This window comes from Arsukibacterium sp., from assembly GCF_041616895.1.
Taxonomy (GTDB): Bacteria; Pseudomonadota; Gammaproteobacteria; order Enterobacterales; family Alteromonadaceae; genus Alishewanella.
Genome location: NZ_JBFJPY010000008.1, coordinates 1 through 53,715 on the forward strand (window position 1 = coordinate 1; position 53,715 = coordinate 53,715).

Sequence of the window (53,715 nt, forward strand, 5' to 3'; positions counted from 1 at the left end):
CACCACGCCAGTTGAAGTTTTCGCTTAGGGGCTTTACAGAAGCATTAGCCAGTTTAACCACTAAGAATGAAAATTAACGACTAATTACTACCAGCACTGAATCCACAACACTAAACGCGTTAGCGCTGCTGTAAACGCTGTACTATGGGCTGGTTGGCTTCTGGCAAGGTAATAGTGGTTAGATCGGCGATATTGACCCACTGTAGCGGCTGCCCCTCGACACCCTTGGGGGTACCGCTAAACGCCGTGACTAACCATATATCCAGGATAACCTCGCGCTCGGGGTAGCAATGATTAAGCAGCATAAAAGGTTCAGCAGACATGACGGTAATGGCCAGCTCTTCCTGTAGCTCACGGGCCAGCGCTGCAGCAACGGTTTCACCCGCTTCAACCTTACCGCCGGGAAATTCCCATTTATTACCCTGATGTTGCTTAGCATTGCGCAGTGCCAGCAATACCTGCTGCTGACGAACTATAACGCCCACTGCCACATGCAGCTTTGGCAGGGACGTTGCTGGCTTGCTGACGTTAGTCTTAGCTAAGTTTGCCATGACATTGTTTGTATTTTTTACCAGAACCACACGGACACGGGTCGTTGCGGCCCACTTTTTCTCCATCTCTCACCACCGGGGCTGGCATGGCTGCGCCAGGAGTTGCTCGTGCTGGTGATACATCGGCCGGTACATCTGCACCCATCTGGCCGGCATCTGCATGCTGATAATTGTGCGGCACGGCATCAGCCTTGCGGCGCTGCTCTTCTACGGCCTCAACATCTTCTGCGGCTTTAACCTGCACCCGGCTTAAAATACCAATTACGTCAGTTTTTAACTCATCCAGCATATTCGAGAACAATTCAAACGCTTCACGCTTGTATTCCTGTTTCGGATTTTTCTGGGCGTAACCGCGCAGGTTAATGCCCTGGCGCAGATGATCCATTGCCGCTAAATGCTCTTTCCAGTGGGTGTCCAGGCTTTGTAACATAATGGCTTTTTCAAACTGGCGCAGGACGTCTACCCCAACCATCTGCTCTTTCTGTTTATACCCGTCATTAAATTCCTGCTGAATTTTATCGCGCAGTTTTTCTTCAAACAGCTTTTTATCATCGGCCAGCCATTGGCTTACCGGCAAATCTAACGCGAAGTCAGCTTTTAAACGCTGCTCCAGGCCTGGGATATCCCACATTTCGTCCAGTGACTGCGGCGGAATATACTGACTGATCACCGAATCGACCACGTCTTCACGAATCGCACTGACGGTCTCGCTGATGTCAGTGGCATCCAGTAGCTCATTACGTTGCTCGTATACTACTTTACGCTGATCGTTTGCGACGTCGTCAAATTCTAATAATTGCTTACGGATGTCGAAGTTGCGGGCTTCGACCTTGCGCTGAGCATTTTCAATAGCCCTGCTTACCCACGGGTGTTCAATGGCTTCACCTTTTTCCATTCCCAGGCGACGCATCATGCCTGCCATCCGGTCGGAGGCGAAAATACGCATTAAGGTGTCGTCCAGTGACAGATAAAAGCGCGATGAACCCGGATCACCCTGCCGACCCGAACGCCCACGCAGCTGGTTATCGATGCGGCGTGATTCGTGCCGCTCAGTACCTATAATGTGCAAGCCGCCTGAGGCAATAACCTCGTCGTGCCGCTGTTGCCAGTCGGACGTGATCTTGGCAACAGAGTCGTCGGTTTTCTCGCTAAGCGCCGCCAGTTCAGATTGTAAACTACCACCCAGCACAATATCGGTACCCCGACCTGCCATGTTAGTAGCAATTGTTACCGTACCCGGCCGGCCGGCATCAGCAATAATCTGCGCTTCATTCGCGTGGAACTTGGCGTTTAATACCTGATGCTTAATTTTCGCTTTATTCAGTAAACCAGACAGGTATTCTGAGCTCTCAATAGAGGCGGTACCCACCAGCACCGGGCGCTTAGCGTCTCGGGCTTTAATAATGTCTTCAATGATAGCGTTATATTTATCTTCAGCCGTTAAATACACCAGATCGGCCATATCGTTCCGTACCATCGGCCGGTTAGTTGGCACCACGATGGTTTCCAGACCATAAATTTGCTGGAATTCAAACGCTTCAGTGTCGGCTGTACCGGTCATACCGGCCAGTTTGTTGTATAAACGGAAGTAGTTCTGGAACGTAATCGAGGCCAGGGTCTGGTTTTCGTTCTGAATACGTACGCCTTCTTTAGCTTCCACCGCTTGGTGCAAGCCTTCAGACCAGCGCCGCCCTTCCATAGTACGGCCGGTATGTTCGTCAACAATAACGATTTCACCTTCTTTAACCACGTAGTCAACGTCACGCTTAAACAGCTGGTGCGCACGCAGCGCCGCATACACATGGTGTAACAGGGTGATATTGGCAGCAGAGAATAAGGTATCGTCCTGCTCTATCATGCCTGCTTCACGCAGCATGTCTTCTACTTTGATCTGGCCTTGTTCAGTTAAGTAAACCTGACGGGCTTTTTCGTCCACAGTAAAGTGGCCGTCGCCATGGTTACCTTCTTCGTCTTCTTTTTCCTGCTTTTCCAGTTGCGGAACCAGAGTATTAATTTTCTTATACAGCTCAGAACTGTCTTCGGCGGGGCCGGAGATAATAAGCGGCGTGCGCGCTTCATCAATTAATATTGAGTCAACTTCATCGATAATGGCAAACGCCAGGTCGCGCTGCACGCGGTCTTGCGGTGAAAATGCCATATTGTCGCGCAGGTAGTCAAAGCCAAATTCGTTGTTGGTTCCGTAGGTAATATCGGCCTGATATGCTTGCTGCTTAGCCTGATGCGCCAAACCTGGGACGTTTACCCCCACAGTTAAGCCTAAAAAGCTGAAAAGCGGCTCGTTGGTTTCAGCATCCCGCCGGGCCAGGTAATCGTTCACGGTAATAACGTGCACGCTTTTGCCACTTAACGCATTTAAGTATGCTGGCAAGGTCGCGGTCAGGGTTTTACCTTCACCGGTACGCATTTCAGAAATACGGCCCTGGTGCAGCACAATACCGCCCAGCAACTGCACATCGAAATGGCGCATTTTAAACACCCGGGTACTGGCTTCACGTACCGTGGCAAACGCTTCGGGCAGGATATCTTCTAAACTGGCACCTTGTTCGATCCGCTGTTTAAACTCGGCTGTTTTTTGCTTTAGCGCCTCGTCGCTTAATGCCTGATATTCGGCTTCCAGCGCATTGATCTGCTGCACCTGTTTCTGTTGTTTTTTCAAAAAGCGGTCGTTACGGCTGCCAACTAATTTGGCGAAAATTTTTCCAAACATCATCCAGATACCATTTAAGTTAAAACTGCTTTGCAGCCCTGGCCAGGCCAGTTATTTATTGTCGTTGTAAGTTACTGCCTGCCGGCAAAAACGGCTATTGGCAGGATATGGTGCCAGCCACGATAAGATTCAAGTCTGGCTAACAGTAGCAGCACCGATAAAACCTGTTACACTTATCCGGCCCGCTGTTCAGCCCGATAAGTACGCTGTTGATGAAACGCTATAGTCATAAACCCGAAGATTTAACCAAGCTGTTTGGCCAGAGCTCTCTGGCATCGATGCAGCAACAGTATGAACTTGTTCGCAAATTAAACGCCGAGTTATGCCGTATTTTACAGCTGGAACAACTGAGCTTTTGTCAGGTGTCGAGCATTAATGCCGGGCGAGCTGTTATTTTATGTCAATCGCCAGGCTGGGCAAACCGGTTAAAGATGCAGCGCGATGCCATTCTAGACAATTTCCGGCAAAAAATCTTGCCTGATTTAGCCGGAATTGATATCGAAGTGTCGCCTCATGGGCAGCTTCCCCGACAGCAGGCTCAAGCCGAGGCTAAAACCGCAGCATCACTGCCGACAAAAAGCTTGTCAGACGCTGCCCGCAGCGCGCTTAACGAAACCCTGAAACACAGCGACGACAAAGTAAAACAGGCCCTGGCCAGACTACTGGCGAAGTAAACTAAAATCACTCTGACCCTTTTTCCATTATTTTAGGAACGAGCCGGGGCAAGTTAAATCACTCTGACCCTTTTTCTGTTTTTTTGGGAACAAAAAAGCCGACATAAAGTCGGCCTTTTATAGTGAAGATAATAATTATGCCAGTTGCGGTGCCAGGTACGAGATGGGCATATGGGCTTTGTCTTCAAAGGTGACAAATTCCCAGTTTTCCTGCTCGGCTAATACGGCGCATAGCAGCTGGTTATTTAAAGCATGACCGGTTTTATATGAGACAAACTCGCCCAGTACGCTGTAACCTGCCATATATAAATCACCAATCGCATCCAGAATTTTATGCTTGATAAACTCATCTTCGTAACGCAGACCGTCCTGATTTAATACCCGGAACTCATCCAGTACTACTGCATTGTCAAAACTGCCACCTAATGCCAGGTTATTGGCCCGCAGGTATTCTATGTCATGCAGGAAGCCAAAGGTTCGGGCCCGGCTGATGTCTTTGATAAAACCAGCAGCCGAAAAGTCCATTTGCATGCGCTGGGTGGTTTCAGCAATAACCGGGTGATCAAAGTCGATAGCAAAATCGATTTTAAAACCGTTATGAGGGCGGATTTCCGCCCATTTATCGCCGTCTTCTACCCGCACAGGGCGCTTAATCCGAATGAATTTCTTCGCCAGTTTCTGTTCATTGATGCCAGCTTCCAGCAGCAGGTAAACAAACGGATTGGCGCTGCCATCCATGATCGGAATTTCAGCTGAATCGACTTCAATAATCAGGTTATCAATACCCAGACCAGCAATAGCAGCCATTAAATGCTCGGTGGTAGACAGGCGCACACCCTGTTCGTTGATTAAACACGTACACATTACCGTGTCGCCCACCATTTCGGGGGAAACTTTAAAGTCTACTATCGGTTCCAGGTCAACACGACGGAACATAATGCCCGTGTTATCAGGTGCAGGCCGGAGAGTGAGCGTAACCTTTTCACCCTTGTGTAACCCAACACCAATAGTACTGACTGTTTTAGCGACGGTACGTTGTTTAATCATAATTCATTCCTGCTCAATTTTTAAGCAATCACAAAATGGCGGCGAAGCTTAGCACAACTTCGGTAACATTACCAATGTAACGGCGAAACCAACTAGCCGTTATGTTGGCCAATACCAGCTGAACAGCAGCTTAACTTCAACTGTTACTAATATTCTTTCTGTTTCACCAACAGTGCATCAGGCCTTTACAACCGGTCACTACAGGCAGATTAATCTGCCTGCTTACGCAAAAACGCCGGGATATCAAAGATATCGATACCACCTTTGCTTTCTGGCTGCGTTTTTGTTTGCGCCGCTTCTTCTTTGTGCGGATTAGGCGCCGGTGCAGCATGGCGCATAGTGTTACCCTGCTGCACGTAGGCGTGAGCCGGCTCAGCACGATGGCTTGGCACCAGGCTGATATCCGGCCGGCGATCAGCACCAATACCGGTAGCCACTACGGTTACCCGTAGCTCGTCGTGCATTTCCGGGTCGATAACCGCACCCACTACCACTGTGGCATTCTCAGATGCAAACGCTTTAACCGCGTTACCAACAATTTCAAACTCTTCAATGCTGATATCCAGGCCGGCAGTGATGTTAACCAGAATACCCTTAGCACCTGATAAATCGATATCTTCTAACAGCGGACTTGAAATCGCCTGCTCGGCGGCTTCTTCAGCACGATCAGGGCCTGACGCGCGGCCGGTACCCATCATGGCAGTGCCCATTTCAGACATTACCGTACGTACGTCGGCAAAGTCGACGTTGATCAAACCTGGCCGGGTAATTAATTCAGCGATACCCTGTACTGCGCCCAGTAGTACGTTGTTAGCCGCTTTAAACGCATCCAGCAAACTGGTGCCTTTGCCCAGCACTTTTAACAGTTTGTCGTTCGGGATAGTGATCAGTGAATCAACGTATTTGCTTAGCTCCAAAATACCTTCATCAGCATAAGCAGTGCGTTTTTTTCCTTCGAACGGGAACGGTTTGGTCACTACTGCTACCGTTAGAATACCCAACTCACGCGCTACTTCAGCGACAATTGGCGCAGCACCAGTCCCGGTACCACCGCCCATACCGGCAGCGATAAAGATCATATCTGCGCCCTGCAGGGTTTTTTTGATCGTTTCGCGGTCTTCCTCGGCCGAACGACGACCAATTTCCGGGTTAGCACCAGCGCCTAAGCCTTTGGTCACACCGGCACCTAATTGCAGGGTGACATTGGCAGATGAATTGCGCAGGGCCTGGGCGTCAGTGTTAGCCGCCACAAATTCAACACCCTCGATGTTGCTTGCAACCATATATTCGACAGCATTACCGCCACCGCCGCCAACACCTATTACTTTAATTACAGCTTCTTGGCTGTGGTTTTCCATTAACTCAAACATAGCTCTCTCTCCGTTTTTACGCTCTTTAAAACTCACCTTTGAACCAGCTGCTGATTTTTTTCAGCAAGCTGCTAACTGGATCGCGGCTTTGCGCCGCGCTTTTTTGCTGGGCCCGAACATCTTTGCCATACAGCAATAACCCGACTACGCTGGCGTAGGCCGGATCTTGTACATACTCTTTTAACCCGCTGACATGCATTGGCTGGCCAACCCGCACCGGCATCTGAAACACGTCTTCGGCAAATTCTACTGCCCCTTCCATCTTGGCAGTACCCCCGGTAAGCACTAAACCGGCGGCAATTTGTTCTTCCAGGCCAGAACTGCGAATTTCTTCCAGCACCAGCTCGAACAGTTCGTGATAACGGGGCTCGATTACTTCGGCCAGGGTATGACGCGACATTGATCGCGCTGGCCGGCCGCCCACACTTGGCACTTCAATACTTTCTTCTTTGCCTACCATGCTGCGCAGAGCACAGGCGTACTGCACCTTAATATCTTCTGCATGACTTATCGGTGTGCGAAAAATTTTGGCAATATCGCTGGTCACCTGGTTGCCGGCCACCGGAATAACAGCGGTATGACGCAGCGCACCATTGGTATAAATAGATAGATCGATGGTGCCACCGCCCATATCGACCACACAGACACCCAGCTCTTTTTCATCGTCGGTTAATACCGCATAGCTTGACGCCAGTGACGAAAAAATAAGTTGGTCAACCTGCAGGCCGCAGCGTTCAACACATTTTTCGATATTTTTCGCCATATCGTTGGCACAGGTAATGATATGGGCTTTAGCCTCCATCCTTACCCCTGACATGCCCACCGGGCTTTTGATACCCTCTTGCATATCTACCGAGAACTCTTGCGGTAGCACATGCAACATGCGTCGCTCAGCCGAGATAGGCACCGATTTTGCCGCGTGAATAACGCTGGCAACATCATCAGCTGTTACTTCGGTATCATTAATTGGGACCATGCCGCTCTCGTTCTGACAACGAATATGTTTACCTGTTATACCCAGGTAAACCGACGAGATCTGACAGTCCGCCATCAGCTCCGCTTCATTAATCGCCCGCTGTACAGCCTGCACCACCAGGTTTAAATCGTTAACGCCGCCTTTATCCATGCCCCGCGAGGCATGGGTACCCACCCCGACAATGCTCAGCCGGTTGTCAGGGGTGATTTCGCCTACTACGGCTTTTATCTGTGCAGTACCGATATCCAGCCCTACGATCAGATCTCGTTCTATCGACTTTGTCATGCTTTTCTCTTTGGCTCCGTATTGGCATAACGCACGGCAATGCCGGTGTCATAGCGCAAATCGACTTCAGCTAATTCCTGCTCCCGGTGATTTTGCATCGTCGGGTATAATTCAATAAAACGTTGTAAGCGCTTCATGGTGTCCTGCCGCCCCAGTTTCAGCGCCAAACCACCCTGCAGTTGCAAACGCCAGGAAAACCGTTCGGTTAACCACAGTTGCTCAGCACTAAACTGATTTAACTGCAGCAAATTTTGCATATGGCGAAACATTGTCAGTGCATCCTGCTCACTACCATCCGGACCGTGCAGCCTTGGCAAGGCTGAAACCAGCTCGCTTAGTGGGGCGATAAATAACTCCCCTTTATTATTGAGCAAGTGCTGCTGATTCCAGATTGCGACCGGCTGCTGCTCTGTGACAACCACCACTAAGGTATCGGGCCATTGTTTGCGCACGGCTGCCTGATACACCCAGGGTTGTTGCTGCAGGAACTGCTGCACCTGATCAACGTTTACCCGAAAAAAATTACCCACATATTCCCGCTGCAGCTGTTGTTGTAATACCTGCTGCTGAATATGCTGAAAGTCACCGTATAACCGCACCTGTTTTATCGGTGCGCCCTGCTGACTTTGCAGCCAGCTATGAACCTGCATACCGCCCCAGGTCAGTAATGCCAGAGCCAGCACAAAAAACAGCAGGCCGCCGATGAAACCGGGCCTGTGATTTAGTTGCTGATATACCTGGCGTAAACTCATGCTAGTGGTCCTGTACTTTGGTATTTAATACCGCTTTGCCAGCATGAGTGTTGCCATCAAGAGTTTGCTGCAAAATCTGCAGCACCAGCTCGTTAAAACTTAAGCCTGCCGCTTTTGCTGCCATCGGCACCAGAGATTTTTCTGTCATGCCGGGTACCGTGTTCACTTCCAGTAAAAAGTGCTCGCCCTGCTGGTTTAACATTAAATCGACCCGGCCCCAACCGCTGGCACCTACTGCCTTAAAAGCGGCCAGAGCATCAGCTTGCATGGCTGCAGTTTGCTCGGCAGTTAACGGCGCCGGGCACAGATATTCGGTGCTGTTTGCCTGATATTTCGCTTCGTAATCGTAAAACGCGCGTGGTGTACGCATTTCGACAATGGGTAACACCGTGTCACCCAGAATGGCGATGGTAAATTCCCGGCCGTTAATCCAACGTTCCACTAAAATTTCGCTGTCGTATTTAAGCGCAGCAGCTATTGCCTGCTCCAGTTCAGCAGCGTTACTGGCGGCACTCATGCCAATACTGGAGCCTTCATTAGCTGGCTTTACCATGACCTTGCCACCCAGATCGGATAATAATTGCGCATAGTCGTTGGTATCGTTATGCACCACCGCAAACGCGGCTGTTGGTAGGTTTTGCGCCAGAAATAACCGCTTGCAACGAATTTTGTCCATGGCCAGCGCCGAGCCCAGTACGCCGCTGCCGGTGTAAGGTAACCCCAGTAATTGCAAGGCGCCCTGCATGGTACCGTCTTCTCCACCACGGCCATGTAACACAATAAACACCCGCTCGGCCTTCACGTCACCCATCAAAGCGGTTAAGGGCTGCTCAGCCGGATCAAAGGCCACGGCATTAACACCGGCTTGTTGCAAGGCATTAAGTACCGCTTTACCTGATCGCAGCGATACATCACGCTCCGCTGAGTAGCCGCCAAACATCACGGCCACTTTGCCAAAATTGCTGATGGCATCGCTCATGTTGTGCCCTCCGACATTTGCTTTAACTGGTTAATGTCGAGTTTCGCTACTGCCAGCTCTTTTACCAGGGTGCCAATATTACCGGCCCCCTGGGTTAGCACCACATCGCCATCTTCCAACACTTCGGCAAGCGCGCCTGCGAGAGCTTTCGGTTCGGCCACATAAACTGGCTCCAGCTGACCCCGGGCGCGGATAGAACGGCATAGGTTACGGCTGTCGGCACCGGCTATCGGTGCTTCGCCGGCCGAGTACACTTCCAGCAGCAGTAACTTGTCGACACTGGACAATACCTGGGTAAAATCTTCATACAAATCGCGGGTGCGGCTAAAGCGGTGTGGCTGATACGCCATCACCAGGCGCCGCTCAGGCCAGGCACTGCGTACAGCAGCTATTGTGGCCGCAACTTCAGTCGGATGATGGCCATAGTCATCAATTAATAAGGCTTTGCCACGACCGGTATCAAACTCACCGTATTGCTGAAAGCGACGACCAATGCCTTCAAATTTGCCCAGCGCTGCCAGTATGGCCTGCTCGCTGATCCCTTCATCGGCGGCCAGAGCGAAAGCCGCCGTGGCATTTAATGCATTGTGTTTACCCGGTAAATTCAGCTGCACTTCACGCTGGTTGCCGGCCGGATCGGTTATCACAAAAAAGCTACGGGTACCTTGCTGGCTAAACGCAGTAATTTTATAGTCTGCATCGTCGCTGAATCCATAAGTCAGCACGGTGCGGCCAATTGACGGAATAAGGCCGCGTAGCACTTTGTCGTCGATACAGATTACCGCCATGCCGTAAAACGGCAAATTGTGACAAAACTCCAGATAAGTATCTTTCAGCTTTTCGAAATCACCTTCGTAGGTGTCCATATGGTCGGCTTCAATATTGGTAATTACCGTGGCCATTGGCTGTAAATGCAGGAAAGAGGCATCGCTTTCATCAGCTTCAGCAATTAAGTAACGACCGGCACCTAAACGCGCATTAGAGCCTGCGGAATTAAGCAAACCACCAATTACAAAGGTCGGATCGGTGCCAGCTTCAGCAAAAATAGAAGCCAGTAAGCTGGTGGTTGTGGTTTTACCGTGGGTACCGGCAATGGCAATACCATGGCGAAACCGCATCAGCTCGCCCAGCATTTCAGCACGGCGTACCACCGGAATACGCTGGGCCAGTGCCGCGGCCACTTCAGGGTTTGCGGCTTTAATGGCACTGGAAACCACCACCACGCTGGCACCATCTATCTGGCTGGCATGATGGCCAAATTTAACGTTAGCTCCCAGCGATACCAGGCGCTCCACTACCGGGTTTGACGCCAGATCGGAGCCGGTTACTTTGTAGCCTTCGTTTAGCAGAACTTCGGCAATACCGCCCATACCCGCACCGCCAATCCCAACGAAATGGATCCGCTCTACCCGGCGCATCGCCTGTTTTTTATTTTGCAGGGTGGTCATCATACTACTTGTCCTGTTACTTGCCGGCACAGCACGGCTATTTGCCCTGCCGCATCGTCGGTTGCCAGCGCACTGGCACGTTGTGCCATCTGCTGCAGCGGCTCTTTATCAGTTAACCAGGGCATTAAAATCGCTTGCACGCCCTGTTGTTGTAATTGTTGTTGCGACAATAAAACGGCAGCGTCGCGATCAGCTAGCACCCGGGCATTGGCCGTTTGATGGTCATCTATCGCACCGGGCAACGGCACAAAAATGGCGGCTACGCCCACGGCGGCCACTTCGCTTACTGTCAGCGCACCGGCCCGGCAAATTAGTACATCTGCCCAGCGGTAGGCTGCTGCCATATCGTCAATAAAGGCACTCACCTCAGCCACACTGCCGCTGGCACGAAGTGGCTGATACGCCTGCTCTACCTGCGCTAACATGGCTTTTCCGGTTTGGTGGCGCACGGCAACAGCCCCGTTTTTTGCCAGCTCGGCCAATTGCTGCGGCAATGCGTCATTTAACGCTTGCGCGCCGAGGCTACCGCCAATAATCAGAATATTCAGGCTGGCACTTTCCGGCCGGTTGGCCCGGCAGGCCAATAAGTCTGCACGGATAGGATTACCAACCAGCTTTCGCTTTGCGTTGCCTTTAAAGGCACTATCAAACGCTACCAGAATATGTTTCGCTAACCTGGCCAATAGCTTGTTGGTGCTGCCTGCGATAGCATTTTGTTCATGAATAAGTACCGGCGTGCCATGCAACCAGCTGGCCAGTCCGCCCGGACCACTGGCATAACCGCCGAAGCCCAGGGTAACAGCTGGTTTAAGCTGCCGGCACACTTTGCCCGCCTGCCATAGCGCTTTAGCGATCATCCAGGGCGCGCGCAACTTGCTGGCCAGGCCTTTGCCACGCAGACCGGCAACATTAATGCCGTAAAATGGCCACCCAAACGTTGGTACCAGTTGCGCTTCCATCCGGTCGGTACTGCCAAGCCAGGCGATATCCCAGCCATCAGCCGCAAGTGCACTGGCAACAGCCTGTGCCGGGAAAATGTGGCCACCGGTGCCACCTGCCATAATCAGTGCCAGCGGTTTAGCCATGTTTGCCTCCGCTCAGGGCCTGTTTGCCTTTAAGTCGCACTTCAAAATCAATGCGTAATAATAACCCCGTGGCAATTAACATAATAACCAGACTACTGCCGCCTGAACTGACAAACGGCAGGGTTAAGCCTTTGGTTGGCAGCGCACCGGTGGCGACACCGACATTGACAGCCGCCTGAAAACCAATCCAGATTGCCAGGGCGTAGGCCATAAAGCCGTGAAAACTTAACTGTTTTGATAATGCGCGCTGGCCTATCCATAGCGCACGGTAAACCAGCACAAAAATCAGGCTCATCAGTATTGCCACCCCAACAAAACCGGTCTCTTCGGCAATAACCGCCAGAATAAAGTCGGTGTGTGCTTCAGGCAGATACTCCAACTTCTGAATACTGTTACCCAGCCCCTGACCAAACCAGCCGCCACGGCCAAACGCCATTAACGATTGAGTTAACTGGTAACCACTGCCAAAAGGGTCGGCCCAGGGATCAAGAAAAGCAGTTACTCGCTTCCAGCGATATTCGCTATAAACAATCAGCACGCCAATGGCCAGCAGGCCGGTTGCCAGCAAACACAAAAACTGCCAAATTTTCGCGCCGGCTAAAAACAGCAATGCCACGGCGGTGGCAAACATCACAATAACGGTGCCTAAGTCAGGCTGCATCAGCAGCAATACCGCAAACAAAAACAATACCGCCAGCGGTTTCAGGAATCCTTTCAGGTTATCTCGTACCTCTTCGTGCCGCCGTACCAGATAGCTGGCCAGATAGACAAAAAAGAACAGCTTGGCCGGCTCTGCCGCTTGCAGACCAATAGGACCCAAAGATAACCAGCGGGTACTGCCGTTAACATTTCGACCAAACAACAGCACGGCTACCAGTAGTAAGATACCCAGCAACAATAACCACATGTTACCGCGATGCCACCAGCTTACCGGTACCCGAAGCACCAGCACCGCCATGGTCAGGCCGATCCCCAGATACACCAGATGGCGAATGGTAAAATGCAGCGGATTATCAAATAGTCGTTCGGCAACCGGCATTGAGGCGCTGGTCACCATCACCACACCTATTGCCAGAATAAGCATCAGTAACGTTAGAAACAGTTGGTCATAAGGCGCATTGTCATCGCGGCGCCATAGCGCACTGACCGCATGCCACGGGTTTTGCCAGGCACTCTTCCAGGGAGTTAAGATAAGCTGTTTCATGATTTCAGCTCCCTGACGGCCTTGGCGAATAACTCACCGCGCTGCGCATAACTTTTAAACATATCGAGGCTGGCGCAGGCTGGCGATAACAGCACCATGTCGCCACTTTGGGCCAGTTTGGCAGCTTGCTTTACTGCTGCGGTTAAGTCTTTTACCTCGGTAGCGTGCGAATGCAGTGCGGCAATCGCAGGACCATCCTGCCCCAGGGTAATGACATGATTAACGTCACGCGTGAGTACCGGGCGCAGCTCGCTCAGATCGGCACCTTTGGCATCGCCGCCAGCAATCAGAATAAGCTTGCCTTTTACATCCGATCGCAAGCCGGCTATCGCTGCCAGCGTGGCGCCAATATTGGTGGCTTTGGAGTCATTTACCCAGCGCACACCGTTGTGAGCCAGCACCAGCTGGCAGCGATGGGCCAGACCGCTGAACTGGCGCAACGTGCGGGCAATAGCATCCCGGCTGGCTCCTGCGCTAAGTGCCAGTGCTGCTGCTGCGAGTGCGTTAAACTGGTTATGACTGCCGGTAATACCCAATTGACTGACCGGTAATAAGGGTTCACCAGCAACGTTCAGCCATAACTGGCCTTGTTGTTCAACGATACCGTAATCCGTGTTGTCCAGACTAATGGCTAATGGTGTTGCAGCATCAGTGATAGCTGCTGGGTAAGTTAAGGGGTCGGCCTGATTATAAACCGCCAGTTCAGTGTGTTGATACACCCGCTGTTTTGATGCGGTATAGGCCGCCATATCAGCATAGCGATCAAGATGATCCGCACTGACGTTCAGCACGCAACTGGCACGGCTTCGCAGACTACTTGTGCTATCGAGCTGAAAGCTTGATAACTCCAGTACAAATACCTCTGTATCCTGCTGGCGCAGCGCGTCGAGTACTGGTAAGCCAATATTACCCGCCGCAACAGCGTTAAGACCACTTTGCTGCAGCATCTCAGCCACCAGGGTAGTCACGGTCGATTTACCATTAGAGCCGGTAATGGCGATAACCGGTTTCTGATTAAAACGGGCAAACAGTTCAATATCACCTATTACTTCCACACCCTGGGCTTTGGCAAAGCGGATAGCAGGATGGCTAGTTGCCAGGCCCGGACTGATAATAATCATATCCATCTGTGCCAGGCGGTTAGCGTCAAATTCACCCAGGTAAATGCCATCTACTTTATCGGCAGCAATCTGTTCAAGCCCGGCGGGCTTGCTGCGGCTGTCCATCAGTACCGGTCTAACCCCATGCGCCAGCAAAAAGCGCACCGTGGCCAGACCTGACAGGCCCAGCCCCACTACCGCTATGCGTTTGGCGTTAAGGTTCGATTGCATCTGTTATCTCAGTTTCAGGGTCGCCAGACCCACCAGTACAAAAATGATTGATAGGATCCAGAAGCGCACAATAACCCGTGGCTCTGGCCAGCCTTTTAATTCGTAATGGTGATGGATAGGTGCCATCCGGAAAATACGCTGCCCCCGCAATTTATAGGAGCCCACTTGCAGTATTACTGACACCGTTTCCATTACAAAAATACCGCCCATAATAAACAGCACGATTTCCTGACGGACTAAAATGGCAATCACGCCCAATACTGCGCCCAGCGCCAGTGAGCCAACATCACCCATAAATACCTGCGCCGGATAAGTGTTAAACCACAAAAAGCCCAGCCCGGCACCAATCATGGCGGCACACAGCACTACAAGTTCGCTGGCATAGGGCAGATAGGGAATATTCAGGTATCCGGCAAAATTAACGTTACCACTGGCATAGGCAATAATGGCAAACGCCCCTGCAACCATGATGGTTGGCACGATAGCCAGGCCGTCCAGGCCGTCGGTTAAATTCACCGCATTACTGGTACCGACAATAACAAAGTAACTTAGTGCCAGGAACAATAGGCCCAGCTGGGGCATCACATCTTTTAAGAAAGGTACCAGCAACGCCGTTTCTGCCGGGCGCTCCGCCGTCATATATAAAAATAAGGCGGTAACAATGGCAAAAACCGACTGCCAGAAGTACTTCCAACGGGCAATCAAGCCTTTCGGGTCTTTGCGGATCACTTTGCGGTAATCGTCAATAAAACCGATAGCGCCGAAACTCACCAGCACAAACAGCACAACCCAGATATATTTGTTGCTCAAATTGGCCCACAATAAGGTACTGACCAGAATAGAGCCTAAAATCAGCAGCCCGCCCATGGTAGGCGTGCCTTTCTTTGAGAAATGACTTTCCGGACCATCATTGCGCACCACCTGACCAATTTGCATTTTCTGCAATCTGGCAATTAAGATCGGCCCAAAATATAAGCTTAAAAATAAAGACGTTAACACGCCCAGAATCGACCTGAAGGTCAAATAACTGAACACGTTAAAAAAGCTAATGTACTGGGTTAAATATTCGGCTAACCAAACTAGCATGGGCTACGCTCCTGCTGACATCGTTCTAGCAAGTCCTGCACAACTAACTCCATTTTCGCACTACGTGAGCCCTTAACGAGTATGGTGACATTTTGCTGGGTTATAATTAACGGGATCAGCCGTTCTAACATCGACTGCCGCGAGCTGAAATGCGCGCCTTGTCCATTAAACAAGTCACTTGCGCTCTGTGATAACACACCCAGGGTGAATAACAGATTAATGCCCGCGTGTTTGGCGTATAAACCAATCTCTTCATGGTATAAACGGGCGTTGGCACCCAGTTCAGCCATATCGCCCAGCAGCAACACCCGATAGCCCGGATAGCTCGCCAGTAAATCAATAGCAGCTTTTACGGATTCGACATTGGCATTGTAAGTATCGTCAATAAGCTTAATTTGCTTGCTCAATTCAATGATATTGGTACGCCCTTTGACTCCCGCCATCTGTGCCAGGCCCTGCTGAACATCGCTCAGCTTTGCGCCTACCGCCAGGGCAGCCGCCGCCGCAGCCAAAGCATTAGCCACATTGTGTTTTCCAGGCAGGTTAAGCTGGATCAAAACCTGCTCGTTATCATAGCGCAAGGTAAAACGAGCACACCCCTGGGCATTTAAGCTGATTTGCTCCGCCCGGATGTCGGCAGTGTCTTGCGCTTTGCCAGCACTTTCTGCTGTTGTGCCCGCTTTAAAATCACTAACAAAACTGATAATTTTCAGATCTTTACAACGATTACGCCAATAGTCAGTAAACTCACTGTCGTGTTGCATAATGGCAATGCCGCCAGCGGGTAAGCCGGAGAATATTTCGCCTTTTGCCCGGGCAACACCGTAGGTATCACCAAAGCCTTCGAGGTGCGAGGCCGCGGCATTGGTAATAATGGCGACATCGGGTTTTACCAGCGAGGTGGTGTAAGCAATCTCGCCGGCATGGTTGGCGCCCAGCTCCATCACGGCATACTGATGTTCAGCCGTTAAACGCAATAACGTTAGCGGTACACCAATGTCGTTATTAAAGTTACCCTGCGTGGCCAGCACCTGACCACAGCGGCTTAATATCGCCGCAAGCATTTCTTTTACCGTTGTTTTACCCGCGCTGCCGGTTACTGCAATAGTTTTGGGTTGGACGCGCGCTTTAATCGCCGCACCCAATTGGCCCAGTGCCAACCGGGTATCAGCGACTACAATCTGACTGAGCTCACAATCCAGGGCCCGTTCAACCACAATCGCTGCCGCGCCCTTTTCGATAACATCAGCAATAAAACGACTACCGTCGTAGTTCGGCCCTTTTAACGCTATAAACAAGGCTCCGGCGCTTATCGTTCGGCTATCTGTGCTGACATCATTGATTGGCTGATCCTGACCAATTAACTGCCCTTGTATCAGGGTGGCTATTTCTGCACAGCTTAGCGTTATCATAATGCCATCTCCGACATAAGTTGCCGCACGTAAGCACGCTCATCATACTGATGATGCTCGTGCCCGATTGTCTGAGTTGTTTCGTGGCCTTTGCCGGCCAACAGGATCACATCCCCTGGTTGCGCGCTGGCCAGCGCCAGCTTAATTGCCAGCTTGCGGGTGGGTTCTATCCGGAAATTATCCGCATCCTGCATGCCCTCAGCAATGTCCTGACAAATCTGCAACGGCGGCTCACTGCGGGGGTTATCTGAGGTAACAATAGTGTGATCCGCATACTGCTGAGCCAGCTTGCCCATTAGCGGCCGCTTACCCTTGTCACGATCGCCACCACAACCAAACACACACCATAAGCGTCCGGTACAGTGCAGTCGTAATGCCTGTAATGCCTGCTGTAATGCATCCGGGGTATGGGCATAGTCGACGACCACGGTAACCCCATGGCTGAACGTAAATTGTTCCATGCGCCCAGCCAGTGGTTGCAGGCTGCTGGCCGCGTGCAGTAATTCTGTTAGGTCGTAGCCCAGCGCCAGCAGGCTGCTGATAGCGGCTAACGCATTTTGAATATTAAATTCACCCAGAAGCGGCAAGTGCAACTTATGCTCACCGGCCTGACTGCTTAACAAGCACTCAAAACCCTGCTCGGTGGCGCTTAGCTGGTGATAACCCAGAAACCGGCTATGGCCCTGACAATCTTCAGCTTTACCGTAAACCCACACCGGAATATCGTGACGACTCGCCAGCGATTTGCCCAGGGTATCAGACACATTCAGTACGGCACAGCGGCTCAAATCAGGCTGAAACAAAAGACTTTTTGCCCTACCATACTCTGCCATGCTGCCATGGTAATCCAGATGGTCACGGCTTAGATTAGTAAACACCGCAACCTGAAAATGCATACCCGCTACCCGCTGTTGCACCAGGGCATGGGACGACACTTCCATTGCCACCAGCTGACACTGTTGTTCAACCAGCTCTGCTAGAATGCGTTGTAAATCAATATAATGCGGCGTGGTGTTAAGCAGCGGTGTCAGCTGTTGCCAGTGACCATAACCCAGGGTACCAATTACCGCTGCTGGCGTATCACACTGCTCGGCCAGCTGGTTTACAAAGCAACTGGTGCTCGACTTACCATTGGTGCCGGTAATGCCAACTAACTGCAACTGCTTTTGTGGCTGCTGATAAAAACGGGCAGCCAATTGTGGCATCCGGCTGACTAAATCGGCCAGCACGACAATACGATCATCTAGCAGTGGCTGATGCTGCTCATCCAGCCTGTCGGTGAGGATCAGTGCCGCGCCCTGCGCTAATGCCTGTTCAATATACTGGTTGCCATGGGCACGAGTGCCTGGCAGGGCCACAAAAACATCATCAGCTGCTACCTGGCGGCTATCTAGCTGCAAGTGGCGCAGCGGCCGATCAGCTAACTGCGACGCCAGCTCAGGCAACCATATGTGAAGTTGATTAGTTGCCATTGCGACCTCCAGTGCGGCTGATTAACGCCGGGCCGGTGTCGGCATCAGGTGTGACATTTAATAGCTGTAAGGTGGCCCCCATAATACTGGCAAAAACCGGTGCCGCAATCTCGCCGCCGTGATAAAAGTCTCCGGCCGGCTCGTTAATTACCACTACTGTGACAATACTAGGATTAGAGATCGGACCTACCCCGGCAAACGAGGCAATATAATCATCTCCGTAGCCACCGGCGATGGCTTTACGGGCAGTGCCTGTTTTGCCGCCAACCCGGTAACCTTGTACCTGAGCTCTGGTTGCAGTGCCACCGGGGCCAATGTTGGCCTCCATCATTTCCAGCATTGCCAGGGCGTGCTTTTCTGCTAGTACGCGTTGGCCAGGTTCGGGTTCGTTATTCTTAATAATGCTCAGCGGACGGTTAATGCCGCCATTGGCCATCGTGGCATAGGCGCGGGCCAGTTGTACTGCGGTAACGGATAAGCCGTATCCGTAAGAGAAAGTGGCCCGTTCAAAATCGGACCAGCGCTGCCGATAGCTGAAAATACCACTGCTTTCGCCCGCCAGACCAAGGCCGGTGTCTTCGCCCAGCCCCATATTGTTGTATAAGGCCACCACATGTTGATGCGGCATCTCCAGTACCAGCTTAGCCACCCCCATATTGCTGGACTTCTGAATAATGCCGGTTAAATCAAGGTTTTTATAATTGTTCGGATCGCGGACCCAGCTGCCACCAATGCGCATGGTACCCGGGTGCGTATCTACGATGGTATCCAGAGTCGCAGTGCCAAACTCCAGCGCACTTAATACCGCCAGTGGCTTCATGGTCGAACCCGGCTCAAATGTATCGGTAATAGCCCGGTTGCGAAAACGATGCACCGGCGTATTGCGTCGGTTATTTGGGTTAAATGACGGGCTGTTTACCATGGCCAGAACTTCGCCCGTTGCCACGTCAACCACCACAGCCGAGCCGGACGTTGCACCATGGGATAACACGGCTTTTTTCAGCTCACGGTAAGCCACGGTTTGAATGCGCTGATCAATACTCAGTTGTATATTGGCGGGTGCGGTGGCGTCCTGGCGCTCCAGTACTTCAATTTCACGGCCCTTGGCGTCTTTGCGGAATACTTTACGCCCGGCCGTACCGGTAAGCAGTGCATCAAAGCGTTTTTCAATGCCTTCCACCCCAACGTCATCAACGTTAGTAAAGCCAATTAGCTGGCCAGTCACTTCGCCTGCCGGATAATAACGTTTTGATTCCTGGCGGAAGTAAATACCCGGTACTTTCAGTTTTTTAACGTAGTCCACCACCGCCGGATTGACCTGGCGCTGCAAATAAACAAAGCGCCGCTTCGGATCATCACCTACCCGGCTTAGCAGCTGTTGCGGGGTCATTTGCATAATATCGGCCAGGGCATGCCAGCGCCGCTCATCCCCTGGGGCGTTGCGCTCGATAACAATTTTCGGATCAGCCCAGATAGCCTCAACCGGCACACTGACCGCCAGTGCTTCGCCATGGCGATCGAACACCATGCCACGCATCACAGTATCGGCCTCTACCCGCAAACTGCGGCGATCACCCTGGCTTACCAGCATGTCAGGCTCAATGACCTGTAACCAGGCGGCGCGTGCCAGTAAGCCAATAAACACTGAGATTAGCATGACCATGACAAACGCAAAACGCCAGCTCATCACTGACGGATACTGGCGGGCTTTGGCCTGGCTTTTACGGGGTTTGGCGGTCATTGCGGCCTCACCATTATATCTCGCTCGCCACTGGGTCGCTGCATATTCAGGCGGCGCCTGGCAATATCTTCAACCCGGCTGTGTTCGGCCAGCGATCGTTGTTCAAGCAGCAAGTTGCGCCACTGGGTATCAAGCTGATCCCGTTGCTGATAGTAACTATCCTGAGCAATGGTAAGCTGACGATTTAAGTGGGCCAGATACACCACGGCCAGTGCTGAGGCAATGCAAGCTAATAACAACACCCCCGCCAGCTTATGCTGACGCCAGTCCTGGCTGATTAACCGTTCCAGCTGAATTTGGCTCATAGCGCCTGTCCTTCTGCTATGGCTTGCTTTTCGGCAATGCGTAGCACCGCGCTGCGGGCCCGCGGGTTCGCCTCCAGCTCTGCGTCAGATGGCATTATGGCTTTGCCAATCAGCTTCAGCGGAATAGCTTTATTTAACTGGGCATCGGTTAACGGCATGCCACGTGGTACCGGCTCACCTTTGGAATAACGGCGCATAAACTGTTTTACCAGCCGATCTTCCAGCGAATGGAAGCTAATAACAACCAATCTGCCACCGGGCTTAAGCACAGCCATAGCGGCATGCAAGGCCAGATTAACCTGTTCCAGCTCGCTATTCACATAAATACGGATAGCCTGAAAACTGCGGGTAGCAGGGTGCTTTTTCTCTTTATGGCTTTTTGGCACAGTATCGCTGATCAATTTGGCCAGCTGCGCGGTGCGGCTGAACGGAGTTTCCTCTCTGGCCGCCACAATGGCCTGAGCGATACGCCAGGCAAAGCGCTCTTCACCATATTCACGCAGCACAAAACTGATATCTTCAACATCAGCAGTAGCCAGCCACTGGGCCGCAGACAATCCGCTGCTGGGGTCCATCCGCATGTCCAGCGGGCCGTCGCGCATAAAGCTAAAGCCCCGGTCGGCATCATCCAGCTGCGGCGAAGACACGCCTAAATCCAATAAAATACCATCGAGTTTGCCACTGAGCTGTTGTTGCTCAGCCACGGTTGCCAGGGCGGCAAAGGGGGTGTGGGTGATGTGAAAACGCGCATCGGCTTGCAGTGGGGCTGCAGCAGCAATGGCGGAGGGATCGCGGTCTATCGCGTATAAACGGCCGTGCTGGCCCAGTAACTTTAGAATTTCCCGGCTATGACCGCCACGACCAAAGGTGCCGTCCAGGTAAACACCGTCGGCTTTAATCGCGAGTCCGTCAATTGCTTCGGTAAGCAAGACAGAGATATGGGCTTGGCTAGTCATTTACAGTACAAAGTCCTGTAATCGTTCAGATAACTCGACGGTGCCTGCCTGTGCTTGTTCTAATTCAATATCCGCATTTAAGCGATCATGCCAGGCGGCTTCGTCCCAGATTTCGAATTTATTTAACTGCCCGACCAGTCGGATATTCTTAGACAGACCGGCATGCTGACGCAGTGGCGCCGGCACTAAAATACGGCCGCTTTTATCCATATCGCAGTCAGTGGCATTACCCAGCAATAAACGCTGCAAGCGGCGTTCCTGAGGGTTGAGGCTGGACAGGGACTTCAGTCTTTCTTCTATTTCTTCCCAGTCTGCCAGCGGATACAATAATAAGCAGGGGTCGTGTAAATCGATGGTGCAGATCAAGTGGCCCTGATTTTCAGACAGCAGGATTTCCCGGTACCGCGCAGGTAGCGCCAACCGTCCCTTATCGTCCAATGTCAGTGTAAACGAGCCACGAAACATAACTTATCTGCCTGGTTAATCTGGCTGCGAATTTTAACGCAGCGCCAGCATGAATCGATTGGAAAATTCCAAAATGATCCACAATTACCCACAAATCCCCACAACGATACAGTTTAGGGCTCAGCTTTAACCAATGTCAAGGTAAAAACAGCGCCTGCTGATCGATATAGATCCAGTAAAAACAGGTGCCCGGCTGAAGTTGATGATTTTGGTGGGGAAAAGTGGTGAGGCGGCATTTAGTAAAGTAACAGCGAATGGAAAGTTTATTCCGGGCTGGCGGCTTTTTTACGGGAAAACTTGCTATTGCCGAATAAATTATTCAATATAAATTTACATATCGCATAATTATTTTTTTAGCTGGTAACCTTGCCGGCAGAGCCTAAGACCATCGCCTATGCTGAGTTTACTGAAGATCCGTGGCATGCTTGACCAGATGTCGGTTATTGAACGCAAGCTGGCCGAATTTATTCTGGATAATGCCCATATGCTGCGCGACTACTCTTCGCAGCAACTGGCCGATGCGGTCGGGATCAGTCAATCCAGCGTGGTTAAGTTTTGCCAAAAGCTTGGTTACAAAGGTTATCCCGACCTTAAGCTGGCAATTAATGAAGCAGTGGTTACTGCCAGTACCATGAGCCGGGACCAGGCAGATAAAAACAATGAAGATGGCAGCTTACTGGGCATTGGTGAACATTTGCAATTCAGCCTGCAACAACACCTGCGTACCTTATTAACCATTAATGATGAAAAAACCTTGTTGCAGGCAGCCCGTTTATTACAAAGTGCCGATAAAATACTACTGGCCGGTTTTGCCAAGTCAGCGATTGTGGTGGCTGATATGCAGTTTCGGTTATTGCAGCTGGGTAAGCTGGCACTGCATCATGCCGATCCGGCGTTAGCGCTGCAAATGGCCCGCAGTTTAACCGATACCAGTGTACTGTTGCTGATATCTGATTCTGGCCAGAACAATGATTTGCTGAAGCTGGAGCACTATGCCAAAAGCCGCCAGCTGAAAATTATCTCGTTAACCAGCTATAAAACCAATGCCCAGAGCCTGGCAGCCGATATTACGTTATTTACGCTTAGTGCGGAGGAAGATATTCGCTTGAACCCGCTATTAACCCAGCTAGCGCAGCAGCATTTATGTCATATGCTTTACTTGCAGCTTTGTCACTGGCAGAACAATGATTTAGCCCTGACAGAGAGCACAGAGCTGCTGGGCCTGCTTGAAAAACCATAACTCAACACTCAACACTCAACACTCAACACTCATTATGCTAAGGCAGCATTTTCAGGCCGTCGATAGCCGTGATACCCAGGCCCGGTGCATTACCAATGGTAATGTCGGCGTCATTAAAATTGACGCTGCTGCGTACCGGATCAAAGGCACACAACGACGGGCCATCCAGGTCTATTTTGGTGATCACATCTGATTTCGCCACCGCCACGTGCACCGCTGCCGCCACACTGATACTGCCTTCAAGCATGCAGCCTATCATGCACTGCATATCGTAGAACGAGCAAATGTCTGCAATTTTAATGGCATTGGCAATACCACCGGTTTTCATCAGTTTAATATTAATAATATCGGCGGCGCGCATTTTAATCAGTTCAATCACTTCGCGCGGGCCAAAACTACTTTCATCTGCCATCACCGGGGTATGCACCCGTTCGGTAATGTATTTTAAGCCTTCTAAATCGTAAGCTTTTACCGGCTGTTCTACTAATTCCAGCCGCACCCCGGCATCTTCCAGTTTGCGCAGAGCATAAACCGCCTCTTTGGCCGTCCAGCCCTGGTTCGCATCCAGCCGGATCAGGGCTTTGCCTGCCACGGCGGCATATATGGCCTTAACCCGCTCAATATCTACCCCGATGTCTTTGCCTACTTTCACTTTCAGGGTTTCAAAACCACGGTCAATGGCACTTAAGGAGTCGGCAACCATTTTGTCGATGTAATCGACACTGATGGTAAGGTCGGTGGTTATTTTCGGCACGCCGCCGCCCAGTATTTTATATAACGGTGCCTGGTATAGCTGAGCAAACAAATCATAGACCGCCATCTCAACCGCAGCTTTGGCACTATAGTTTTTCATTATCGCGCTCTGGATCAGCCGGATAATATGGTTCAGATCAGCAATTTGCTGCCCTATCAACTTCGGCTTTAATACGCTTTTAATGGCATCGATTATTGAGCCGTGAATATCGCCGGTAATTACCGCGGTGGCAGGGGCTTCACCATAGCCAATATGGCCGGTATCGGTTTCAATCATCACCACCACATCTTCAATTTGCTGTACGGTGCGCAGCGCCGTTTTAAAAGGCGTTTTCAGTGGTATGGTAAGCATGCCCAGCCGGATATCGGTAATTTTCATAGTTGCCTCGGTTAACGCAATGATTTAATCGCGTATATTTTATCCAGATAACTGCTGTCAGCCGTCAGCTGCAGCGGGGTTAACGGTGTTACCGCCACCCCATTTAAAATGCCCCGGTACAACGCAGGTTGAGTAACTGCCACGTTGCTGTCTGCGCCAGGTTCAGCAGTGGTAGTAAAATACGCCAGGTCATGCACGGAATGGATCACAAAAGGCTCACCATCATCTTTGCCTAAATACAACATGACATGGCCAGGCCGGTAAATTAAGTCGCCAGGCTGGGCCGAACTGATTGCCGCCAGTTTATCTTCGTGACTGCTTTGGCTGGTAAAGCGCACATTCCGGCCATAGCTACCCTCGCCTTGCTGGCCGGAGTTTCTTGGCATCAGTATGCCAAAACTGCGGTAAATTTCGATAATAAAGCCGGTGCAGTCACGACTGTCATAATCATGACCCCAGCCATAGCGATCACCCAGAAACTTAAAAGCCTGCTGCAAAATATTCGCGGTGGTGTAGGGTAAATAGCCCTCGCTGACATCTTGCTGACGAGCGATCAGGGCCGGTGTAAATTCCAGACTACCGTCGGGCATTCTGAGCGGTAATTTGACAATATAACTGGCATGGGGGTTCTGGCCGTGCACATTATGGCCGGTGTCTTTTGTGCTTAACAAGGGTAAACGGGTACCCATATCCAGCAGCAACTGAGATATCGCCGGCATCTCAGGAGTAAAACTGGTAACAGCCCTGGCGCCGGTAACCACCAAAAACGGTTGCTGCTTAGCGTAATCCAGAACTTGCTGGCGGTTACCCAGTGCAACATCCTTTGCCTGCACCCAACCGGTATAATGATAATTTTGCACCAGCAGCCAGTTATTATCCCGGCTGCGGTGCAATACCGCTATCGCTTCTCCCGGAAATAACGCGGTTTCCTGAAAACGGTCTAAATCCAGTGCCATAGTTTCGTTATGCACCCGATCGGTGGTTGGCATGCTGCGTAAGTCAGTGCGTTTAACAACCAAAGCAAACCGGACCGGGTTGTCAGCTTGTACCCCTTCAGTATTCAGATTACGCTGGTAGGCCCGCCATTGCTGTGCACTGAGTGCAGTACCATCAGCATAAAAACGCGGCTGCGCCGGTGTGGCGCTTGCTTTTTGAATACGCTCGCTCAGGGCAGCTGCAGTTAAGCTATCCGCCAGGCTGGCCAGTTCAGTCATTTCTGATTGCCTGGCAAAGGTATCTTTATTTCTGGTACTGATTTGCGCATTAGTTAACAAAAGCTGATCGGCATCTGCGACCTTTGTCAGCCAGAAGTCAGCAGTAAGATGATCGGTTTTTAACATAGGAATATCTGACTTCGCATAAACGTTTTCCTGAAAACAGCCGCTGCCTAAGCATAAAACTAATAATAACCAATAACCTAGTCTCATTTTGTCCTCTTTTCAGCATCGGAAAAATGCCGACTGACTTTTATCATAGCTGCAAATAGAATCAAATATTCCAATTATTAATAATTTTTAGCATAAATTATTTTCAAAACCAAAAATTTATTGCTATGTTAATTTTGTGCAGAAAATAAACATCTGCCTGCAGCGATAAAAACGGGCGCTCAGAACCCGACTAACGGATAGCGATAATAAGACACAACTGCAAATCCAGGAGACAGTGATGAAGTTGACCAAACTTATTCAGGCCCTTGCCATAGCAGGCCTCAGTACGCAAGTTATTGCGCAGGAAAGTGAAACGCCGCCCAATGCAACTGACACAGATACTAAAATAGAGCGTATTGAGGTGACGGGTTCCAGTATCAAGCGCCATAATATGGAAGGTGCGTTGCCACTGACTATTATTTCTAAATCAGATATTGATGCGGCAGGTATCACCAACGTTGACCAGTTGATGCTGAACTTGAATATTGGTGGTAATTCAAACGACAACTTATCCAGTAATGCCGGCATTGTTGGCGGTGAAGAGCGCGGTAATAATGGGGCTTCCAGCGCCAACCTGCGTGGACAGGGCCGGGATTCAACTTTGGTATTACTTAACGGGCGCCGGGTAGCCACGCATGGCATTCAAGGCCGGGCAGTTGACCTTAATTCAATTCCTTTTGAAGCCATTGAGCGTGTTGAAGTGTTGCGGGATGGCGCTTCTGCCGTCTATGGCACAGATGCGATTGGTGGGGTCATTAATTTTATTCTTAAGAAAAACTACAATGGCGTGCAAGCATCGACATTTATAGACCATACCCAAGATGGCGGTGGTAATATTTACCGTTTCAATATCTTAGGCGGAAAAGGCGACTTGTACAAAGATGGCTACAATTTGATGGCTAGCCTGGCGTACAGTAAAGCGGAAATTCTACGTGGCACAGATCGCGATTTTACCAACACCTTCCAAGCTGACCGTGGTTTATCACCTGATACCCGGGGTACGCCGTTTGCCTCGGTGAATGATCGTTTCGGTGATGCCAGTAACCCGAGTAATGGCAACTACAACCTGATAGGTACCGGGTTAATTGACCCGGAAACAGGTCTTGAACAGTCCGTACTGAACGTATTGGCTTTGCCTGGTCAGGCAGGTTGTGCCGCAGGTGGTGAAGGTATGGGTGTTGATGCCGGTGCACTTTGGAATCGCTCTAATGAACTGTATAGCTGCGCCTGGGATTACCCCCGGGCTTCTGTTTTACAACAACCGGTTGAAAATTTAAATCTGGTCTCCCGCGGCAGCTTTATGCTGGATGGCGGACATCAAGCTTTTGTTGAAGTGGTGGGCTCAGAAGTTACCAGTAATAAAGTGTTTGAACCTAATCAAATTACCCCTTGGGCTATTGGTAGTGGCGGTTGGTACCCCAGCACAGGTGAATCCTATGATTTTATTGCTAATGCCCTGGCTGATCACTATGGTGAAGACCAAATCAATCGTGGTGCACCCATCGCTTATCGCTGGCGTTGTATTGATTGTGGTCCACGCGAAATTGAGACTACTACCAAAGCCTATCGCTTACTAGCTGGCCTTGAAGGGATGCTGTTTGATGACAAATGGGATTATAAAGCCGGTATTTCTTATGCATCAAGTGAAGCAGAGTCGGAACTGGGTACGGGCTATCATTTTACAAGTTTACTAGCCGAAGGTTTAGGCAGTGGCGACATTAATCCGTTTCTGCTTGCAGGTCAGTCACAAAGCAGTGCCGGGATGGCGGCTTTAGAACGAGCTTCTGCCGCAGGCGTGGTGCTGTTTGGTGGTAAAACCACTATGCTGCAAATTGACGGTTTAATTAGTGGTAGCACAGGTTGGGAACTGGCTGGTGGTGAAATAATGGTCGCTGGCGGCTTCGATTTCAGGCGCGAAGGCTATGAGTTCCAGGGTGATCGACGCGCAGCAGATAATCGACAGACTATTTATGGCGCCCCTTTTGACGATGCCAATGCGCTGGATGATGTCAGCCGCAACATCAAAGCATTGTTTGTCGAAGCGCTTATTCCGATAACCTACGATTTAGAAGTTAACCTGGCAGTGCGCCATGACCGTTATGATGGTTTTGGTGGCACCACCAACCCAAAAGTTTCTGTAAAATACGACATAACAGAGGATCTGATGTTGCGCGCGGCATACAGCACAGGCTTTCGCGTACCGTCATTCAATCAGTTGTTTAACGGGGTAACCGAACTACCGTACACTGGACTTGATTTTGCTGATCCGGCTTTATGTCCGGGGGGGCAGGTTAATCCAGACGATCCGAACTGCGCAACACCGTTACAACCAACAATGCTGTTTGGTGGTAAAGAGGACTTGGGGCCTGAAGAGTCGGATCAGGCTAACATCGGACTGGTATGGTCGCCCGTTGATACGGTTACCTTCAGCGTTGATTACTGGGAGATTAACAAAGAAGGCACTATTCAGACCCTCAGCTTTGATGAACTGATTGATAACTTTGAGTTGTTTGAAGACAACTTTATCCGTGACGGCAGCGGCAACCTGACAACGATTGACAGACGCTGGGTGAACGCTGGTGAACGTAAAACCTCTGGTGTGGAAGCCAATGCAAACTTCAGTGGCGAGCTGTATGGTGGCCGGTGGGGCTTAAATTTCAACGGTAGTTACCTGATTGAAGATCGTAAAAGGATCCTGCCAAATGCTGAGTTTGGTGACAACCTGGTTGGAACACACAGTCGGGGCAATATTCCATTGCGTTGGAAACATACCATTGCCTTTAACTGGACCCGTGGCGATTGGACCCATAACTTAATCCAAATGTTCCGCGACAGCTATCTGGACGAGGTACCACCAGGTATCGCCTCTGGCAATACGCGCCCGGACAACTGGAATCCGGTTGTGACCAGCTATACTACCTATAACTACAGTGTCACTTATAAAGGCTTTGAGCAGTTGGATTTAACATTAGGTATCAAAAACCTGTTTGACCGGGATCCACCGTTTACAGCGCACCAGAATGACTTTTCACCAGGTGCAGCTTTTGATCCCCGGGTAGCAGATCCGAGAGGCCGGGCATTTACCTTGCTGGCTACGTACAGGTTCTAAAATACGTCCTATGATGTAACAATCTGGGTTTAATGCCACCTGTAACTAAGCGGCCAAAAGGTCGCTTAGTTTTTTCCACAAAGCAGGAGTCCGTTTGTGACAATAACTAATGATGCCATTCAACGTATCTGTATTTTGGGTGGCGGCACCGCTGGTTGGATGACAGCTGCTGCTTTTTCAAAGGTACTTGGCAATCAATCTCTACAAATTGAGTTAGTAGAATCCGAAAGTATTGGTACCGTGTCAGTGGGAGAAGCGACCATCCCGCAAATCCGCGCTTTTAACCAGCTACTTGGCCTGGACGAAATGGACTTTTTACGGCATACCCAAGGCACCTTTAAACTCGGTATAGAGTTTATTAATTGGTACAAACCCGGTACAGCCTACATGCATCCGTTTGGTCCGTATGGCACCAATATGGCTGGCGTGCCCTTTCATCACTATTGGTTAAAACGCGGCTCTGAGCAGCCGCTTGAATCCTTTTGTCTGGAAGCTATGGCAGCACGCGCTGGCAAGTTTACCCCGGTATTAGAACGTCAGGGCTCACCCGCACGGCCGGTCAATTATGCTTTTCATTTTGACGCCGTGGCCTATGCTGTGTATTTACGTCAATTTGCCGAGAAACGCGGTGTTAAACGCCATGCAGGTCAGATGAAAGAAGTGATGCTAAACCCTGTAACAGGCCGGGTTGACGCTTTGCTGTTGGCTGATGGTAGGCAGGTAGAAGCAGATTTTTTTATTGATTGTTCCGGCTTTAAGGGGCTGATTATTGAACAAGCTCTGCATTCAGGCTTTGAAGACTGGAGTCACTGGCTACCTTGTGATCGCGCCATTGCTCAGCCCTGTGCTTCGACTGAACCACCCAGGCCATATACCCAATCTATTGCGCAGGCTGCCGGATGGCAGTGGCGAATTCCGCTGCAAAATAGAGTGGGCAATGGTCATGTTTACAGCAGTCACTATGTTGACGATGACGAGGCATTGCAGGTGTTGCATGACACCATGCTGACCCCGCCGGAAGCGGAACCAAACCTGCTACGTTGGCAAACCGGACGTCGACGCGAGCCCTGGAAAAAAAACTGTGTTGCTATCGGGCTGGCCGCTGGCTTTCTGGAACCGCTTGAATCAACCGGGATTCAGCTAATCCAGTCGGCCATTTCCCGCCTGCTGAGCTTATTCCCGGATAAAACCTTTGCTGAAGAAACCATTAAAACCTTTAACCGGTACAGTACTACTGAAATGGAGCAAATCCGCGATTTTATTATTCTGCACTATAAAGCTAATGAGCGGGATGATTCAGATTTCTGGCGTTATTGCCGGACGATGAATGTGCCAGATAGTCTGAATGATAAAATTCAGCTGTACCGTCGGACCGGGAGGATTTTCAGAGAAAATAATGAGTTATTTAGTGATATTAGTTGGCTGTCTGTTTTGAATGGCCAGGGAATTTATCCGCAAAGTTATCATCCGCTTGCGGATAAATTTTCTGCCACTAATTTAGATGAACAGTTAGCCATGCTGCAAAAACAAGTAACAGATAATGTTGCTGCAATGCCCGACCATGCCGCATTTATTGCCCGCTTTTGTCAAGCAAAAGTAATGTAACTGATCTGCCGGTATAAGCTTCTACCCCCTGTTCCTGGTACCTTTTGCCCGCCTTGTGCGGGCTTTTTTCCAGAAAGTAAACTAACAATAAAAAAACCGCGCTTAAGGTCTGGCCTTAGCGCGGTTTTTATTAATTTAGGTGAGTTAGCCGTTAAGCCGGGTTCTGTGCTCTGTTGCCAGAGTGACAATCATTCCTCTAGGACTTAGGTCGCCCTAAGCCTCAAGCAATCTACCCGCCCTCAACGCGGGCCGCGCCATAGAGGGCCTATTTGATCTTGCTCCGGGTGGAGTTTACCGTGCCACGAACTGTTGCCAGTCGCGCGGTGCGCTCTTACCGCACCCTTTCACCCTTACCTGATCCCACTTGCGCGGGCCATCGGCGGTTTGCTCTCTGTTGCACTGGTCGTAGGCTCACGCCTCCCAGGCATTACCTGGCACCCTGCCCTGTGGAGCCCGGACTTTCCTCCCCTTGCTTGCGCAAGCAGCGATTGTCTTGGCCAACTCAGCGCGGATTATACCCTATTTATCAGTTGGCACCAGTCCATTCTAATGCCAGCTTATAAAGTGGGTTTTTCTTTTCATTATGAATTTGCGCGGTCAGCGCTGCAGCTTGTTTCACTGGCAGTTCAGCCAGCAAAATTTTTAAGGTTTGCTGCACCTGCTCACTGATTTCACTGACTGCTCTGGCTGGCGTTGAGGTTATCATCAGCACCATTTCGCCCTGACAGCGCTGCGGGTCGTCGTTAAGCCAGGCCTGGATCTCTGCTGCGGTACCATGGCAAAAGGCCTCAAAGGTTTTGGTCAGCTCTTTCGCCAATACCAGCTCGCGATCGGCGCCCAGTACCAGCGCGACATCGTCCAGGCATGCCTGAATGCGCCTTGCAGTTTCATAACACACTACCGTGCCAACATCGGCCGGTAACGCCGCAAGCTGCGCCTGGCGCTGAGTGCTTTTCGCCGCCAGAAAACCAATAAACAAAAATTTATCGGTTGGCAGGCCTGCCGCACACAAGGCGGTAATGACCGCGCAAGGCCCTGGGATAGGCACCACTTTTACCCCTGCTTCGCGGCACTGCCGTACTAAGCTATAACCCGGGTCGCTGATCAGGGGCGTGCCCGCATCGGATACCAGTGCTAAGTCTTCGCCAGCCTGACAGCGAGCAATAATACTGGCCGCGCGTTGCTTTTCATTATGATCGTGCAATGCCAGAGTGCGGGTTTGCACCCCTAAGTGCGCCAGTAATTTGCCCGTATGGCGGGTATCTTCAGCGGCGATACAGCTAACCTGATTTAAGGTAGTGATAGCGCGCTCGCTGATATCCGCTAAATTGCCTATCGGGGTGGCGACAACGTATAAAATTCCGGTTTGTTTCGTCATATTTCGCTATTTAATTGAGCTTGGCGGACAGTCTAAGTAAGATAGCCCTATTAAAAGCCTAATGGTACTGTGCAACGTGAATTCCAGCAAATTAAAGCCACTGCTATTTTTAAGCCTGTGCAGCCTGTTAGCCAGCTGTGCCCAGCAACCTCAAACTACCATTGAGCGCCCCGCAGCAGTTACCGGGCAGGAAGTGCCGGCAACCAAGGCTGAAGCTGCGGCAGATTTGTATCAGCAAGCACGTGAATATCAGGGTGAAGCCAGGCAAATACATTTGCTGCGGGCCGCCCGCGCCGCATTGGCACAACAACAGTATCCGCTGGCGCTGGCCATAACCCATACTTTGGCTTCTAGTGAATACGCTCTGATCCGCCAACGCAACATCGTACTATTGCTGCAAGCCTATCTGGCAAATAATGAGCTGGAACGCGCCGATGCACTGCTGGAGAACACGCCGCTTGATAAGCTACCACAAGCAGATTTAAGCGACTATTTATGGCAGGGCGCGCAGTTTTATGCTAACCAGCAGCGTAGCCTGGCTGCCAGCCGCTGGTTGCTGCAACTGGACCAGCAACAGCAAAGTACTGAAAACTATGCCGAGCTCTGGAATGTATTGTGGCAGCAACTGACCACGCTAAGCCCGGCTAACCTTACCAGTTTGCGTACCAATGCCACAAACCGCCAGTTGGCCTGGCTGAATCTGGTTGAGCTTAGCCGCCAGAATATTGGCCAGCAACAGGCCTTACAACTGGCGCTGACAGAATGGCATCAGCGCTACCCCCAGATGCCAGGACCCGATGCCTTACCCCAGGGACTGCAGCAACTGCAAACGTTAACACCCTACCAACCCAGCCGGATTGGCATCTTGCTGCCGTTAACCGGAAACTTCCGGGCTCATGCCAAGGCCCTGCAGTATGGGTTAATCAGTGCCGCCAGCGCACAGCAAACAACCTCGCAGCTGATCTTTATTGATAGTCAGCAAAGCCCGGAGCAAATAACCCTAAGCTTAAAGCAACAGATGGTCGATTTTGTGATTGGCCCGTTGCTGCGGGACCAGGTCGATGTAATCAGCCAGCAGGCTGACTGGCCCTGGCCCACCTTGTTTTTAAACAGTCGGGATCCGGCACAGCCAAAGCGGGATGACCATTTCTTTTACGCGTTAAGTTTAGAGGATGAAGCGAGCCAGATGGCAGCGCTTTTCCAGCAAAAAAACTATCAGCGCCCGGTGGTGATTAGTGCCAGAAACAATATCAGCCAGCGGATGCAGCAGCATTTTGCCGCGCAGTGGCAGGCAATGGGCCATCCGGCTCCTGAGTTTTATCAGTTTAGTGCCAAAGCAGAGCTGGAAACGATTATCAGCACGTTGCTGGAAACCGATATCAGCCAGAGCCGGATCCGCAATATCAGCAGTTTAGTCGGCAATAAAACCACACTGGAAGCAGAACCACACAGCCGGCTGGATATCGATGCCATTTATCTGCTGGCCGATCCGGTGCAAACCCGGTTATTTAAGCCTTATGTCGATGTATCGGTAAACCAGACCGCCCCACGCTTACCGGTATATGCCAGTTCACGTAGTTTTAGTGCCAGCCTGGATAGCAACGAGCAGCGCGATTTAAATGGCCTGACCTTCACCGAGATGCCATGGATGCTCGGCGAACAAAGCAGCGTACAATTGCGCGAGCAATATCAGCGACTGTTTACCGATCAGGATGAAATATTACAACGGTTGTTCGCCATGGGCCATGACGCCTACCAACTGATTGCCAGATTAAAACAACAACAACATTTGCCAGCACTGGTGTTTCCCGGTCTGACAGGCCAGCTTAGCCTGGACCAGCATGGCAGTATTGTGCGGCGGTTAAGCTGGGCCAGCTACCGCAACAACCGGCTGATTTCGGTGCAAGAACCCTGAGCATGAACCACGAATAATGAATAACAAAGGGCAATACTACGAGCAACTGGCGCTAGACTATTTACAGCAACAGGGCCTGACGCTGGTGTGTTGTAATTTTCAGTGCAAAGCCGGTGAAATAGATTTAGTTATGCGTCAGAACCAGCAACTGGTGTTTATTGAGGTAAAATACCGGGCCAATAATGCGTTTGGCGGCGCGCTGGCAGCCGTTACCGTGGCCAAGCAGCAGAAGCTGTTGCGGGCAGTACGCTGGTATTTGCAGCAGCATGGTGGCCAGAGTCAGCCATGCCGGATCGATGTATTGGCAATTGAGGGGCGTGAGCCGTTTCATTACAACTGGTTGCAGAACGCATTCAGTTAAAAGGACAGGGTAATGCAGGAACATATCCGACAGCTTTTCAGTGAAAATATCCAAACCATGATCGCAACCAGCGAAGCGCTGGCTGAACCGATCGAAAACAGTGCACTGGTTATCGTTAATAGCCTGATCAACGGCGGCAAAGTGCTATGCTGCGGCGCCGGGGCCAGTCAGGCTCTGGCCTGCCACTTTGCCCAATTGCTACTGGATCAATTTGAGACCGAACGCCCCTGTCTGCCGGCACTGGCGCTGCAGGACGATATTTCGAGCCTGCATCCGAACAACCATATTAACCAGGACTTCCTGGCCCGCCAGGTACGGGCGCTTGGCGGCGCCGCAGATGTGCTGCTGGTAATTTCGCTGACCGGTTCTGAACAAAGCTTAATTAAGGCAGTCGAAGCAGCCGTAACCAGCGATATGAAAGTGGTTGCGCTGACGATCGATAACGACAGTGATCTGGCCGGCCTGCTGAATCAGCAGGATGTCGAGTTAAAAATACCCGCGCACCGGCCGGCCAGGGTATTTGAATGCTATACCTTTTTACTACATTGTATTTGCGAACTTATCGACACTACGCTGTTTCCACAGCAGGGAGAACTATGAATATCAGTAAACTTATTGTCCTGGCGGTTACTATTACGCTGTTACAGGGTTGTGTTGTCAGCGACCGGCGCACCCTGGGATCGCAAATTGATGACAATAGCATTGTAATCCGTGCTCGGCGGGCTATTGGCACCGCTGAAATGATACCCGATAGCAGCAACATAGGCGTTACCAGCTACAACGGCATCGTGTTGCTGACGGGCCAGGTGAACAGCAATAGCATCAAACAACAGGCAGAGCTGTTGGTTAAAGACACCCCGGGCGTGCGGGATATTCATAATCAGATCCGGCTTGGTAACAGTACATCGTTATCCACCCGCACCCGGGATAGTTGGATCACGACTAAAGTGAAGTCTCAACTGCTAAAAGATGATGATGTCAGCGGCCTTAACATTACTGTGGTTACTGAAAACGCTGAAGTGTTCTTAATGGGACTGGTCAGTGGCGCTGAAGCCGATAAAGCGGTAGATATTGCCCGTAATGTCGAAGGGGTCGCCAGGGTAGTGAAAGCGTTCGAACGCCGTTAACCTTCAAAATAAATAAAAAGAGTCAGAGTGAATAATTTATTCACTCTGACCCTTTTTTTGTTTCAGCTGTCAGGGTTTAGCATTCCTGCAGCGCCTTTAGCACTTTAGAATGAAACTCGCGCTGCTTCATGACGATCATCACTACCACTGAGCTTATCATAAATAAAATCGGGTCAATAAACCACGACAGTGCAGATAACGAGAAATAAATCGAGCGCAAACCATAATTAAACGAATGGCCTGCCTGATCGATGACTTTAGCTGCCCGGTTAGCGTACAGCGCCTGATCCTCTTCATTTAAGTTACGGCCATCCGGCGCAGCACCGATTAACACACCACAAAAACCGTACTGGCGTAACGACCAGGTAAACTGAAAAAAGGCGAAAACAAAGATAAAGGTCAGCAGCAATAACTTCAGCTGAACCGAGCCTTCAGTATAATTGGCCCAGGGCACCAGATTTGACAACATTACGCTTAGTTTTTCCGCGGAAGACATGGCGGTCAGCAAACCCGCTAAAATAAGCAATGAACTTGATGCGAAAAAGGTGACGTTGCGCTCCAGGGTAGAAATTAGCCCCACGTCTGCCATTTTGTTATCGCGAGTCAGCATTTTCTGCATCCAGTCAGTACGTTTACGCCGCAGTTCAAACGACAAACAACTCACTTTTTTGGCTTTGCGTTTAGCAAACAGGGTATAGCCTATCCACAACACAAAAAACCAGATAACAGCAATTAAGTCTAACGGGCCTGGCATATTATGCTCCTGCTACTGAACCAAAGATGACGTGACAGCGGTTTTTTAACATACCGCACTGCGTAATAGCTTGCGCTGATAACGTAGATGCCGCCAGGCATCCATACTGTAAATAAACAAGGCCAGCCAGATAAAACCAAAGGTTATTAAACTCGCTGGTTGCAAAGGTTCATGATACAGCCAGACACCAAAGACAAACATCAGACTAGGACCAATATACTGAAAAAAACCCATGGTCGATAATTGCAGGCGACGGGCTCCGGCAATAAAGCACAGCAACGGAATGGTGGTAACAAAAGCAGCGGCCACCAGCATTAAGTTAAGTGCGGTGGAGTTATTCAACATATTAACTGCGCTGCTATCGGCATAGTGCCACCAGTACAGCAGCGCCAGTGGCAGCAACAATAAGGACTCAACAAACAACCCCGTTATTGCCTCTATCGCCAGTTTTTTACGTAACAAGCCATATACGGCAAAGGAGCCAGCCAGCGCCAGCGCCACCCAGGGAATGGAGCCGAAAATAACCACCTGAATGACCACGCCGGTTGCTGCCAACCCCAGTGCCAGCCATTGCAGCGCTCTTAGCCTTTCACCCAGAAATAACATGCCGAGCAACACGTTCAGCAAGGGGTTGATATAGTAGCCAAGACTGGCTTCAAGCATATGATCACTGTTTACTGCCCAGATAAACAAGCCCCAGTTAACGCCCAGAATTAGCGCAGTAAACAGCAGCCATAATATCAGGGTTGGCTGGCGCAACAGCGTCAAAAGCCTCTGCCCCTGCTTTAGAGCTAACAATACCAGCAACAATAACAGGCAGGACCAGACAATCCGGTGCACCAGAATTTCCGTGGCGGCTATAAAATCAATTTGCTTAAAGTAGAGTGGAGCAATACCCCAAAGGCTGTAAGCGCTGGCTGCGAAAGCGCCACCAAGCTTTTGCTCCCGGCTTAACGACATTGTGTAACCCCAGAATGTTGGTCTTTAGCCAACCAGATAAGTACCAGTACCCAGTGCAATATGCACACCGTGTTCGTTGTGCAGCTCCATCCGGCATACTGCCACTTTATTGCCGGCACGGATCACCCGGGCCGTGGCAATAAACTCGGCCCCACGGCCGGGTCTTAAGTAATCGGTGCGAATATCAATAGTGCTCATTTTACCAAAGCGTTGTACCAGTTCAGCTTGCTCTATTTCACTAAACCGTCCCAGCGCACTGGCCACTGCCATCATGCCCCCGGCGACATCCAGCACGGTGGCAATAACTCCACCGTGTAAAATCTGCTGGATAGGATTGCCCACCAATTGCTCCGCCCATGGAAACCGCACCTCGACTTCATCGTCGGCAAAGCGGCTTACCTGCAAGCCGAGTAGACGATTAAACGGCATGTGATCAAAGGTCGCGGCAATGTAGGATAGCAGCTGATCAGCAGACTGGGCCATCTCAGTACAACCAACCGCTTAGGGTTAATATCGCTGCCAGAGCCAGAAAAAACAACATATTGCGCTTACCTAACTGCACCATGGCACTGCTTTCATCCAGCGTATTCAACTGCTCCTCTTCCTGCGGTTCGGCAGCCAAAGCCACTTCGGTCAGTACCTGCTCGTTATCGGTCGTAAAATCCATAAAATACGCGAGTAAGGCATTAGAGGCCCGGGAGAAATAACCCACCAGCGCAAAGCCTAAACCAAATAACCGGGTTGGGAACCACTGCGCCCAAAACGTCAGGTAATACACGGCGTCCGGACCCTCGTTGTCGGTTTGCAGCTCGCTATAGGCCGTTGCAGTCTGTTCGCTGTCCGGCGCACCGCTATCATCAACCAGGGTTCTTGGCTCTTGTAATTGGCGCACCAAAGCATAGGTGATAACCCCAAAGACACCGAGCACTAAAAACCAGAACACTGTTGCCGCATAATAACGAAAATTGAGCCAAATCAGTGTTTGGCCATAACTGTTTTGCTCAATACTACTGCCTGACTCCGTGCGAATTTGCTGCATCACCAGATAGGCCGCTTCGCCGTCACCCCGCTCCTGCGCATTAAGATACTGCTTGTACAACTGGCGGTAATGCCAGCAACCAATACCGACCAGTAACACCAGGGTGTTAATAATAAGGCTGAGCAGACGGTTATCGATTAAGCCCAGTAGCACAGCAACAATAGCGCCTGGCAGTAATAACCATAGATACTGACCCAGTTGATGACGGGCTAAACCCGCCAGCGGGGTTTTAAGACTAAAGGTTAAATATGCTCTGACGTAGCGGTGAGCCTGCCAGGCGTCGCTGCGCACCGCGAGGCGCTCAATAATTAGTGCCAACAACATGCTGATCAACGTCATTCCCTGCTCTCCATTCTTGTGGCTTGAACTACGGCTTGAATAGTGGCCCGGTAATACGACCAGTCAAACGCCGGTCCCGGATCCGTTTTGCGTCCGGGGGCGATGTCACAGTGGCCAACAATCCGCTCCGGTTTCAGCTGCTGATAGCGCGACAGTAAATACTGGCTCAGCGCTATCAGGCTTTGATACTGCTGCTCAGTATACGGCATATTATCGCAGCCTTCTAACTCTATCCCTATCGAAAAGTCGTTACAGTTGGCCCGACCAGCAAACTCACTTTTGCCGGCATGCCAGGCTCTGTTGGCAAAAGGGACATACTGGAAAATAGTGCCATCGCGCCAAATAACGCAGTGGGCCGCCACCCTTACTCCCTGCAACGACGTAAAGCTGGGATGAATACTGCAATCAAGGGTTCCGCAAAATAAACTGTCTACCGGGCAGCCCTGCTGTGGTGCCTTGGCAAAATGTCCGGCAGGTAAACTGATGTTGTGAATAACTAACAAGCTGATTTCCTCGCCAGGCGGTCTATCATCAAAATGCGTAGAAGGACGTTGCAGCATCTGAGGGCACACTGGCATTGCGACGGTTTTCATCAGAATTTTTGCCTTTAGCCTTTACTGTGATTAAGCTAGAGCACTATTGTCAAGGTTGAGGCACGCGAATGCAAGTACCCGAACAACGAACCCCTTTTGCCAAAGCGTTTAGCTGGTTAGCCTGGTTACTGCTGCTGGTGATGCTATTCTTGTTTTTTCAGGACTATCTGGCTGGTAAACGCAATCCAAACCAGCAGTTGCAAAGCATTCAGGGCAGTGCTGGCGAAATCAGCACGGTATTACTTCGCAACCGGGCCGGCCACTATATTGGTACCGCCCTGCTGAATGGCCAGCCGGTCGACTTTATGCTTGATACCGGTGCAACCACTGTCGCCATTGCGCAAAGTACCGCTGAGAAACTGGGCTTACCGCGGGGCAGACAAATACAGGTAGCCACCGCCAATGGCATCACCAGCGCCTACCTTAGCGAAATAGCCTCGCTGCAACTGGGTGATATCGTACTACAACAAGTTAGTGCCAGCGTGGTGCCAAACCTTGGTAGCACTGAGATTTTATTAGGCATGAGTGCGTTAAACCAGTTAGAATTCCGCCAGCAAGGTAATCAACTGACCCTAATTCAGCGAAATTAATATGACAGAGCACGCCACAGCAGTAACCCATCATCCCCTTTTGGCCCTGGAGATCACCCGCAGCGTTCAAGCTGCGCTGGCCGAAGATCTGGGCTTTTTGCCGCTGGACGAAGGCGATATCACCGCGAGTCTGATCCCGGCCTCGCAACAGGCAACGGCCACCATTATCAGCCGTGAACCCTGCGTGGTATGCGGCACGGCCTGGGTTGATGAAGTTTTTGCCCAGCTTAACCGGGTAGCTGCGGCACAGGGAGAAAAAACTGGCCAGGTCAGTATCAGTTGGCAGGTAGCCGATGGCGACAAGGTGGCGGCGGACAGTTTATTGTGCCGGCTGACAGGCCCGGCTCGGTTACTATTAACCGGTGAGCGCAGCGCGCTGAATTTTTTACAATTACTCAGTGGCACGGCAACCGTTACGGCCCACTATGCCAGCTTGCTGGTCAGCAGCAATACCCGACTGCTGGATACCCGTAAAACGCTGCCTGGGCTGCGGTTTGCCCAGAAATATGCCGTACAGTGTGGTGGAGGTATAAACCATCGTCTCGGGTTGTTTGATGCATTTCTGATTAAAGAGAATCATATTGCTGCTGCGGGTTCTATTGCTGCGGCAGTGGCGCAGGCCCGCCAGAATTTTCCGGGTAAACCTGTTGAAGTCGAAACAGAAAACCTCGATGAGTTACAGCAAGCATTAGCTGCCAATGCAGACATTATTATGCTGGATAATTTCAGCATGGCCGACATCAAGCAGGCCGTGTTGATAAATCATGGCCAGGCAAAGCTTGAGGTGTCGGGTAATATTACTGCAGAGCGGTTAGCTGAACTGGCATCAAGCGGTGTCGACTTTATTTCCAGCGGCGCCCTGACTAAACATGTCCAGGCCATTGATTTATCCATGCGGCTGAGTATCACCACCTCCGACAAGTAAAACTTTGCCAGCCAGTTAAACCACGGTTAAGTAAACTTCTGATACACTCGGCTAATTGCAACGCGTGTAGTTTGGTGATGGCCTATGCAGCAAACAGGAAAAGTGGTGCACTGGCGCGACGATAAAGGTTTCGGCTTCGTCGTACCTGATAATGCCACCCAGCAAGTATTTTTTCATATTCGTGATTTTACCGACAGTAAGATCCGGCCGACGGAAGGGTGTCGCCTGCAATTTACTCTTAGCCAGGATAAACAAGGGCGACCACTGGCAATTCAGTCGAAGGTTATCAGTGCGTCCGCTTCACCGGCGCCGCTGGCAGAGCATGACATTGTTGATCTGGACTACACTCAGGATGTGGCACTGTACTTTCGTTGTGCCTTTCTGGTACTGGTAGTGATTGCGCTATTGTTTGGTACCCTGCCTTACGTCTTGCCTATTCTGTATATCGAAGCAAGTCTGTTTACCTACTGGTTGTATCGTGCCGATAAAGCCGCTGCCAAAGCCCGCCAGCGTCAACGCCTGCCAGAGCAAAGTTTACAATTATTCAGCTTAATTGGTGGCTGGCCAGGCGCCTTGCTGGCCCAGAAAAAATTGTCACATAAAAAACGTAAATTTTTATTCCAGCGAGAGTTTTTGCTGGTTATTGTCGGTAACGGCCTTTTGCTTATCTGGTTGTTGTCACAACATGGTCAGCTGTTTCTTGGCAGGCTGGCGCTCTGGTCTTAACAAAGCCCACTTTGCATTGTTATCGGCCCGGCTTTTGCGGATCAGCACTGAGCTTTGCAATTGGCGCCGGCCGGCCCAGTAAATAACCCTGAAACTGCTGGCAGCCTAGTTTTGCTAACGCCTTGTATTGTGCAACCGTTTCAACCCCCTCGGCGATTACCTCCAGTTCCAGACTGTTACCCAATGCCAGAATGGTTCTGATAATGGCGGCATCACTGGGATCGTCCAGCAAATCGCGGACAAAGCTGCCATCAATTTTCAACTGGTTAAGTGGCAGCCGTTTTAAATAACTCAGGGATGAATAACCGGTACCAAAATCGTCCAACGAAAAACGAATTCCCAGCTCACCTAATTGCTGCATTTTCAAAATGACCGCTTCGATATCCTCTAATAACTGGGTTTCGGTAAGTTCCAGCACTAAATTTTCCGGATTAGCGCCGCTCTGATACAGCGTATCGCGCACCAGTTCCACAAAATTCGGATCATGGAGCTGACGCACACTTAAATTGACCGCCAGATGCCAACCTGACTTCAGCTCATCGTGTTGCCAGTCGGCTAGCTGCAGGCAGCTTTGCTGCAATACCCAGGCACCAATAGGGAGTATTAGACCGCACTCCTCCGCCAGTGGAATAAATTCAGCTGGTGATACTGAACCCAAATCAGGATCAGACCAGCGTAGCAGCACTTCGGCACCTACCACCTGGCCATCGAGGTGATATTGCGGTTGAAAGTGCAGACTAAACTGTTGCTGCTCCAACGCCTGGCGCAAACCACTAAGCATCGCCGAACGCTCAAGCACGGCGGCTTGTAATTTACTGTTATAAAAACAGTAGCGGCAGCGGCCCCGGCTTTTGGCATCGTACATGGCCAGATCGGCGCGTTGCAGTAGCTCGTCTACGTTGTCTGCATCACTGAACATGGCAATGCCAATACTGGCGCTAATGGTGTAAGTGCGCTCGGCCAGTTGAAACGGCTGGCTTAATATATCCATCAGTTTCATCGCCAGCAATTCTACCCGCTGTCCGGCTAAATCGGCCCGGGGCTGCAGCTCAGGCAGTAACACCACAAATTCGTCACCACCAAACCGGGCCAGAGTATCGCTTTTACGAAGCTGTTCGGTAAGCCGACTGGCAACCTGGCTTAGCAACTCATCACCAACGGCGTGGCCCAGGGTATCATTCAGATCTTTAAAATGGTCCAGGTCGATAAACAGTACGGCGCCCTGCGCAGATCCCCGACCAGCCAGGCTAAACGCCTGCTCCAGCCGCTCCAGCAGCAAGCGCCGGTTAGGTAGCGAAGTTAACGCATCATAAAACGCCAGCTGGTGAATCGCCGCCTGGTTTTGTTTATGTTCAGTCACGTCAGTCGAAATACCACACAAAGCGTAAATTTCACCATTGGCATGACGCAGCGGTAACTTTACTGACAAAAAAACCCGCTCTTTTTGGTCATTTACCGTGGTATTTATTTCTTCTTCGACAATCCGCTCGCCGCCACTAAGCACCCGCTCATCGTTAATCTGCAACAAACTGACGGTTTTTGCATCGAAAAACATGTTGTCGGTATGGCCAATAATCTGTTCCGGCTGCCGGTCAAATAATGCTGCAATTTTATGATTAACATACTGATAGCGAAACCGTTTATCTTTAATGTAAATATACGCATCAACGCTATTGAGGATAGTGGTCAGCCGGTCCTGACTTAGCCGCAACCGGTTCAGCTGCAGGATACTTCGACGTTGATACCAGATGAACGCGGAAGCAATCAATAAGACGACTATGCCACTGATAACTGACCATAGCAGCAACATAGAAACATTGTCGGTAGCAGTAAGCCCGGGCTTGCTCCAGCGCGTGAGCGTCTGAAAATAATACGATTGTGGCTCAGCCTGCCATTGCCGCAAATAACTATCGATAACGTCGAGTATCGGCAGGTTCCGGCCATACGCCGTGGCGTAAAACAGTTCAACCGGATCAAACCGCAGCGGGTTAGCCTGCAGTTCAAATTCAGCAGCCCGACCATCACCGAATAAGTGGTTTGCTACCGCGACATCGGCCTGGCCGGCGGCTACCAGATTAAAGGCGGCCTGTAACGACTTAACCCCTTGCAACTTAATGTCCAGCTGATGCTGCTGGCTGTAGTTCTGCAAATAATGGTACTGGGAACTGTCACGCAGTACCGCGACCTGCTGGCCTGTCAGATCGGATAACGTTGCGATTTGATTGTCTTTTAAGCTGTATAATCGTGACCAGCTAAATAACGCCGGTATTTGATGAAAACTCATGACCTGCGCCCGCGCTTCACTGAACGCGACATCAGGCAAAATATCAATATCACCGCTTTTCAGCAGTTCAAGGCAGTATGCCCAGTCACAGCTCACCGGCTTTAACTGCCATTTTTCCTGCAGGGCAATTTGCGTCAGTAAATCGCCAAAAATACCGCTGGGCATACCATCAGCACTGACGGTAAGCTTTGGCGGATTCTGGTAAACACCTACCACCAGATGGCGGTTTTGTCCCTGGATAGCATTATCAGCAGTTGCCGGGGTTGACAAAAAGATTGGCACGATTAACGAGAGCAATGCCAGCAGCAAGGCAATACGGCGCATAAATACGTCACTTAGTTATTATTCTGTTATTGAGCTTACTGCAGGGTGCGTAAATTGCAAATACCTTCTGCAGGACACCCTTTGCAGGACGCCATCGGGACCATCTGGTGCCATCCTTGGGTGCCGTCAAACTTTGAAAACAATGCCCCGCCGGTAACACCAGTGCATTAATAAATAAGACAGTCCTAAAAATACCAGGGCAAAGGCCAGTGAGCCATTTACGTCACCAAATAGTGGCTGAAACAGCCGACTGAATAGCCAGCCTTTAAGTGAACCCTCACCTACCGGGATCATCACCAGCGTTCGCGCTATTAAGCCAGCCAGCATAAAAAACAAAATCGCATTGGCACCAAATATCACGAAAGGTGCACTCCAGCGCCGCCAGCGTTTAATATCACATAACCAGATACATGCCGCCAGGGCAATAGCGCAGTACCCGCTACTTAGCACCACAAAACTGGGGGTCCATAAGTTTTTATTAATGGGTAAGGCAAAATGCCATAACTCGGCCAGCCACACCGCAATAACCCCGGCCAACAATAAACCCCGTACTTTCCAGGACAACGTGCGCTCGGTTTGCAGCCACTGCGCCAGCAACACCCCGCTTAAACAACTGGCCACTGCCGGCAAGGTTGACCACAGGCCTTCAGGGTCGAACGCAAACGGGGTAGCACTGCCATAATACAGATGACGGGCACCTAGCACGGTATGGTCGAGCCAGGCGGCAAAACTATTGCCGAACAGCAGCAACCCGCTGAACTGATTGCCGTAGGCATCCTGATACGGCAGATATAACATCGCCGCAAGATACACCGCGCAAAGCCCGGCTAACCAGAGGATCCGGCCACGGGTACCGCAATACAGCACAATCAGTACCGTTGCAAAATAGACCAGGCCAATCCGTTGCAGCACGCCAAGCCAGCGCAGCGTAAGCAGCTTTTGTTCAATATAGCTGTACGCCGGATCGGCAAAATTATAATAAAACAGGGCCAGAAACAGCCCCAGGCCAAACAATTTCAGGCTGCGAACGGCTGCATGGCGGATAATCAGCGCTTTGGGCTGACTGCTTTTAGCCGAACTGCTTTGCCACTGCAGACGCAATTGTAGTGACATGCCAACAATTACAATAAAAAACGGAAAAATCAGATCCGTCAGAGTCCAGCCATGCCACTCTGCATGGCGCAGCGGCCCATAAACATGGTTCCAGTTTCCCGGATTATTGACCAGAATCATTGCGGTAATGGTTAACCCCCGCAGGGCATCCAGCGCCAGCAGCCGTTGTCTGGGTACCTTGGCCAATATGGCATCGCAATGCTGCTTTAAGCCGCTTAACATTACTGTTTGCTACCCTGTGTCGCTACCGTTGCTGGCTCGGCAGGTGCGTTGGAGATCGGCTGCACGGTAACCGGCAGCACGCCGGTTGGTTTAACCTGGCCCAATAACACTCGTGCCAAAGCCGTGTAGGTGGCACCAGGCTCGCCTGCTGCAATGGCTTTATCTTCACTGTTGTAGGCGTAGCTGGCCAGTGCCAGATCAGCATAGGGCCCATAGGTGGAGGCATCATAGGGCGCGCGCAGACTAATATACACATGGGGCTTTTGCTGCTGCTTTACCTGGCGTAAAAAATCTAAAAAATCCTGCTGCTGCCGCTGATAACGTGCAGCCAACGGGCCTAGCGCACTGACATCATCCATGCCACCAATTTCGGCCAGTGACGGCATTGGGGTGATAAAACCACTGATCACCACATCGGCCTGCTTTAGCAGGTCAGCGGCCTTTGTCAGGTCTTGCTGTAACAAACTCAGGCTGCTGATAGTAAGCGGATGCGGGCTTTGTTGCTGTAACGCCAGACTGAGAGCTGCCGCTTTATTGCTGTCTGGCATAATCAGCAATACCTGCTTGCCGCTAAGCGATGGCATAACGGCTTTTTCAGCCATGCCAGCCACTGAAATACGGGTCACTGCGGCCTGAGCCAGCGCCAGCTCAGCCTGGCGGTGGGCCGGACTACCCAGGATTTTATTTGCCCTGAGCAGCTGCATCTTTGCAGAACCGGCTGGTAACAACGGATACTGCTGTTTAAAGCCGATAATCCGCTGATAGGAAGTATCAAGCTCAGCACGATCAAGCTGGCCAGTCAACACGGCTTGCTCCAGCGCATTGAGTAACGCCGCTAAGTCGGCCAGCTCAGCAGGGCTTTGCAGTTTTACCGGCATCAGCGCAATGTCAGCACCGGCAGCAAACGTAGCGATCACCGCATCGTGCGGGCTGAAAAAATGGCTGATCCCTGCCATATCCAGTGCATCGGTAACAATGAGCCCCTGATAATCCAGTTGCTGGCGCAGCAAGTCATGTAAAATTGCCCGTGATAACGTCGCCGGTTTTATCATCTGCTGACCATCTTTGGCAGTAAAGGTACTGCTATCCAGCGCCGGGTATTGAATATGGGCTGTCATTATCATCCCGGGATTGTGCTGGTTAATAATTTTAGCAAAGGGCAGCAAGTCGACCTGATCAATCTGCTGGCGGCTATGCGCTACCCGGGGCAAACCTAAGTGGCTGTCGATATGAGTATCGCCATGGCCCGGAAAATGTTTCAGGGCGGCAATAACGCCACGTTGTTGCATAGCGGCCGTCATGGCACCGCCCAGTTCTGCGACCATAGCCGGGTCTTCTGCAAAGGCTCGGACATTAATCACCGGATTGTCCGGATTGACATTAACATCAACCGTTGGCGCAAAATTGACGTTAATACCAAGGGCCAGCAGTTCGTCGGCAATGACACTGCCCGTCAGTTCAGCAAAATGATTGCCATGTTTCGGATAGGTAGCGCCAATGGCCATATTGCCGCTAAAGGCACTGGAGTGCTGGCGGGGTAAGCGGGCAACTCTACCCCCTTCCTGATCGATACTAATAAATAACGGATGTTTCAAAGCGGAACGGGCTGCGGCCTGCTGCAATTGGCGGTTAAGGGTAATAATCTGCTCATTGTGTTCAAGGTTTTCGGCAAATAAGATAACCCCGCCGATATCGTACTGGCTGATCAGCTGTGCCAGTTCCGAGGGTAGGCTGGTTAACGGCGTGCGGCACTTGCCTGGTGCCACTGGTTCAACACAGTAATAACGTAAATCAAGCATAAGTTTTTGGCCCAGCATCTGCCGGACCGTGGCTGTGGTTGCAAGTGCCGCCGTTGGCTGTGCCTGACTGCTCATTGCCAGCACACCGGATAGCATGCCCACAACCATCCAACTTGCCCATCGTAACCGTTGCCACCAATTTTGCTGATCCGACACACTGTTTACTCCGCTTATGTTAAGGTAACGCTTGTGCAGCTATGGGCTTGCAGTAAAACAAAAAAACACGGTGCCCGCCAGTAGTGGCAGGGGGCAAAAGTAAAAATTAACGATTAATAATAAAATCAGGCTTCAGGAATTCTGCCATGCAACTAACGTTGTTAGACTGGACGGTATTTTTTGGGTATTTTCTGCTACTGGCCACCCTGGCGATCTGGGTAAACCGGCGTAAGGCGAACAACAGCAGTGACTACTTCCTTGGCAGCAACACTATGCCACCCTTTCTGGTGGCAATATCGGTGCTGGCCACATCGCAGTCGGCAGCGACGTTTTTGGGCGGTCCCGACATGGGATTTCGCGGCAATCTTACCTACCTTGCAACCAACATTGGCGCCATTATCGCCACCTTAGTGGTAATTAAATGGCTGATCCCGCGTTATTACCAGTTAAAAGTCACTACCGTATACGAATTACTGGAGAACCGCTTTAACGCCACCGCCAAAAATCACGCCGGTAAAATGTATTTATTTGGTCGGGTGTTTGCCAGTGGTGCCCGCTTGTATATGGCAGCGCTGGCGGTTGCCATGCTTTTATTCAGTAATATCGATGCCAGTAGTGTGGTCATCGCTATTATTTTACTGGCCGTGGTAGGGCTGGCGTGTACCATGGCTGGCGGTATTCGTTCGGTTATTTACACTGATGCCTTGCAATGCGCAGTATATGTCGCAGCAGCACTGGTGGTGCTGGGTTACTTATATCATAGCTTGCAACTGGACCTGAGCGCCTTATATCAGGTGTTGAGTGAGCCACTGGCCGATGGCAGTTCTAAGCTAACACTATTTGATTTCAGACCCGATTTCAGTAGCAGCGGAGTATTCACCATCTGGTCTGCGCTTACCGGTTTCGTGCTGTTAAACATTGCCGCATTTGGCCTTGATCAGGACATGACGCAGCGGGTGTTAACCTGCAAAACCGCCGCCGGGGGCGCAAAAGCGCTGTTATCGTCGGCACTGCTGGTGATCCCGGTGATGCTGGTCTTTATTGTGATTGGTTTACTGCTGTATATTTATTACCAACGGCCCGATGTGTTTGCCAACAGCGCCAGCTACAGCGGTAGCTTTGGCGGTGAACAAATTACCGTATTTATGTATTATGTCCTAAATGAAATGCCATCGGGCCTGCGGGGCCTGGTCGTGGTGGGTGTTATTGCCGCAGCGCTATCAACCATTACCTCTGGCTTAAATTCGATGGCTTCGGTGCTGGTTGCCGATATCTACCAACCCTGGCGCGAACGGCGCAAGGTGGAAACCAACGAGCGGCATTACGTGCGCGCCGGTCAATGGGCGATGCTGCTTACGGCGGTAGCGTTATCCTCGATGGCGGTGCTGTGTTTTTACTGGCAACAATATTCTGATATGCCACTGCTGGCCTTTGCCCTCAGTGTCATGGTGTTTTCTTATAGCGGCTTGCTGGGCGTATTTTTTACCGCGCTATTCAGTAAGCGGGGCAACAGCAGCAGCGTGACTGCCGCGCTTTTGGCTGGTTTTTGTGTCACATTATTGCTGCAGCCTTATTTGTTGCAGTTAATTAGTCCGACCCTGGCCAGTTGGGATCTTGGCTTCACCTGGCAATTGTGTCTGGGCACCCTGATTGCCTGGCTGGTATGTATGGCAGGTAGACCACAGCATGCGGCCAGTCTGGCAACAGCAAATAGAGTGGAGCATTAAATGTATTTACTGGCGGTAGATGGTGGCGGCAGTAAAACCCTTGCCAGACTGCAACATACAATCAGCGGTAAGCAATGGCAGGCTGCCGGCGGGCCGGCTCAGCTATCAAATGATCTGGAACTGGCTGTCGCCACGGTTCGTCAACTCAGTTTGCAGTTGTGTCAGCAAGCAGACATCAATCTGGCCCAGGTTATGGCCTGTATTGGTTTGGCCGGTGCCGGTAATCCGCAACTTTACCGCGCGTTTTGCCAGCAACTGCAACTTGATTTCGCCGCCTGGCAACTGACTACTGACGCCCGCACCTCGCTCTACGGCGCCAACAATGGCGAACCGGTTGTTATGGTCGCGCTGGGTACCGGCTCGGTGGCCATGCGCTTAACCGCAGACGGCACCGAACAGCAAACCGGTGGCTGGGGCTTTAACATTGGTGATGAAGGCGGCGGCGCCTGGCTGGGCAAGCTGGCCGTGCGCCAGTTGTTATGGCAACTGGATAGCGACGACGGGGTGTCCAGCCCGTTAACTCAAGCCCTGGCTGCACAGTGCGGCAACGATATCCAAACGGTATTGCCCTGGCTTAAACAAGCCGGGGCCAGTGATTTTGCAGCGTTGGCGCCGTTGGTGTTTGCTCATCAGCATTGCCCACTGGCGCAGCAACTGCTGCACCAGCACGCCACTGCCATTGCTGAACTTATTTACTGCTGCCGTGGCGAACGCCCGTTGCCAGTAGTATTGCTAGGTGGCCTGGCGGCCAGCAGTCAGCCGCTGCTGAGCCCTGAGATCAGCAGCTTGTTGCAACCCGCTCGCGGCGATGCACTGGACGGAGGCATGATATTAGCCGCTCGGCAACTGGCGCATTTAACAGGCGCTGCGAGGCTAAACAAAAATTCGGACAGCGCAGGCATATAATGTTTTCGTTAACTTTAACCAAGTGAGTGGCTGATGAGTCAAACTGAATTGCTGCAACAACTGGCCAGTATGAGCACCGAAGCTCGCAATCCGGCATCAACTGATTTAGATACCCTCGACAGTTTGGCGATTGTCCGGCTAATTAACCAGGCTGATCATACAGTTGCACCGGCCTTAGTGACGGCGTTACCGGCCGTAGCACAGGCCGTTGATGCCATAGTTACGGCGTTTGCCAGTGGCGGCCGGCTAATTTATCTGGGCGCCGGTACCAGTGGCCGGCTGGGTATTTTAGACGCCGCCGAGTGTCCGCCTACTTTCAGTGTGCCGGCTAATCAGGTTATTGGCTTAATTGCCGGTGGCACAACCGCCATCCAGAGGGCAGTGGAAGGCGCCGAAGACAGCCAGGAACTGGCAGTAGAAGAGCTAAGCGCCATTAATTTCGGCCCAAACGATGTGCTGGTCGGCATTGCGGCGAGCGGCCGCACGCCCTATGTGCTGGGTGGTCTGGCTTATGGCCGCAAACTGGGCGCCACTACCGTTGCCATCAGCTGCAATAGCACAGGCTCAATACTGCAGGCAGCCGACATTGCAATTTGTGCTGAAGTAGGCCCGGAAGTTCTCACTGGCTCTACCCGGATGAAAGCCGGCACCGCCCAGAAAATGCTGCTTAATATGTTAAGCACCGCAGCCATGGTACGCAGCGGTAAGGTTTATCAAAATCTGATGGTCGACCTGCACGCCAGTAATGAAAAACTGCAGGCGCGGGCGGTCCGTATTGTGATGCAGGCGACCGACTGCAACAGTGTTACCGCCAGCGCAGCCCTGCAGCAAGCCGATATGAACGCTAAGCTGGCCATTTTACTTATTTTAACCGGTGATGATCTGGCCAGCTGTCAGCAGGCCCTGGCCAAAAGCCAGGGCTTTGTTGGTAAAGCGCTGGAGGCAAAAGCATGAAACGCTGGTTAACTATACTGCTGCTTATTTGTTTAGCCGCCTGTGGCGACAGCCGCAGTCAGCAACCGTCAACTGCAGCAAGCCCTGTCACATCTGGTGCAGAGCAACTGGCAGCTTATTTGCCGCTGCTGAAAGACAAAAGAGTGGGTTTACTGGTTAATCAAACCTCGCGGATAGGCCAGCAGCATCTGGTTGATGTATTGCTGGCAAATCAGGTGAACATTGTCAGTATATTTGCGCCAGAGCATGGCTTTCGAGGCGATCATGATGCTGGCGCTAAAGTCAGCTCGGGTACCGACAGCAAAACCGGTATTCCGCTGTTATCGCTGTACGGCGCCAACAAGGCACCCAGCGCGGCGCAAATGCAGGCACTGGACATCGTTATTTTCGATATTCAGGATGTCGGCGTTCGCTATTACACCTATATCAGCTCAATGCACTATCTGCTGCAGGCAGCGGCTGAACATAATGTGGCAATGCTGGTACTCGACCGCCCTAACCCCAACGGCCGCTATCTGGATGGGCCGGTGCTCGATTTAGCCTATCAGTCCTTTGTCGGTATGCATCCGATCCCGTTGCTGCACGGCATGACTGTGGCCGAGCTGGCACTAATGATTAAAGGCGAGCGCTGGATAAAAGACGCCGATAAACTTGAGCTGACAGTGGTCCCGGTAGCGAATTACCAGCGCGATATGGGTTACAGCCTGCCGGTACCGCCCAGCCCTAACTTACCGAATGATCAGGCCATCGCGCTGTATCCGTCGCTGGGCTTTTTTGAGGCGACGCCATTAAGTATTGGCCGCGGTACTCCGTTTCCGTTTCAGGCTATTGGCTATGATAAATTTAGTTTAGGTGAGTTTAAATTTACCCCGGTGGCGACGCCCGGCGCGGCAATGAACCCGCCACTCAAAGACACCCCAAGCCAGGGTCAGGATTTGCGCCAGGTAACAGCAGGTGGCTTAGATTTAAGCTACTTAATTAACTGGCAGCAGCTATTTACAGAGCATAACGAGACGTTTTTCAGCTCGCCCGGCTTTATGGATAAACTGGCTGGTGGTGACACTCTTCGCCAGCAAATTGAACAGGGGCTGAGCGAGCAACAAATCCGGGCCAGCTGGCAACCGGCACTGCAGGCGTTTGCCGCGCAGCGCCAGCCGTATTTACTGTATCCGTAAAATCATTCTAACTTTCCCGGATAGGCTACACTGAACATCAGCACTGAAAGCCGGCTTTAATAAAGAAGGAGTTTAGATGAGTATTAATGTTTTAGCCATTTGCGGCAGCCTGCGAGCAAAATCAACTAACCGCGGACTGGTGCGCTATGCTATGGCCAATTGCCCTGATGGCATGAAAATCCACCTGGCGGATTTAATGGAGGTGCCTTTTTATAATGCCGACCTCGGGGCTAAACCAGCGGCGGTAGCAACTTTATGCCAGCAACTGGCTGAGGCCGACGCCTTATTGCTGGCCTGCCCCGAATATAACTATTCGCTGGCGCCGGCACTGAAAAATGCACTGGACTGGGCTTCGCGTGAGCCCGACAATCATTTATTAAGTGGTAAACCGGTAGCCATTATGGGTTCGGCAGCCGGTATGGGCTCATCTCGATCTCAGTATCATTTACGCCAGGTATGTGTGTATTTAAACCTGCATCCGCTTAATCAGCCTGAAGTATTTGCCAACGCTTTCAGCGGTGCTTTTGACACTGATGGCGATTTAACTGATGACAAAATTCAGGCTAACGTGCGTAAACTGCTGGCAGCGCTACTTAGCTGGCAACAGCGCCTTAATGGCAGAAAATAACGCTAATTGCCAGCAAATGCATCTAACAGGCTGGCATCTGCCAGCCTAATCACCCGGCCATTTATCACCGCAAGCTCAACCTTATTATCTTTACTCAGCAAAAACGTGGTAGAGGAGCGGCGCTGCGGCCAGCGACTTTTCACGCCTGACGGATTTATCGCCACCGGCAGCCCGGAGTTATTCGTTAGCAAATCTGACTTGCCACTAAAGTGGCTGTAACCCTGTGCCAGTAACTGAATATAACGCTCGCGGCTCAAGCTTAGCGGTTTAGTTAATGGGTAGGCTTTTCCGGCGCTGTACTGCATGCCGCTGGCATCTACGCTGTAATACGCACCATAAATGCTGGCGTCGCCTATTTCATCCAGCACCACCTGACCACGTCCGTTACCACCAGCGTTAAAGACTAAATCGACTTGGGCCAGCACACCACTGCCATTTGCCTGTGGCAAACTAACCTGATTAATAATTAAATCTTTCATGCCGCCACTGTTGTTCATTGGAATGCTGTTGTAACCGCTTAAATCATAGTCGCGGTAGCTATGGGCGCTAATGAGTTCCAGCCAGCGTAAGTACAGTTGCACATTAAGCTGGCGGGCTTGCTGCCGAAACGGGTCATTATAGTTACCGCCCGCCTCCACCAAAACGGTGCTAATGCCCATTTTAGAAAAGGTATCGCCGAAAGATCGCACTGAGTATTCGTCATCGTAGCGGCCCAGCTGCTGCGGTATCGCTTTATCGAGCAGCGGCTTTACCGCACTGATAAGCTGCATGGCGGCATGGCGGCTGGCATTTATTTCCCGCGCGGCGTTGTAGGCCGGCGCCAGCAATGAAATCGTTGCTGGTTTTTTATTGTCTCCGGCAGCGTGATAGCGGTTCTGATCATGCAGGTTAAAGCCATAGTGAGGCTTAATGTCTTTCGCCGTCTGCATCAGCATCTGCCCTTCGGGTGTTTGCAGCGCCACCGCGTCGCGATTCACATCAATCCCCAGCGCATTAAAGCGGCTGTTACGCTCGGCACCATCAGGGTTTAGCATCGGAATTAAATATAAAGTAATGTGTTGCTGCCAGTCCGTCAGGCTATTGTCTTCATCAGCTGGCGCCTGCTGCTGCGCTTCCAGTACCGCCAGTAAATCAAAAATCGCCGCCGTGGCAGTCGGTTCGTCACCATGCATTTGTGACCAGGCCAGCACTTTGCGCTCGCCCTGGCCAATTTTAAACAGATACACCGGCCGCTGCTCAACTGAGCGCCCCAACTCTGTTACTTCAAGCCAGTCTTGCTGCTGGTAGTATTTAATCAGCGGCGCAATATCATCGTGGATTATCTGGCCTTTCGCCAGGCC

At 51.1% G+C, this 53,715-nt stretch carries 46 protein-coding genes and 1 other RNA gene; 16 read left to right on the forward strand and 31 right to left on the reverse strand.

Annotated features, from left to right (window positions below; translation table 11 throughout):
- Positions 1 to 119: 119 nt before the first annotated feature.
- The gene (gene mutT / locus ABY802_RS02705; RefSeq protein ID WP_372625468.1) at positions 120 to 551 is read right to left on the reverse strand and encodes an 8-oxo-dGTP diphosphatase MutT; all 432 of its coding nucleotides are present in this window, start codon (positions 549 to 551) and stop codon (positions 120 to 122) included.
- On the reverse strand, positions 535 to 3,279 hold the full coding sequence (gene secA, locus ABY802_RS02710; RefSeq protein WP_372625514.1) for a preprotein translocase subunit SecA: 2,745 nt from the start codon (positions 3,277 to 3,279) through the stop codon (positions 535 to 537). The genes mutT and secA overlap by 17 nt, the downstream gene beginning before the upstream one ends.
- A gap of 212 nt (positions 3,280 to 3,491) precedes the next feature.
- On the opposite strand from secA, the gene ABY802_RS02715 reads away from it, so the two are divergent.
- Positions 3,492 to 3,953: a DciA family protein gene (locus ABY802_RS02715; RefSeq protein WP_372625469.1), complete on the forward strand. Its 462-nt coding sequence runs from the start codon at positions 3,492 to 3,494 to the stop codon at positions 3,951 to 3,953.
- Positions 3,954 to 4,088: 135 nt separating this feature from the next.
- On the opposite strand, the gene lpxC is transcribed toward ABY802_RS02715, so the two are convergent.
- The 16 genes from lpxC to mraZ form a co-directional block, all read right to left on the reverse strand.
- Entirely contained in the window at positions 4,089 to 5,000 is a 912-nt protein-coding gene (lpxC, locus tag ABY802_RS02720; RefSeq protein ID WP_372625470.1) for a UDP-3-O-acyl-N-acetylglucosamine deacetylase, read from the reverse strand.
- 209 nt (positions 5,001 to 5,209) lie between these two features.
- Positions 5,210 to 6,370, reverse strand: coding sequence for a cell division protein FtsZ (gene ftsZ / locus ABY802_RS02725; protein WP_372625471.1), 1,161 nt, complete (start codon positions 6,368 to 6,370; stop codon positions 5,210 to 5,212).
- A gap of 25 nt (positions 6,371 to 6,395) precedes the next feature.
- Complete coding sequence (gene ftsA, locus ABY802_RS02730) at positions 6,396 to 7,631, reverse strand: cell division protein FtsA (RefSeq protein ID WP_372625472.1); 1,236 nt, start codon at positions 7,629 to 7,631, stop codon at positions 6,396 to 6,398.
- Positions 7,628 to 8,383: a cell division protein FtsQ/DivIB gene (locus ABY802_RS02735; protein WP_372625473.1), complete on the reverse strand. Its 756-nt coding sequence runs from the start codon at positions 8,381 to 8,383 to the stop codon at positions 7,628 to 7,630. Before ABY802_RS02735 ends, ftsA begins: the two co-directional genes overlap by 4 nt.
- Position 8,384: 1 nt before the next feature.
- A complete protein-coding gene (locus ABY802_RS02740; RefSeq protein ID WP_372625474.1) occupies positions 8,385 to 9,362 on the reverse strand; it encodes a D-alanine--D-alanine ligase in 978 nt (325 codons plus the stop codon).
- Positions 9,359 to 10,813 (reverse strand): UDP-N-acetylmuramate--L-alanine ligase, encoded by a 1,455-nt coding sequence (gene murC, locus ABY802_RS02745; protein ID WP_372625475.1) that lies wholly within the window; start codon positions 10,811 to 10,813, stop codon positions 9,359 to 9,361. The genes ABY802_RS02740 and murC overlap by 4 nt, the downstream gene beginning before the upstream one ends.
- Positions 10,810 to 11,895 carry an undecaprenyldiphospho-muramoylpentapeptide beta-N-acetylglucosaminyltransferase gene (gene murG, locus ABY802_RS02750; RefSeq protein ID WP_372625476.1) on the reverse strand — a complete coding sequence of 362 codons (1,086 nt, stop codon included), beginning with the start codon at positions 11,893 to 11,895 and terminating at the stop codon, positions 10,810 to 10,812. The genes murC and murG overlap by 4 nt, the downstream gene beginning before the upstream one ends.
- Entirely contained in the window at positions 11,888 to 13,099 is a 1,212-nt protein-coding gene (gene ftsW / locus ABY802_RS02755) for a cell division protein FtsW (RefSeq protein WP_372625477.1), read from the reverse strand. Before ftsW ends, murG begins: the two co-directional genes overlap by 8 nt.
- Positions 13,096 to 14,430 (reverse strand): UDP-N-acetylmuramoyl-L-alanine--D-glutamate ligase, encoded by a 1,335-nt coding sequence (murD, locus tag ABY802_RS02760; protein WP_372625478.1) that lies wholly within the window; start codon positions 14,428 to 14,430, stop codon positions 13,096 to 13,098. Before murD ends, ftsW begins: the two co-directional genes overlap by 4 nt.
- Positions 14,431 to 14,433: 3 nt before the next feature.
- Entirely contained in the window at positions 14,434 to 15,516 is a 1,083-nt protein-coding gene (gene mraY, locus ABY802_RS02765; RefSeq protein WP_372625479.1) for a phospho-N-acetylmuramoyl-pentapeptide-transferase, read from the reverse strand.
- Positions 15,510 to 16,928, reverse strand: coding sequence for a UDP-N-acetylmuramoyl-tripeptide--D-alanyl-D-alanine ligase (gene murF, locus ABY802_RS02770; RefSeq protein ID WP_372625480.1), 1,419 nt, complete (start codon positions 16,926 to 16,928; stop codon positions 15,510 to 15,512). Before murF ends, mraY begins: the two co-directional genes overlap by 7 nt.
- A complete protein-coding gene (locus tag ABY802_RS02775; RefSeq protein WP_372625481.1) occupies positions 16,925 to 18,400 on the reverse strand; it encodes a UDP-N-acetylmuramoyl-L-alanyl-D-glutamate--2,6-diaminopimelate ligase in 1,476 nt (491 codons plus the stop codon). The genes murF and ABY802_RS02775 overlap by 4 nt, the downstream gene beginning before the upstream one ends.
- Complete coding sequence (locus ABY802_RS02780) at positions 18,390 to 20,141, reverse strand: penicillin-binding transpeptidase domain-containing protein (protein ID WP_372625482.1); 1,752 nt, start codon at positions 20,139 to 20,141, stop codon at positions 18,390 to 18,392. Before ABY802_RS02780 ends, ABY802_RS02775 begins: the two co-directional genes overlap by 11 nt.
- Positions 20,138 to 20,446: a cell division protein FtsL gene (gene ftsL, locus ABY802_RS02785; RefSeq protein ID WP_372625483.1), complete on the reverse strand. Its 309-nt coding sequence runs from the start codon at positions 20,444 to 20,446 to the stop codon at positions 20,138 to 20,140. The genes ABY802_RS02780 and ftsL overlap by 4 nt, the downstream gene beginning before the upstream one ends.
- A complete protein-coding gene (gene rsmH / locus ABY802_RS02790; RefSeq protein ID WP_372625484.1) occupies positions 20,443 to 21,402 on the reverse strand; it encodes a 16S rRNA (cytosine(1402)-N(4))-methyltransferase RsmH in 960 nt (319 codons plus the stop codon). Before rsmH ends, ftsL begins: the two co-directional genes overlap by 4 nt.
- On the reverse strand, positions 21,403 to 21,867 hold the full coding sequence (gene mraZ / locus ABY802_RS02795; protein WP_372625485.1) for a division/cell wall cluster transcriptional repressor MraZ: 465 nt from the start codon (positions 21,865 to 21,867) through the stop codon (positions 21,403 to 21,405). It lies immediately after the preceding gene.
- 394 nt (positions 21,868 to 22,261) lie between these two features.
- Between mraZ and ABY802_RS02800 the strand changes: the two genes are divergently transcribed.
- Entirely contained in the window at positions 22,262 to 23,107 is an 846-nt protein-coding gene (locus ABY802_RS02800) for a MurR/RpiR family transcriptional regulator (RefSeq protein ID WP_372625486.1), read from the forward strand.
- A gap of 37 nt (positions 23,108 to 23,144) precedes the next feature.
- Here ABY802_RS02800 and ABY802_RS02805 read toward each other — a convergent pair whose 3' ends face one another.
- Positions 23,145 to 24,239 (reverse strand): dipeptide epimerase, encoded by a 1,095-nt coding sequence (locus ABY802_RS02805; protein ID WP_372625487.1) that lies wholly within the window; start codon positions 24,237 to 24,239, stop codon positions 23,145 to 23,147.
- Between the two features lie 11 nt (positions 24,240 to 24,250).
- Entirely contained in the window at positions 24,251 to 25,579 is a 1,329-nt protein-coding gene (locus ABY802_RS02810) for an SH3 domain-containing protein (RefSeq protein ID WP_372625488.1), read from the reverse strand.
- A gap of 325 nt (positions 25,580 to 25,904) precedes the next feature.
- On the opposite strand from ABY802_RS02810, the gene ABY802_RS02815 reads away from it, so the two are divergent.
- Positions 25,905 to 28,775, forward strand: coding sequence for a TonB-dependent receptor domain-containing protein (locus tag ABY802_RS02815; RefSeq protein WP_372625489.1), 2,871 nt, complete (start codon positions 25,905 to 25,907; stop codon positions 28,773 to 28,775).
- A gap of 96 nt (positions 28,776 to 28,871) precedes the next feature.
- Positions 28,872 to 30,380, forward strand: a complete 1,509-nt coding sequence (locus ABY802_RS02820; RefSeq protein ID WP_372625490.1) for a tryptophan halogenase family protein — start codon at positions 28,872 to 28,874, stop codon at positions 30,378 to 30,380.
- A gap of 136 nt (positions 30,381 to 30,516) precedes the next feature.
- On the opposite strand, the gene rnpB is transcribed toward ABY802_RS02820, so the two are convergent.
- Both rnpB and rsmI read right to left on the reverse strand, forming a co-directional pair.
- An RNA gene (gene rnpB, locus ABY802_RS02825) (RNase P RNA component class A) lies at positions 30,517 to 30,885 on the reverse strand.
- A gap of 21 nt (positions 30,886 to 30,906) precedes the next feature.
- The gene (rsmI, locus tag ABY802_RS02830) at positions 30,907 to 31,758 is read right to left on the reverse strand and encodes a 16S rRNA (cytidine(1402)-2'-O)-methyltransferase (RefSeq protein WP_372625491.1); all 852 of its coding nucleotides are present in this window, start codon (positions 31,756 to 31,758) and stop codon (positions 30,907 to 30,909) included.
- 76 nt (positions 31,759 to 31,834) lie between these two features.
- Between rsmI and ABY802_RS02835 the strand changes: the two genes are divergently transcribed.
- From ABY802_RS02835 to ABY802_RS02850, 4 genes are read left to right on the forward strand one after another with little or no spacing between them, the layout of a single operon-like run.
- A complete protein-coding gene (locus ABY802_RS02835; RefSeq protein WP_372625492.1) occupies positions 31,835 to 33,673 on the forward strand; it encodes a penicillin-binding protein activator in 1,839 nt (612 codons plus the stop codon).
- 16 nt (positions 33,674 to 33,689) lie between these two features.
- Positions 33,690 to 34,034: a YraN family protein gene (locus tag ABY802_RS02840; protein ID WP_372625493.1), complete on the forward strand. Its 345-nt coding sequence runs from the start codon at positions 33,690 to 33,692 to the stop codon at positions 34,032 to 34,034.
- 12 nt (positions 34,035 to 34,046) lie between these two features.
- Positions 34,047 to 34,634 carry an SIS domain-containing protein gene (locus ABY802_RS02845; RefSeq protein WP_372625494.1) on the forward strand — a complete coding sequence of 196 codons (588 nt, stop codon included), beginning with the start codon at positions 34,047 to 34,049 and terminating at the stop codon, positions 34,632 to 34,634.
- The gene (locus tag ABY802_RS02850; RefSeq protein WP_372625495.1) at positions 34,631 to 35,161 is read left to right on the forward strand and encodes a BON domain-containing protein; all 531 of its coding nucleotides are present in this window, start codon (positions 34,631 to 34,633) and stop codon (positions 35,159 to 35,161) included. The genes ABY802_RS02845 and ABY802_RS02850 overlap by 4 nt, the downstream gene beginning before the upstream one ends.
- A gap of 76 nt (positions 35,162 to 35,237) precedes the next feature.
- On the opposite strand, the gene ABY802_RS02855 is transcribed toward ABY802_RS02850, so the two are convergent.
- Genes ABY802_RS02855 through ampD form a run of 5 tightly spaced genes read right to left on the reverse strand, consistent with a single transcriptional unit; the run spans position 35,238 to position 38,846 of the window.
- Positions 35,238 to 35,915 (reverse strand): DUF599 domain-containing protein, encoded by a 678-nt coding sequence (locus ABY802_RS02855; RefSeq protein ID WP_290610431.1) that lies wholly within the window; start codon positions 35,913 to 35,915, stop codon positions 35,238 to 35,240.
- Between the two features lie 45 nt (positions 35,916 to 35,960).
- Complete coding sequence (gene rarD / locus ABY802_RS02860; protein ID WP_372625496.1) at positions 35,961 to 36,875, reverse strand: EamA family transporter RarD; 915 nt, start codon at positions 36,873 to 36,875, stop codon at positions 35,961 to 35,963.
- 24 nt (positions 36,876 to 36,899) lie between these two features.
- A complete protein-coding gene (locus ABY802_RS02865; RefSeq protein ID WP_372625497.1) occupies positions 36,900 to 37,358 on the reverse strand; it encodes a thioesterase family protein in 459 nt (152 codons plus the stop codon).
- Between the two features lies 1 nt (position 37,359).
- Entirely contained in the window at positions 37,360 to 38,253 is an 894-nt protein-coding gene (ampE, locus tag ABY802_RS02870) for a regulatory signaling modulator protein AmpE (RefSeq protein ID WP_372625498.1), read from the reverse strand.
- Positions 38,250 to 38,846 (reverse strand): 1,6-anhydro-N-acetylmuramyl-L-alanine amidase AmpD, encoded by a 597-nt coding sequence (gene ampD, locus ABY802_RS02875; RefSeq protein WP_372625499.1) that lies wholly within the window; start codon positions 38,844 to 38,846, stop codon positions 38,250 to 38,252. The genes ampE and ampD overlap by 4 nt, the downstream gene beginning before the upstream one ends.
- Positions 38,847 to 38,914: 68 nt before the next feature.
- Here ampD and ABY802_RS02880 point away from each other — a divergent pair, with 68 nt between their 5' ends.
- The 3 genes from ABY802_RS02880 (at position 38,915) to ABY802_RS02890 (ending at position 41,087) form a co-directional block, all read left to right on the forward strand.
- Entirely contained in the window at positions 38,915 to 39,436 is a 522-nt protein-coding gene (locus ABY802_RS02880) for a TIGR02281 family clan AA aspartic protease (protein WP_372625500.1), read from the forward strand.
- A gap of 1 nt (position 39,437) precedes the next feature.
- The gene (nadC, locus tag ABY802_RS02885) at positions 39,438 to 40,361 is read left to right on the forward strand and encodes a carboxylating nicotinate-nucleotide diphosphorylase (RefSeq protein ID WP_372625501.1); all 924 of its coding nucleotides are present in this window, start codon (positions 39,438 to 39,440) and stop codon (positions 40,359 to 40,361) included.
- A gap of 84 nt (positions 40,362 to 40,445) precedes the next feature.
- Complete coding sequence (locus ABY802_RS02890) at positions 40,446 to 41,087, forward strand: DUF1294 domain-containing protein (RefSeq protein WP_372625502.1); 642 nt, start codon at positions 40,446 to 40,448, stop codon at positions 41,085 to 41,087.
- A gap of 19 nt (positions 41,088 to 41,106) precedes the next feature.
- Here ABY802_RS02890 and ABY802_RS02895 read toward each other — a convergent pair whose 3' ends face one another.
- From ABY802_RS02895 to ABY802_RS02905, 3 genes are all read right to left on the reverse strand, one after another.
- A complete protein-coding gene (locus ABY802_RS02895) occupies positions 41,107 to 43,695 on the reverse strand; it encodes an EAL domain-containing protein (protein ID WP_372625503.1) in 2,589 nt (862 codons plus the stop codon).
- Between the two features lie 126 nt (positions 43,696 to 43,821).
- Positions 43,822 to 45,030 carry an acyltransferase family protein gene (locus tag ABY802_RS02900; protein WP_372625505.1) on the reverse strand — a complete coding sequence of 403 codons (1,209 nt, stop codon included), beginning with the start codon at positions 45,028 to 45,030 and terminating at the stop codon, positions 43,822 to 43,824.
- Positions 45,030 to 46,985, reverse strand: a complete 1,956-nt coding sequence (locus ABY802_RS02905; protein WP_372625507.1) for a glycoside hydrolase family 3 N-terminal domain-containing protein — start codon at positions 46,983 to 46,985, stop codon at positions 45,030 to 45,032. The genes ABY802_RS02900 and ABY802_RS02905 overlap by 1 nt, the downstream gene beginning before the upstream one ends.
- 146 nt (positions 46,986 to 47,131) lie before the next feature.
- On the opposite strand from ABY802_RS02905, the gene ABY802_RS02910 reads away from it, so the two are divergent.
- From ABY802_RS02910 to ABY802_RS02930, 5 genes are all read left to right on the forward strand, one after another.
- Entirely contained in the window at positions 47,132 to 48,712 is a 1,581-nt protein-coding gene (locus ABY802_RS02910; RefSeq protein WP_372625508.1) for a sodium:solute symporter, read from the forward strand.
- Positions 48,713 to 49,618, forward strand: a complete 906-nt coding sequence (locus ABY802_RS02915; protein ID WP_372625509.1) for a BadF/BadG/BcrA/BcrD ATPase family protein — start codon at positions 48,713 to 48,715, stop codon at positions 49,616 to 49,618.
- A gap of 33 nt (positions 49,619 to 49,651) precedes the next feature.
- Entirely contained in the window at positions 49,652 to 50,572 is a 921-nt protein-coding gene (gene murQ, locus ABY802_RS02920) for an N-acetylmuramic acid 6-phosphate etherase (RefSeq protein WP_372625510.1), read from the forward strand.
- Positions 50,569 to 51,747, forward strand: a complete 1,179-nt coding sequence (locus tag ABY802_RS02925) for an exo-beta-N-acetylmuramidase NamZ domain-containing protein (RefSeq protein WP_372625511.1) — start codon at positions 50,569 to 50,571, stop codon at positions 51,745 to 51,747. Before murQ ends, ABY802_RS02925 begins: the two co-directional genes overlap by 4 nt.
- 76 nt (positions 51,748 to 51,823) lie before the next feature.
- A complete protein-coding gene (locus ABY802_RS02930) occupies positions 51,824 to 52,375 on the forward strand; it encodes an NADPH-dependent FMN reductase (RefSeq protein WP_372625512.1) in 552 nt (183 codons plus the stop codon).
- A gap of 2 nt (positions 52,376 to 52,377) precedes the next feature.
- On the opposite strand, the gene ABY802_RS02935 is transcribed toward ABY802_RS02930, so the two are convergent.
- Positions 52,378 to 53,715 (reverse strand): M14 family zinc carboxypeptidase (locus ABY802_RS02935; protein WP_372625513.1); only part of this gene is annotated, 1,338 nt, incomplete at its 5' end.

Excerpts from the sequence above, each read along its gene's own strand:
- ABY802_RS02805 (WP_372625487.1), bottom strand. The coding sequence starts at position 24,239 with ATGAAAATTACCGATATCCGGCTGGGCATGCTTACCATACCACTGAAA.
- ABY802_RS02740 (WP_372625474.1), bottom strand. The coding sequence starts at position 9,362 with ATGAGCGATGCCATCAGCAATTTTGGCAAAGTGGCCGTGATGTTTGGC.
- murC (WP_372625475.1), bottom strand. The coding sequence starts at position 10,813 with ATGATGACCACCCTGCAAAATAAAAAACAGGCGATGCGCCGGGTAGAG.
- ABY802_RS02915 (WP_372625509.1), top strand. The coding sequence starts at position 48,713 with ATGTATTTACTGGCGGTAGATGGTGGCGGCAGTAAAACCCTTGCCAGA.
- ABY802_RS02775 (WP_372625481.1), bottom strand. The coding sequence starts at position 18,400 with ATGGCAACTAATCAACTTCACATATGGTTGCCTGAGCTGGCGTCGCAG.
- ABY802_RS02895 (WP_372625503.1), bottom strand. The coding sequence starts at position 43,695 with ATGCGCCGTATTGCCTTGCTGCTGGCATTGCTCTCGTTAATCGTGCCA.
- ABY802_RS02910 (WP_372625508.1), top strand. The coding sequence starts at position 47,132 with ATGCAACTAACGTTGTTAGACTGGACGGTATTTTTTGGGTATTTTCTG.
- ABY802_RS02815 (WP_372625489.1), top strand. The coding sequence starts at position 25,905 with ATGAAGTTGACCAAACTTATTCAGGCCCTTGCCATAGCAGGCCTCAGT.
- ABY802_RS02850 (WP_372625495.1), top strand. The coding sequence starts at position 34,631 with ATGAATATCAGTAAACTTATTGTCCTGGCGGTTACTATTACGCTGTTA.
- mraY (WP_372625479.1), bottom strand. The coding sequence starts at position 15,516 with ATGCTAGTTTGGTTAGCCGAATATTTAACCCAGTACATTAGCTTTTTT.
- ABY802_RS02900 (WP_372625505.1), bottom strand. The coding sequence starts at position 45,030 with ATGTTAAGCGGCTTAAAGCAGCATTGCGATGCCATATTGGCCAAGGTA.
- ampE (WP_372625498.1), bottom strand. The coding sequence starts at position 38,253 with ATGACGTTGATCAGCATGTTGTTGGCACTAATTATTGAGCGCCTCGCG.
- rarD (WP_372625496.1), bottom strand. The coding sequence starts at position 36,875 with ATGTCGTTAAGCCGGGAGCAAAAGCTTGGTGGCGCTTTCGCAGCCAGC.
- rsmI (WP_372625491.1), bottom strand. The coding sequence starts at position 31,758 with ATGACGAAACAAACCGGAATTTTATACGTTGTCGCCACCCCGATAGGC.
- ABY802_RS02930 (WP_372625512.1), top strand. The coding sequence starts at position 51,824 with ATGAGTATTAATGTTTTAGCCATTTGCGGCAGCCTGCGAGCAAAATCA.
- murG (WP_372625476.1), bottom strand. The coding sequence starts at position 11,895 with ATGGCTAAACCGCTGGCACTGATTATGGCAGGTGGCACCGGTGGCCAC.
- ABY802_RS02810 (WP_372625488.1), bottom strand. The coding sequence starts at position 25,579 with ATGTTAAAAACCGATCATCTTACTGCTGACTTCTGGCTGACAAAGGTC.
- ABY802_RS02800 (WP_372625486.1), top strand. The coding sequence starts at position 22,262 with ATGCTGAGTTTACTGAAGATCCGTGGCATGCTTGACCAGATGTCGGTT.
- ABY802_RS02880 (WP_372625500.1), top strand. The coding sequence starts at position 38,915 with ATGCAAGTACCCGAACAACGAACCCCTTTTGCCAAAGCGTTTAGCTGG.
- ABY802_RS02780 (WP_372625482.1), bottom strand. The coding sequence starts at position 20,141 with ATGACCGCCAAACCCCGTAAAAGCCAGGCCAAAGCCCGCCAGTATCCG.
- ABY802_RS02735 (WP_372625473.1), bottom strand. The coding sequence starts at position 8,383 with ATGAGTTTACGCCAGGTATATCAGCAACTAAATCACAGGCCCGGTTTC.
- murD (WP_372625478.1), bottom strand. The coding sequence starts at position 14,430 with ATGCAATCGAACCTTAACGCCAAACGCATAGCGGTAGTGGGGCTGGGC.
- ABY802_RS02855 (WP_290610431.1), bottom strand. The coding sequence starts at position 35,915 with ATGCCAGGCCCGTTAGACTTAATTGCTGTTATCTGGTTTTTTGTGTTG.
- ftsZ (WP_372625471.1), bottom strand. The coding sequence starts at position 6,370 with ATGTTTGAGTTAATGGAAAACCACAGCCAAGAAGCTGTAATTAAAGTA.
- ABY802_RS02890 (WP_372625502.1), top strand. The coding sequence starts at position 40,446 with ATGCAGCAAACAGGAAAAGTGGTGCACTGGCGCGACGATAAAGGTTTC.
- mraZ (WP_372625485.1), bottom strand. The coding sequence starts at position 21,867 with ATGTTTCGTGGCTCGTTTACACTGACATTGGACGATAAGGGACGGTTG.
- ABY802_RS02840 (WP_372625493.1), top strand. The coding sequence starts at position 33,690 with ATGAATAACAAAGGGCAATACTACGAGCAACTGGCGCTAGACTATTTA.
- ABY802_RS02845 (WP_372625494.1), top strand. The coding sequence starts at position 34,047 with ATGCAGGAACATATCCGACAGCTTTTCAGTGAAAATATCCAAACCATG.
- lpxC (WP_372625470.1), bottom strand. The coding sequence starts at position 5,000 with ATGATTAAACAACGTACCGTCGCTAAAACAGTCAGTACTATTGGTGTT.
- ftsA (WP_372625472.1), bottom strand. The coding sequence starts at position 7,631 with ATGACAAAGTCGATAGAACGAGATCTGATCGTAGGGCTGGATATCGGT.
- ABY802_RS02865 (WP_372625497.1), bottom strand. The coding sequence starts at position 37,358 with ATGGCCCAGTCTGCTGATCAGCTGCTATCCTACATTGCCGCGACCTTT.
- murQ (WP_372625510.1), top strand. The coding sequence starts at position 49,652 with ATGAGTCAAACTGAATTGCTGCAACAACTGGCCAGTATGAGCACCGAA.
- ABY802_RS02715 (WP_372625469.1), top strand. The coding sequence starts at position 3,492 with ATGAAACGCTATAGTCATAAACCCGAAGATTTAACCAAGCTGTTTGGC.
- ftsL (WP_372625483.1), bottom strand. The coding sequence starts at position 20,446 with ATGAGCCAAATTCAGCTGGAACGGTTAATCAGCCAGGACTGGCGTCAG.
- ftsW (WP_372625477.1), bottom strand. The coding sequence starts at position 13,099 with ATGAAACAGCTTATCTTAACTCCCTGGAAGAGTGCCTGGCAAAACCCG.
- mutT (WP_372625468.1), bottom strand. The coding sequence starts at position 551 with ATGGCAAACTTAGCTAAGACTAACGTCAGCAAGCCAGCAACGTCCCTG.
- murF (WP_372625480.1), bottom strand. The coding sequence starts at position 16,928 with ATGATAACGCTAAGCTGTGCAGAAATAGCCACCCTGATACAAGGGCAG.
- ampD (WP_372625499.1), bottom strand. The coding sequence starts at position 38,846 with ATGAAAACCGTCGCAATGCCAGTGTGCCCTCAGATGCTGCAACGTCCT.
- rsmH (WP_372625484.1), bottom strand. The coding sequence starts at position 21,402 with ATGACTAGCCAAGCCCATATCTCTGTCTTGCTTACCGAAGCAATTGAC.
- secA (WP_372625514.1), bottom strand. The coding sequence starts at position 3,279 with ATGTTTGGAAAAATTTTCGCCAAATTAGTTGGCAGCCGTAACGACCGC.
- ABY802_RS02925 (WP_372625511.1), top strand. The coding sequence starts at position 50,569 with ATGAAACGCTGGTTAACTATACTGCTGCTTATTTGTTTAGCCGCCTGT.
- nadC (WP_372625501.1), top strand. The coding sequence starts at position 39,438 with ATGACAGAGCACGCCACAGCAGTAACCCATCATCCCCTTTTGGCCCTG.